Source organism: Cohnella algarum (assembly GCF_016937515.1).
GTDB lineage: Bacteria > Bacillota > Bacilli > Paenibacillales > Paenibacillaceae > Cohnella > Cohnella algarum.
Genome location: NZ_JAFHKM010000002.1, coordinates 114,460 through 172,130 on the forward strand (window position 1 = coordinate 114,460; position 57,671 = coordinate 172,130).

The following is a 57,671-nucleotide window of genomic DNA, read 5'->3' on the forward strand; positions in this document are numbered from 1 at the left end:
TTTTGACCGTTTTGATGCTGATGTGCAGCTCGTCCGAGATCTCTTTGTTCGATTTTCCTTCGGCGATCAGCAGCAGCACTTCCCGCTCCCGTTCGGTCAGCCCTTCCCCGTCGCTCTCCACCGTTCGCTGCCTGAGTCCCCGGGTCAGCGCCTGGGACACTTCCCCGCTCATGACCGGCATGCTGCGGACCGCGCCTTGCATCGCATAGATCAGCTCGTCGGCGGAGACCGTTTTCAGCACGTAGCTTACGGCTCCGGCTTCGATCGCTTCCACGACTTTGTCGTCTTCGAGAAAGCTGGTTAAAATAATGATCCTCAAAGAGGGAGCAAGCTCGAGAAGCCGGCGCGTCGCTTCGACTCCGTCCATTTGCGGCATCATCAGGTCCATAAGCACCAGCTCCGGCATGCGTCCGTCGCAGCCTCCCTTGGCGATCAAGCCGACGGCTTCCGCGCCGCTTCCCGCCTCGCCGATCACCTCGAAACGGGAATCGAGCGAGAGGTAGGTTTTAAGGCCGGCACGGACCATCTCGTGATCGTCTACGATGAGCACCGAATAGCTTTTCGTTTCCCCTGTCATGTCGTTCCGTTCTCCTTTGTCTCTGTAGGCTCCGACGCCGACGTGTCAAAAATCGGAAACGAGACGCGGACGCAAGTGCCGTAGCCGGCCTTCGTCACGATTTCCGCCTCTCCTCCGAGCTTTTGGGCGCGCTCCCGCATCGTGGACAACCCGTGCGCTCCCGTTCTCACTTGTTCGTGCCGGAACCCGGCCCCGTCGTCTTCGACCGAAAGCGTCACCTGGTTGCCGGTTTTTCCGAGCAGAAGACGGACCTCCTGCGCATCCGCGTGCTTGACCACGTTCGCCATCGCTTCCTGGACGATCAAAAAAAGCTGGTGCTCGATCGCCTCCGGCAAACGCTCGACAAGCTGCACATCCAAAACGCCCTGAAGGCGATTTTGCCGGCAGTAGTCGGGAAACCAGCGCGACAGCGCGTCGGACAGCGTCTTCCCTTGCAATTCGAGCGGGCGCAGCTGGGCGATCAGCCCCCTCATTTGCCGCTGGGCCATCGCGGACATGTCGATCAACTGGCCCATGACGGAGCTTGCTTGCTCCGGGTTTTTCTCCAGCAGCTTGGGCAGCGAGGAAGCGGACATGTGCAAGGCGAACAGCTGCTGGCTGACCGTGTCGTGCAGGTCCCTTGCCAATCTCCGCCGCTCTTCCTGGACCGCCGCCTCCGCCTGAGCGCCCTCTTCCCGGACCTGCTGCTCGCCCAGCCGCTGCAGCAGCTTCAGCCGATCCTCCAGCTTGCCGAGCATGACGTTGAATTCGCCGTAAGCTTCGGAGAACGCATCTCCCGAGAGATCCGGCAGGCGAACCTGCCAATTGCCGGCGGAAGCCTGCTTCATCGCGAGCTGCAGCTGATCGATCCGCCGCTGCACCCTCATGCCGAGCATATAGGCGACGACGATCATCGCCGCGAGCAGCCCGGCCGCCCACCCGATCCATCGTTCGAAATCGGCCGCGCCCGCGCCGTTGCGGTTCAGCGTCAGGCAAACAAGCGCGAGCATCGCCGCTCCCGATACGACCGCGAACAATACCCATTCCCACTTGCTTCCGCGTCTCCATCGCATGTCCGCTCAGCCTACCTTCGAGACGCGAACATCGCCGATGAACGTGCTGACGACCAGCACGATTTGTTTGTCGTAATCTCCGAAACCGGGCGTCTCGACCGACATATGGTTAAAAAAGCCTTCGCGCTTCTGGTCGAGCAATTTAACGTCGCCGATCAAGCAGTTCGATTCGACCCTGACCGCGACGGACAAATCGTTCGGGACGAATATTTTAACGTCGCCGATGAACGTGGACACGTTGATTCTCGTTTCTCCGAACGGAATATGGGCTCGGGTCAAGTCGATTTTCGTGTCGCCGATAAACATCGAAATATTCATCGGCTTCAGCTCGAAATAGTCTTTTCCGATATGAAAATCCCCGATAAACCGGCTGTGATTTTGACCGAAGGGGCCTTGATTTCCGTGATGCCGGTGACCCTGGTAGGCATGGCCCTTCCACTTCGGGTCGGATCCCCACGGCTGCGAGGTTCCAAACTCGCCCGGATTGCGGCGTTCCTCCCGCGCTTCCGGATTGTCGCGACCGCCAAGCTCCTTGTCGTCGAACCGATCGTATTCCGGAGGAGCCGGCGGAGGCCCCATCATCGGGCCCGGGGGCGCCGGCGGAGGCGTCATGGGACCCGGAGCGGGCGGCGTCACCGGATTCCATGAGCCGGGATCGTCGCCGTGGCGATGCCGTTTTTTGGACTCGGATTTATTGCCGTTGAAAATAACGGAGATGCCGAACAAAATGAGCGCGACCGGACCGACGATGCGCACCATGTCGCCGAAATCCCAATCGAACCAATCCAGATTTTTCCCGAGGAAAAAGATCCCGAAAAAGATAATGATAAAATTCCACCAGTAGCCGCCGCCTTTCGCCTGCATCAGCAGGCCGTAAACGCCGACCAGAACGAGCAGCACCGGCCAGAATACGCCGAACAGCTCGCCGATATCCGCATCCACGACTCCCGTCTGGTCCAGCAAAAAAACGAAACCGATCCCGACCAGGATGATTCCCCAAAATAGGCGTTGGATCACCGATTGCTTCATTCCGTCTACCTCCATAGGCCTTTATCTGAAACGTCTCTTCTCCGTTCTCGCTATTTTATTATAGCGTCGGTGCCTCGCCTCCATAAGCTGCGCGGGTCGGAAATCGGACTCGGTCTCGGGACGGAGACAGCCCGCACCCGAAGGCAACGCCGGGACGCTGCGAAAAATGAAAACGGCAGCGAAGACCCGCCGTATCCGGAAGGTCTTCCGCTGCCGAATGAAGAATAAGAGCGATCAATTGCCGCGATCCGGCCCATGAGGAGTCGTGTATGTACTTCCGGGCTGTTCCCTGTCCTGGGCTTTGACTTTCGCTTTCCCGCGATGGATTCGGGCTTTGACGGTGCCGACGGGCACGTCCAGGGCCGCCGCGATCTCGTCGTCCTTGAAGCCGTAATAAAATTTGTAAAGAAGCAGCGTGCGCGTTGCGGGATCCAGCCGTCCCAACACGTCGGAAAGCTCCGCAAGCAATTCCGGACCGTTGTCGGAACGAGCGGCGGGCTCGTACTCCTCATAGCTGTCGGCCAGCCGTTCCGATCTTCGCGCCCGGTTGGCGTTGGACGCCAAATTCGAGGCGATCGTTTTCGCCCATGGAATGATCTTGCCGCTCTCCCGCAGAGTGTCAAGCTTTTCCAAAATTCGAACCCACGCTTCCTGGACGACGTCTCCCGCATCGTTCTTGTCGTACAGGCGGCTTCGAGCGGTTTTAAGCATTTGACGATACAGCTCCGCAAGCATTTCTTCTTCCATCCCGGCCTTGCCCGGCAATGATGAATCTCGCAGGAAGTTCGTCATATCGAGCGGTCACTCCTTGAGAGAATACGTCGTTTCCACTTATCCCCATTGTATCACATTCGCGTCCCGAGGAGAATATTTTACATGTTGCGACGACCCAAAAAACGACAATTTTCATCCGTTGACCGGAACGGCTCCCCGAATGCCGCCCCGTTTCGAACGGTCGGACCCGACGGCTTCCGCCCAGGCATCCAGCATCGCTTCCGTCACTTTGCCGCCGCCTCTGGCAATCACCTGAACGTCCACCGTCCGCTTGCCCCACTCCCGATAAACCTGGCGGGTCGACGGAAAGTAAAGATCGATTTTGTAGCCTTTGATGCGGGAACCGGTATCGGCGACGACTCCGTATCCGTAACCGGGAATATATAGAAGCGTTCCGAGCGGAAACAGCTTCGGGTCGGCGGCGATGGTGGACACGCTTCCCCTGCGGACTTTCACGCCGGAAAACGTAATGCCGTATTGCGGATGGCCGGGACGTTTTCCCGTCGACTCCTCGCCTGCCGTATATCCGGTCGCGATTACCCGTATCGTCGTCGGTCCGGCCCCCGCGGAGGCCGGACGCACGGCGTCGGGCTTCGGCTCCCGCCTTCCGGCATCGCCGGACGACGCGGGGAGCGGCGTTGCAAGCGCCGGTTCGTGGCGCTCCGCGGACGGCAAGCGGTCCGCAACTTTTCCCGCGGCTTGCCGGAAGGAAACGCCGGAATAGGCGAGCAGGACGAAACAGATCGCCAAGGCGGCCCCATTGCGGGCCCAACGTTTGATGAAAACAAAAAAGCTTGCTGGCATTCGGCTCACACCTCTAAGGGGTAGACTGCCCAATGCCGGCAAGCGTTATGCGATGATCCTCGCGCCGGGATCCCAAAAGCGCCGTCTAGTCGATCCGCTTGGCAGCGATCTCCCCGGCCGCGCGCGCGATAAAGTCCGCAACCGGCTGCGCCCCGAGGTCGCCTTCCCCGCGGCGCCGCACCGATACCGAGCCGCTGTCGGCCTCGCTTTGGCCGACGATCAGCATGTACGGCACTTTCTCCAATTGGCCCTCGCGGATTTTATAGCCAAGCTTCTCGTTGCGCAAGTCGGTTTCGGCCCGAATTCCGGCTTCCTGCAGCTTCTCCGCGGTTTCCCGGGCGTAATCGTTGAACGCCTGGCTGACCGGGATGATTTTGGCCTGAACCGGCGACAGCCAGAGCGGCAGCGCGCCGACGAAATTTTCCAGCAAAAAGGCGGTCATGCGCTCCATCGTGCTGATAATGCCGCGGTGAATGACGACCGGGCGGTGCTTTTTGCCGTCTTCGCCGACGTATTCGAGCTGGAAGCGCTCCGGCAGCAGCACGTCGATTTGCGCGGTCGACAGCGTTTCTTCCTTGCCGGTCGCGGTTTTGATCTGCACGTCCAGCTTCGGTCCGTAGAAGGCCGCTTCCCCTTCCGCCTCGAAAAACGGCAGGTTCATCTCTTCCACGACTTCGCGAAGCATGCGCTGCGTCGTTTCCCACATCTCGTCGTCCGGCCAGTATTTCTCGGTGTCCTTCGGATCGCGGTACGACAGGCGGAACCGGTAATCCTTGATGCCGAAATCCTCGTAAACGCGCTTGATCAGGTCGACGACGCGAGCGAACTCGTCCTTGATCTGATCCATGCGGCAAAAAATGTGAGCGTCGTTCAGTGTCATCGCGCGCACGCGGTGCAAACCCGTCAGCGCTCCCGACATCTCGTAGCGATGCATCGTCCCGAGCTCGGCGATCCGGATCGGAAGGTCGCGGTAGCTGCGCATGTCGCTCTTGTACACCATCATATGGTGCGGACAGTTCATCGGCCGAAGCACCAGCTCCTCGTTGTCCAGCTCCATCGGCGGGAACATGTCCTCCTGGTAGTGGCCCCAGTGGCCCGACGTTTTGTACAGCTCCACGTTGGCCAGCACCGGCGTATAAACGTGCTGGTAGCCAAGCTTTTCTTCCAGATCGACGATGTAGCGCTCCAGCGTTCTCCGCACCTTGGCTCCGTTTGGCAGCCACAAGGGCAGGCCCTGCCCGACTTGCGGGGAAAACGCGAACATTTTCAATTCCTTGCCGAGTTTGCGGTGATCCCGCTTTTTCGCTTCTTCCAGGAAGTGCAAATGCTCATCCAGTTGGCTTTTCTTGGCGAAAGCCGTTCCGTAAATCCGCTGCAGCATCTTGTTTTTGCTGTCGCCGCGCCAGTAGGCGCCGGCCACGCTGAGCAGCTTGAACGACTTGATGCGTCCTGTCGACGGCAGGTGAGGCCCGCGGCAAAGGTCGAAAAATTCGCCCTGATCGTAAATCGTAATGACCGAATCGGCCGGCAATCCCTCGATCAGCTCCAGCTTGAGCGGATCTTCGAGCTCCTTGTAGATCGCGACCGCTTCGTCGCGCGACACGACGCGGCGGACGATCGGCAAATCTTCCTTGACGATCTTTTCCATTTCGCGCTCGATCTTTTCGAGATCCTCGGGCGTGATCGATTGGTCCATGTCGATATCGTAATAAAAGCCGTCCTCGATGACCGGGCCGATGCCCAGCTTCACGGCTTTATTGCCGTAGAGGCGCTTGATCGCCTGGGCCATCAGATGCGCCGTGCTGTGGCGCATCACCTCGACGCCGTCCGCGGAGTCGAGCGTCACGATTTCGATCGTCGCCTGATCTTCCAATTGCGTCTTGAGATCGACGGTTTTTCCGTTGATTTTGCCGGCGGCGGCATTTTTTCGAAGTCCCGCGCTGATCGAGGCGGCAACGTCGTCGATCGTCGATCCTTCCGCGTATTCCCGGACGGCGCCGTCCGGCAGCTTGATTTGTACAGCCATAAAACGTGTCCTCCTTCAAATTTGACACCTTGACGCGCCTTATCCCCGAGAAAGGGCCGCAAACGACAAAAAGCGCCCGTCCCGATAGGGACGAGCGCGTTGTCAGCTCGTGGTTCCACCCTTGTTCAACCGATGCCGTCCGCAGGGGAAGCTTCGGTTCTCAGGCATGATTAACGGTCATGACCCGGCAGCGCATACTTGCCGTCGTTACGTGTTCCGCGCTGCGGCTCGAAAGGGGTCGATGTCAGCCGGTTGCGGAAGGAACTTTCAGCCATCGGTTCCTCTCTCTGGGCCGTCCGTTTCGGACATCGGTGTCTTTCTCATCGCCGATATGATGTGGCTTGCGAATCGCGCAAGGCTGTTGAACGGAATTATACAACCGGCAAGCCTTCCGCGTCAAGTGAGATGTTCCGGGCACAAGGCGGCCCGTTCGCCGAATATGCCCATCAGCGTCCGGATGACCTGCGCTTCCGGGTCGTCGGTATGAATGTAAAGCCGCCGGGGAGAAGCGGCGAGCAGACGGCTGACCAGCATGCTCTCCTCCTCGTCCCCGTCGCCCGATTCCGCGAGGTCGCTTCCTTCCGCGCCATTTCCCTCCGCGTCCCTCTCCAGGGGCCGCAAGCGATCGTCAAGCAGCTTGAAGGCATGTCCTCCGCCATGAAGAACGTGAACTTCGGCCATCTTTACCTCCTGCCATTCCACCATCGTTTGCAGAAGCGACACGAACTCCTGGTATTGCCTTTCCATGAGCCGATCTTCCAGCGCCGTCTCGGCCGCTTCCTTCACCTCCTCCCGGTACTCGCGAAGACGGAAGCGAATAAATCCGTCCAAATTCAAATAGTCATTTTCCTTCAAATAGGCGGCGTAATGCTGACCCAGCCTGCGAATTCGGCGTTCCCGCCCTCTCCCGTTCTCCCGGACGTCCGGTTCCGGCTCGCCATCCAGCAGCGCGATCGTTTCGGCCACGATCAAGTCGATTTCGAAACCATTGCGCAAACCTTGGCCCGTTTCCAAAAAGCGCCGAAGCATTTTCAATTCCCGTTCTTCCACCGTGTACTCCGCCAAAACCTGACCTGTTCGGGAGCAAAACTCGTCCCGCCCCTGCCCGATCTTCAAGCAGCAGCGGATATTTCCGCCCTCTTCGACCGCCCACGGCCCTTCCCCGTCATTTCCGCTCAATCCGGCAAAAGAGCGGTTCAACATCGTCGCCAGTTCGTGCGAAGCCGATTTGCCTGCCGCAATCGTCCAGCTGTCCATTCTCATCATCTCCGCCTCCCGCGATCCCATTATCCTAACTATATGGTGGCCGAATTGGGGATATACGATCGGCGATCGGGTATGGTATATTTTATAAAATGACAACGCGAATGGAATTTTGTTGGGTTCGACAAAACGTGAGGTATCGAAATGATCGGTTCGGAAGAATTGAAAAATTATCGCGCCAAATGGAACCGTCGGCTGCTTAATTGCCTATGGTTCCTTTTTGCGATGGCCGTCGCGATCGAGCTGTTTTATCTGATCGCCCAACCGGACGGCGGGATGACGCCATCGTCAATGGCCCGGCATCTCCGATACGGTTCGCTGAATTTGGCAGCCGTCTTCGCAGCCGAAGCGGCCGTTCGTTTTTTTCCCAAGATTCATGAATACGTTATCGTAGCCGTTTCCGCAACTTTGGCCGTAAGCGTCGCGGTGCTGCACGTCGACGCCCAATTTTTGCTTCTTGCCCTTTTCTTCCCGGTGTTGGTCAGCGTTTTTTACTTTCGAGTCGGCCTGTCGCTTTTCGGTTTCGGCCTTGCGGTAGGCTCTTTCATTGCTCTGGCCTGTATCCATCCCGAAATCCAAAAGTCCGTCACGTTGGATGAAATCATCGGAATTTCGGCCATTCTCTGCATATACAGCGCCGTCGGCATCGGCGTGCTGCTGCGCGGCCGCGATCTGTACCGCAAACTCGCCAAAGCTTACGATGCCCAGCAGCAGCTGCTCGTCCGTTCGATCGTCATGGACAAGCGCGCCAAAACCGACGCCCTGACCGACACTTACAATCACGGGGCGTTCCAGGAGTATTTCTCCAGGCTGACCGAACAAAGCGACTCGGGAAATTTGCGTCTTCACTTGGCGCTAGTGGACATCGACAATTTCAAGCAAGTGAACGATACGTTCGGCCACAGCGCCGGCGACGACGTGCTTCGAGCGATTTCCGGCACGGTCAAATCCTTGATCGGCCCCAACGATATCGCGGCCCGTTACGGCGGAGAGGAGCTGGCCGTGCTCATCACCGAGCGGTCCATTCTGGAAGCGTACGAGCTGATGGAGAACATCCGGGGCGCGGCGGCCGAAATGAAGCATCCGGAGTTGAACGGCCAAGCGGCGACCGTAAGCATCGGCATCGCTTCCCATGCTGCCGGGATGAGCAAGGAGGCTTTTTTCCGCAAAGCGGACGAAGCCTTGTACGAAGCGAAGCGATCGGGAAAAAACCGGACGGTGATGGCGAAAGCCAGAACGTGAGGGAACGGATAAAATCCAGCGAAGGCTATCGGCGTTTGCACGGGGAGAGCACCGGATAGCGGGACCGCTTGATCCTGCACCTTGGAAACAGCAAAAAAGCCTTCCCAGCCGGCTGATTCGCAGGGACGGGAAGGCTTCGCTCAAGCCGAGGGAATTCAATTTTGCATGACGAAGTCTTTCGTCGCGTGTTCGTTCTCTTCGTATACCTTCAAGATTTCATACTGCGTGTTCCGCTGCGCCGGAATTTTGCCGGCTTCGCGGATGATCCGCAGACAGGCTTCGATATTGACTTTGTGCGTCGTTCCGGCCGCGGACACGACGTTCTCCTCCATCATCGTGCTGCCGAAGTCGTTCGCGCCGTACGTAAGCGACAGCTTGCCGATTTCCGGCCCCATCGTCACCCAGGACGATTGGAAATTCGGGATGTTGTCCAGCGCGATCCGGCTGATCGCGAGCGTCTTCAAGTATTCTTCGGGCGTCGCTTTCTCCCGCTTCATGTTCGTGTTGTCCGGCTGGAACGTCCACGGGATAAACGCGAGGAACCCTTTCGACGGATAGCCGTTGTTCACGCATTCGTCCTGCGCGTCGCGGATGCGAAGCAAATGCAGCGCCCGCTCCTCCATCGATTCCCCGAAGCCGATGACCATCGTGCCCGTTGTCGTCATTCCGACCTTGTGCGCGGCGGTCATCACGTCCATCCAGTCGCGCCAGCTGCCTTTCAGGCGGCTGATCTTCTTCCGGGTGCGGTCGTCCAAAATTTCCGCTCCCCCGCCCGGCAGCGAGTCAAGCCCGGCTTCGTGAATTTGGCGCACGACTTCGTCCAGCGAGAGGCCGTTCGACACTTCTTTCATTTTGTGGATTTCCGCAGGCGAGAACGAGTGCATCGTAATTTGCGGGAATCTCGCTTTGATCTTGCGGAGAAGATCGAGATAGTAAGTAAACGGCAAGTTCGGGTTCGTTCCGCCCTGCATCAAAATTTCGGTGCCGCCGACGTCGACGGTTTCCTGGATTTTTTGCAGGATCGCTTCGTCCGGCAGAACGTAGCCTTCCTTCGAGCCCGGAGCGCGGTAAAACGCACAAAACCGGCAATAAACGTCGCAAATATTCGTATAGTTGACGTTCCGGCCGACGACGAACGTCGTGATCGGTTCGGGATGGTGCTTCAGCATGATCTGGTTGGCCGCGTGCCCCATTTTCTCGATTTCATCCGATTCGAACAGCGCGATAACGTCATCGAGCTGCAGTCGTTCCCCGCTTGCGGCCCGTTTCAAAATGGGATCTATCGTACTCATTTCGGTTTCTCCTCCCTCTTGCGCTTCTCTCTGGCCGAAAAAACGTTAACCGATTAACTCGTCTTGTTCATCGTAGCACAAATAAACCGCAGCAGCCACCACTTTCTAAAAGTAAGGGGCGGCGCCGCGGCTTGATAAACGCAATTATTCCGTCGATTCTAGAGCTTGCTGCAAATCCGCGATCAGGTCGTCCGCGTCTTCGAGACCGACCGAGTACCGCACGAGCCCGTCCGTAATTCCCCGGGCCAGCCGGACCTCCTTCGGCATCGCCGCATGGGACATCATCGCCGGGTAAGACAAAATGCTTTCGACCGCGCCGAGGCTGACCGCGACGAGCGGCAAGCGAACGCGCCCCAGCAGCCGGCGGGCCCGTTCTCCGTCGCCAACGTCAAACGACACGACGGCGCCGTACCCGAGCGATTGACGCTCGTGAACCTCGCGGCCCGGATGGCCTTCAAGTCCCGGGTAGTACACGCGCCCGACGGCCGGATGGGCTTGCAGCCACCGGGCCAGCTTGGCCGCCCCGCGCTCGCTCTCCGCCATCCGCACCCGCAGCGTCTTCATCCCCCGCATCAGCAGCCAGCTTTCCTGGGCGCCCAGGACGGTGCCCAGCCCGTTTTGCAGCTGCTTGACGCGGCGGCCGAGCGACTCGTCTCTCGTGACGATCAACCCGGCCAGCACGTCGCTGTGCCCGCCCAAAAATTTGGTCGCGCTGTGGATGACGACGTCAACCCCGAGCTCGATCGGACGCTGATGATAAGGCGTCATGAACGTGTTGTCGAGCATCGACAGCAGTCCGTTCTCTTTGGCCCAACCGGCGACTTCGGCGATGTCGGTAATTTTCAGCGTCGGGTTGGACGGCGTCTCGATGAACACCGCTTTCGTGTTCGGCCGGAGCGCCGCCTTAACCTGCTCGAAGTCGGTCATGTCGACGAACGTCGAGTCGATTTGCAGACGGTTCAGCACGGTCGTCAGCAATCGGTAGGTGCCGCCGTAAACGTCCTCCGTCACAATGACGTGGTCGCCCGCGGACAGCAGCAGAAAGGCCGTCGAGATGGCGGCCATCCCGGACGCGAACGCGAAGCCGTTCGCGCCTCCTTCGAGCAGGGCGATATATTCCTCGAGCGCTTCCCGCGTCGGATTGCCCGAGCGGCTGTAATCGTGCTTCGGAGGGTTGTCCAAATCGAAATGATGAAAGGTCGAAGCCTGGAAAATCGGAACGCTGGACGCCCCCGTCGTTTCGTCGATCTCCTTGCCGAAATGAATCAGCTTGGTCGCAAAGCGCGTCTCGTTCCGTTCGAAGTCGGATTCGGATTGTCTGCTCATGTTCGCGTTACTCCTTTCCGATTTCGCGAAGCGCCTCGCCGATCGCGTTGTCCAGGTCGGCGATGAGATCGTCGATATGCTCGATGCCGACCGAGAAGCGCAGCAGCCGATCGTCGACGCCGACCTTGCGGCGGATTTCCTCCGGAATGTCCGCGTGCGTCTGAACCGCCGGATAGGTGAGCAGCGATTCGACGCCGCCCAGGCTTTCCGCGAAGGCGATCAGCTTCAAATGGCGCAAAATCGGCTCGACCGTTCTCGCGTCCTTCATCCGGAACGAGAAAATGCCGGTATTGCCCGATGCCTGGCGCTTCTGGATCTCATGGCCGGGATGGTGGGGCAGCGCCGGATGGTACACTTCCTCGACGGCCGGATGCTCCTTCAGCCATTGCGCGAGCCGGACGGAATTGGATTCGTGCCGCTCCATCCGCAGCGCCAGCGTCTTCATTCCTCTCATCAGCAGCCACGAATCCTGCGGGCCGAGCACGGCGCCGATCGAATTGTGCAAAAACGCCATCTGCTCCGACAGCTCCTTGCCCTTGGTGACGATCAGGCCCGCCAGCACGTCGTTATGCCCGCCCAAATATTTGGTGGCGCTGTGGATGACGATATCGGCGCCGAGCTCGATCGGGCGCTGCAAATACGGCGTCAGCAGCGTGTTGTCGACGATCGTCAGCATGCCCTTGCGCTTGGCCCATGCGGATACCTTCGCAAGATCGGTGATCATCATGAGCGGATTCGTCGGCGTTTCGATGAGCACCGCCTTGGTCGCGGGCGTCCAATGAGCTTCCAGCGCGTCCATGTCGTCGGTGTCGACGTAAGAGGCGGAGACGCCGAAGCGGGACATGATTTTTTCCAGCAAGCGGTAGGTGCCGCCGTACAAATCGAGCGACACAATCAATTGGTCGCCCTGCCCGAACAAGGCGAAAATCGTTTGCAGCGCAGCCATTCCCGAGCTGCAGGCGAAGCCTGCATCGCCGCTTTCCAAATCGGCCGCGGCGGCCTCAAGCACCGATCTCGTCGGGCTTTTCGTGCGGGAATAGTCGAACCCGGTGCTCTGTCCGAGCTTCGGGTGGCGGAAAGCGGTAGCGTTGTAGATCGGATAGCTTACCGCCCCGGTCTGGGGGTCGTTTTGGGAACCGATTTGGGCCAAGCGGCTTTCAATGTTCATGAATGGTGGCTGCTCCTTCGCGCTATATTTAGATTCCTGCTCCGAGATCGTAAGGCGTTTCCTGGTAGACATAATAGTTCAGCCAATTGGAAAACAGCAGGTTCGCGTGCGCCCGCCACGTCGACAGCGGCAACCGGGACGGGTCGTTGTTCGGAAAATAATTTTGCGGCACGTCGATCCGCAGCCCCTTCGCCTTGTCGCGGTCGTACTCCCACTTCAGCGTCAGCGGGTCGTACTCCGAATGGCCGGTCACGAAAATTTGCCTGCCGTTTTCCGTGGCGGCGATGTATACGCCCGAATCTTCGGATTCGGACAGGATCTCGAGGCCCGGCACCTTCTCGATATCCTCGCGCCGCACCTCGGTATGGCGCGATTGCGGCACGTAAAACATCTCGTCGAACCCTCTGAGCAAGCGGACGTTGCGTTTGGCGATCGTGTGCGGGAACACGCCGAACAGCTTTTGCGGCAAATCGTGCTTCGGTACGCCGAAATGGTGATAAAGCCCCGCTTGCGCCGCCCAGCAAATGTGGAACGTCGAGGTTACGTTGCGGGCGCTCCAGTCCATAATGTCCTTCAGCTCTTCCCAGTACGTGACGTCCTCGAACGGAAGCTGCTCGACGGGAGCCCCGGTAATGATCATGCCGTCATACCGCTGATGGCTGATATCGTCGAACGTTTTGTAAAATGTTTCCAAATGCTCCGCCGACGTGTTTTTGGACGTATGGGTTTTCGGGTGAAGCAGGACGACCTCTACCTGCAGCGGCGTATTGCCGATCAGCCGCAGCAGCTGCGTTTCGGTCGTCTCCTTGGTCGGCATCAAATTCAGGATCGCGATTCGCAGCGGCCGAATATCCTGCTTGTAGGCTACGCTCTCATCCATGACGAATATATTCTCTCCGGCGAGAATTTCCTTGGCCGGCAAATGGTCGGGCACTTTAATCGGCATAGCTGTCAGCCTCCTTTGTCGTCGTTTGTGCATCATCGAACAGAAGAAAGGCCCTTTCCGGAGAAAGGGCCGTCGTCGGTAAAGGACCGTGCGCCTCTCTCATCTGTCAGAAACGCCGCGTCCGCGTCCGTTTCCGCAAGAATTAGCACCGTGCGTCGTCGACGCCGGTTGCCGGGCTTCATAGGGCTAGTCCCTCCGCCTGCTCTTGATAAGATGGCAAAACCTATTCGGTTGTAATCAAACTAATCCTAATTTACCCGAAAACGATACCATCGTCAAGCCGAATTCATCATCGGTCAGTGTCAAGCTAGCGTGGGCAGTCATTTAAGATGCCTGGAACGCGAACCCCGAAGGAACCTCTTCCTTGTAAGCGCTTTGCTTCGTTCTTTCATCAAACACAAGTGATTTGTCAGAATTTTTTGCCGTTATCCGCGAAGTGCTTTGAGTGCCATACCCGTTGTGCTGCTTTGCTTCGGTCCTTGCAGCATGCGAATCATTCCAGCGATACAACCCTTGACCGGTTGCGTCACGTTCTTGAGCAATTGCCGCATGTTTATCGACTGCTGCGGCGTTGCCTGCTTACTCGCTTGTCCTTCAACCGTTCTTACCACCGTGCCCGCTTCTTGAATCCTCATCATCGTCCTCAGCATCGCCCTGACGCCTCGCTCACTCCAACTGTACCCGCCACGCTTCGTCCGCTTGGCGAATATACGCATCTGCGATTCCGCGCTTCCCATCGGGCGCATACCGCTTGTGTCGATCCCCTTCGCCTGGAGTGTTTTTCGGTAGTCGTCCAAATGCTTCTCATGCCGCTTTAGAAATCTTTTATACGGCTTCCAATCCTTCCGGTTCTCTTCCGCTATCTCTTGCTCCGACACGCCTTCCAGGACCGCCATAAGCGCGGCTGCATCCTGTTTGGCCAAAGACCGTCTCACGGTCTCCCACACCTGCGGCAAATGACCAACAAAGCGTTTCAAATCACGCGCCACATGAAAGCGGTCCAGCATGTACAGACATTGGTGAAAGTAGGATGTACATTCCCCGATCCACGCCGCGCCGTCTCCGTTCACCACAAGCCACGTGTTCTCGTCGATTTCGTAACGCTCCACCAGAAAGTCCCCGAACCCTTCCCAGAAGTCGCCGCCGCTCGTATGCAGGTAATGCTGTTTGTTCTTCAGCTGTACCCGCTTGCCGTTCTTCTCCCAGCCTTCGTGTACGACTGCAATTGCGTTCTCCATCCCGCGCTTTTTGCTCCGCTGCAGCTTCGTGTACAGCCCATCCACTTCCACGAACAGCACGCGGGCAGCGCGCCGTTTCACCGCTGGCATCGGCTGTTGCGCACGCTCCATCAGTTTTTCCCTGATCGCTTGGTGGCTCAGCACATTGTAGCCCAAAAGCTGCTCCAGCCTCTTTGCGCTGTCCCGGTACGACGGTCCTTGGCTTGCGAATGCGATTGCTGTCTCTTCCAAATGCGGACTGACTTTCCCGCGCCCTTCGAATTGCAACAGCTGATCCAGCAGATACACGTGTTTGCCGCTTCTACGGTCACAGTACAATCTCCGCTTAAAGCGCACATTCCCGAACACTGTGTTGACGCTTGTTTCACGCTCGTCCTTTACTCGATAACGCTCTCGGTCCCGTTGCTCCAGGATCTGCTGATCCAGCGCCTCCAGTACCTGCTTCATCGCACGAGCGAATTCCTCCTGCATTTTCCGGAAAATCCATTGCTCAATCTCTTTCATCGTCGGCATTGTTGTGGTAAAGTGGCTCACAGGAGCTTCCTCCTTCTTGGTGTGTTGTGCGCAAACATCACTTTACCAAGGGAGAAGCTCTTTTTCTATATCCGCTTTTTCCAATTCCTACACCCACAGAGATTTTACACTATCTCATCATCGGCATCGTTTGCCGCCCGTCCGCAAATGTTTCTTGAAAGGGGCTTTGCGGGAGATTATACTTAGGACGGATTGCAGGCTTTATTTCGACACTTTTCGAAGGGGGGAGTCGGCCGTGGAAGGCGATCAGCCGGGACCCAGTAGCATTCGTTCGTCAACCCGCACAGAGCAGGACCGCAAGCCGTCGCGAAGGTTCCGCCGCCCGATTTCGCCGCGGCCGGCCCTTCCTTCTTTTGAACGATCGGCATTACGGCCTCCTGCATGATTTTCATGCAAAGGAGCGGATACCGATGAAAATCCGATTGGTAAACAAAGGCGTCTTTACGCCGGTGGAAGACGTACGCGCGGCGCTGACCCCGCCGGAGGACGGCTTTTACTGGATCGACGCGAACATCGAAGACCTTGTCGACCTTCAGCCGCTGTTCGGGCTGCACGATCTGGCCGTGGAGGACTGCATGACCGAGGAAGAGCAGCGGCCCAAGCTGGAGGTTTACGAAAATCATTATTTCATCGTCATCAACAGCATACGTTTCGACGACGAGGAAATTTTCCTCCGGGCGCTCAACATGTTTCTCGGACGGCACTATCTCATCACCGTAACGCGGCAAAAAATCAACGAGCTTCGTTCGATCAAGCCGATTCTGTGGGAGCAGGAAGTCAACAAGGCCGACCGGCTGCTTTATCATCTCGTCGACATCGTCGTAGACAATTACTTTCTCGTCGGCGACCGGATCGAAGCCCGCATCGACAGTCTCGAAGAGGACATTCTGATGCACTCGAAGAAATCGCACCTGACCGAAATCGTCGGTCTGCGAAGCGAAATTTTATGGCTGAAAAAGGTGCTCGGACCGCAGCGCGACGTCATCGGAGCGCTGAACAAGCGCGATCTCCGGCTCATCGACGACGAGCTGCAGAAGTATTTCGTGGACATTCACGAAAACGCGATTAAAATTTACGAAACGTTCGAGACGTACCGCGATTTGATGGGGAACTTGCGAGAAGCCTACCAGTCGAGCATCAACACGAGGGCCAACGAAATCATGCGCGTTTTTACCGCTCTTACGACGATCTTCATGCCGCTGACCTTCATTACGGGCGTTTACGGGATGAATTTCGATTATATTCCGGGCATGCACGAGGAATACGGCTCGATCGTTTTGCTCGTCATCATGGTTTTGATCGGGTTCGGCATGTTTTATTATTTTCGAAAAAGAGATTGGCTGTAACGGCGCAAACGGACCCCGGGCTTCCCGCCTCAGAAGCGGAAGCGCCGGGGTCCGCCGTTATCGTCTAGACCGCTTGCGCGCCCCGGCGATAACGGATCCGGACGAAGCGAACCTTTTCGTAGCAGCGTTCGGCTTCCCCGCCGCCTTCTTCCGTGACGCCGTAAATCCGCTTGACGAGCGGCTTCAAAAAGCGATCGCCCAAATCCTTCATCGCCTTGAGCGCGCCGTCGATTTCCGTCTGGGGCATGCCGGCCAGCTCCTTATCGACCAGCATCGACACGTCGTAGCCTTCCTCGTCCAGCTTCTCGATCCGCTCGATCAGCTGCCTTCGCGGCACATTCAACTCCCGCTCCAGCTCGTCCAACGTGTGCCCCTGGCGAATGCCGGCCAGCAGCTTGCGCTTTTCCCGGACGAGCGACAGACTTTTCCCGTATTTCTCCTCCTTCTGGCGGAACGTCCACTCGCTCCACGTGTTCAAATCGATTTTCCGCTCGACCCAATTCAGCGGAAACGAATGCTCCCGCGGCAGCGGCTTCAGCAATTCGAGCAGCTCCGATCCGTAGCGCTCGGTCTTTCTCGGGCCGAATCCCGGAATTTGCCCAAGCTCCTCCATCGTCCGCGGCACGTAAACGGCCAGCATTTGCAATTCGCGATTCGTCGCCACCAAGTAAGCCGCCCGGCGCTCTTCGGCCGACTTGGCGCGTCTCCACTGGCGCAGCGGCTCCAGCTCCTTCTCCCTGTCATTCAAATCGGCGTAGCAAGCCAGCAGCCCCGGCAACGCGGGCGTGCGCTCCCAATAAGGAGCATCCTCCAGCATGCTGTCCAGCAGCGGGCGAAATCCGTCCTTCATCCGCTTGGCGATTCCGTACCGGAACGAGGCCAGCAGCTCTTCCCAGCTCGCGCCTTCATACCAAAGCTCCCGTTCCGCCGTCTCCGCGTCCCGGAGCTCCTGCCATCCGGCCGTCCACATTCCCTGCTCTTCGCCGATAAACACTTGCCCCCGCTCGACGTCCGACAGTCCGGCCGTCCGTTCAAACCGATTCAGAAATACGACTTCCATTCGAGATTCCTCCTTGCCCGCTTCCGCGGCATATTGGCATGTTCCGGCACGAACGCCATGCGGAGACACAAAAAGCACCTCCCGCCGCATGGACGAAAGAGGTGCTTCCTCTCGAATGCCTGAACTATGTATGGCTATTATACTGAATATGGATCGAATTGGCAAGTTAACTTTTTTTGTCCGCCGCTGCCCCGTCCTGTCACAGGTTCTCCTTTTGCCGCGATCTCCGAAATTATGTTAAGGTTAAGTCATCTTCGGATATTTTAGACCGGTTATGGCAGGAAGGCAGGTACGCCCTTATGAACAGCGCGAGAACGTCCGCGACGGGGACGGACAAACGATACGCGGAAGCGGAAACTTTCATCAGACAGGCTTACGGGGAACTGGACAAGTCGCCCGCGGAAGCGGAAAGGCGCATTCGGGAAATCGGACGGCAGCTCGAAACGGAAGGCCGCTACAGCCACACGTTCGAGGAACTGTCGCACGGAGCGAAAATGGCGTGGCGCAACGCCAACCGCTGCATCGGCAGGCTGTTCTGGAACCGGATGCACGTCCTCGACGCCAGGGATTGCGAGACTTCCGACGACGTATACGCCGCGTTGCTGCGGCATATCGAATTCGCCACCAACGGCGGCGAAATCCGTCCGGCGATCACCGTGTTCGCGCCGGCAACCGGCGGAAGGGAACCGGTGCGCATCTGGAACCACCAGCTCATCCGCTACGCGGGCTACCGGACGGAGGACGGCATCATCGGCGACCCCGCTTCGGCAAGCTTTACGGATGTTTGCCGCAAGCTGGGCTGGCAGGGCGCAGGCACTCCGTTCGACGTGCTGCCTCTCGTCATCCAGACGGACGAACAGGAGCCGCGGCTGTATCCGATTCCCGAGCGGCTTGTGCTGGAAGTCCCCCTGTCCCATCCCGAACTCGACCTTTTCGGCGAAACCGCAGTCAAATGGTACGCCGTTCCGATCATATCGGATATGGCGCTTGAAATCGGAGGCGTTCGCTATCCCGCGGCCCCGTTCAACGGCTGGTACATGGGAACGGAAATCGGGGCCCGCAATTTGGCCGACGAGTTCCGCTACGATATGCTGCCTGCGGTCGCACGCAATATGGGGCTGGATACGAGCACCCATTCATCCCTTTGGAAGGATCGCGCCCTCGTCGAGCTGAATGCGGCCGTGCTTCATTCGTTTCGAAAAAGCGGCGTCAGCATCGTCGACCATCATACGGCCGCGCAGCAATTCAAAATGTTCGAGAAAAACGAGGCCCGGGCCGGCCGCGAAGTGACCGGCCGCTGGTCGTGGCTCATTCCGCCGATGTCTCCGGCGACGACCGACATTTTTCACGGCAGCTATGAGGACCGCACGGTTTTCCCGGGGTTTGTTTATCAGGACCGGCCATACGGGCAATAAAGAAAGGAGGCTTGTTTTTTGAAACCGAACGATTTCGACTTTATGTCCGACAGCACCGAGCAGACTTCGACGAGATTCGTAACCTTCATTACGCCGGGCATGCACCGGTTCGACCTGGCCATTACGACGACGAACCGGTTCTACGGCAAAAAGCTGGTTGTCGACATGCAATCGGGACGCAGCGCCGTGCTCGGCGCGGACGATTTGGAGGAAGAGGGCGTTCTGAACTCCGTCTTCAAGCTCGATGACGAGCAGGCGGCCGAGCTGTCCCAATTTTTAAGCCTCGTGCTGGGCGAGCCACACTTTACCGATTGAAAAGCTTTTTGCCGATCCCGCGTTATCTCGCTTTGTTTTTTTGCTTGTGAGCCGCTTCCTCCAGCCGCTGAAAGCGCCGCAAGTCGGCCTTCCGGATCGGCAGCGGCTCTTTGCGCAGCAATTTGACGATCGACCAGATCAAAAGCAAGAGCAGCACGGTAAAAGGCAGCGCCGCGATCAAGGAGGCGGTTTGCAGCGCTTCGAGCCCGCCCGCGTACAACAGCGTCGCCGCGATTCCCGCCATCAGCGCGCCGCAGACGATTTTGGCGGCGAGCGGCGGATTCAGGCTGCCGCGGGTCGTCATGCTCGCCAAAATAAACGTCGCGGAATCCGCCGACGTGACCAGGAAAGTCGCGATGAGCAAAATCGACAGAAAAGACAAAATCGCCGTAAACGGCATATGCCTGTAGAGCTCGAACAAAGCCGAGGTCAGATCCGCATTTACGGCCGCCGCAATGCCGGCGCCGCGATTCAAGTCGTGCCACAAGGCGGTCCCCCCGAACGCCGCCATCCACAGGCAGGCGATCAGCGGCGGGACGACCATGACGCCGATAATGAATTCGCGGATCGTCCTTCCTTTCGATACCCGGGCCACGAATCCGCCCACGAACGGCGACCAGGCGATCGCCCAAGCCCAGTAGAAAATCGTCCAATCCCGAATCCAGGTGCCTCCGGCATAAGGCTGCAACCGCAGGCTGTACTGGATGAAGTTGGCGATATAATCCCCGAGCGCCAGCGTGAACGTCTCCAGAATAAAGACGGTAGGGCCGGCAACGAAAATAAACAGCACGAGAGCCAATGCCGCTGCCAGATTCAAATTGCTGAGCACGCGAATGCCCTTATCCAGCCCCGTCGTCGACGAAAGCATATAGAGAACGAAAAGCGCCGCGATCATGAGCAGCTGTATGCCGACGGAATCCCCGATGCCCCATACGGCTTTCAGGCCTCCGTTCATTTGCAGGACGCCGAGGCCGACGGAAGTGGCGATTCCCATGACGGTGGCAATGACGGCCAAGCTGTCGATCGCGTTTTTCACGATCGGCCTGGAGCCCGTAACCGGTTCGGTCGCGGTCGAAATCAGACCGTTTTTTTGCTTTTTGAACTGCATGAAAGCGATGGCGAGACCGACGATGGCGGACACCGACCATTGGCTGATTCCCCAGTGAAAAAAGGAATAGCCCATCGCGATTCGCGCCGCTTCCTCCGTCAACGGCGGAACGCCCGCGAACGGCGTCGTAAAAAAGTGGCTCATCGGTTCGGCGACGCCGTAAAAGACGAGCCCCGCCCCGAAGCCCGCGGAAAACAGCATCCCGATCCAGGTAAAAAAGGGAAACTCGGGCTTTTCCTTGTCTCCGCCTAGACGAATCGACCCGTATTTGCTGATCGCCAGTCCGATCAAAAAAACGATAATCAAAAAGACGGCCAGCAAATAAAACCAGCCGAAGTTGTCCGTCGTAAACAGAAACAGCCGGTTCGCGATATCGCCGAACGTCGCCGGCGCGAACGCTCCGAACGCAACGAACAATAAAATGACGGCGACCGACACCGCGAACACCGGGTTTTTCCACAGTTTTTGTTCCATGCTGTCCCCCTCGAACACCGTTGTCCCCTAATTGTTTCCTTACGCTTGCTTGTTATGCAGCGGGAGAACAGCGACAAAAAGCGGCGCATGGATCCTATGTTCGGGGAGAAGCTAACGGAAACCCCTTCGAAAAGGAGACGTTACCGATGCCGCGTTCCCGCCCCGAAACCCGGCACCAGGTCCCGGACCTGGCGACCGTGGAATCGCAGCGCAACGACCTGACCGCCGAAGAATTTCCGGAAGGCCCGTACGGCAGCCCGGTTTCCGTCAAGCTTGGCAAAAGCACGCCGTGGCGGGAGGAGCAGCGTCCGCCGAATAGCTATACGTATGAAAACCGGGAGCTTCATGCCGGGATGGAGCGGGACTACCCCGGGGACCATCCGACGCACGCCGAGCGTCCCGAGCCCGAATCCGAATAACGAGCAAACAAAACGACCCTGCTTTTTCCGAGATTCCGTTTTCGGAAAAAGCGGGGTCGTTTTGAAGAGGCGAACCGCGTTACCCGATCCAGCGAAGGCGATCCCGGAACTCCAGCTCCTCGCACATCGCCAGCGCGCGTACCCGGTCGAGGTTCCAGACGCATTGCTCTAGCGGCAAGTCGACGGGCGCGTCGCAGCGGATCGTGGCAAGCTCCCGGGACAGATGAAGCATCTCCAGATCGTCCTCGATTTTGCGCCGGAGCGAGGCCGAAATATGCGGCAAATTTTCCAAAATGCCGTCAATGGACGCGTACTCGCGGATCAGCTTCATCGCCGTCTTTTCCCCGATGCCGCGCACCCCGGGATAGTTGTCGCTCGCATCGCCCATCAGCCCTTTCAAATCGACGATCTGGGCGGGCGTCATTTGCCGTTCTTCCATCAAAACCTCGGGCGTATAAACGATATAATTGCCGTGTCCTTTTTTCATGATCGCGACCCGGATGCGTTCGTCCGTCAATTGCAGCAGGTCGTGGTCGCCGGTCATGATCGTCACCAGCGCCTCGCCGCTGAACCGCCTGGCCAGCGTCCCGATGCAATCGTCGGCTTCGAAATCCCGGACGCCGACGTTCACGACGCCGAAGCTCTCCATCACGTCCCGGATCAGGCCGAACTGGGGAACCAAATCTTCCGGGGCCTCCGGGCGATTTCCCTTGTAGCCCGCGTATTGGCCCGTCCGAAACGTCGTGCTGCCCATATCCCAGCAGCAGACGATATGGGTGGGCGAAAAACGCTGCACCGCATCGCCGAAATACCGCAAATACCCGTGAATCGCATTGACCGGCGTGCCGTTTTGCGTCCTTTTGACCGATCCTCCGTAAGCGGTGGCGTAAAAGGCGCGAAACAGCACGGCCATGCCGTCGATAAGCAGCACGCGCCTCGTCTCGTCCGGCTCCGTCTCCCTGATCAGCGCCATCGGTTTCATCCTTCCCGTTCTAAGTTTTACCTTGGTTCATGTTCCCGCAAAAAGCGGCCGATCCGGCGGGCGGCGCAAACAAGCCGCTCTTCTTCCTCGACCAGCGCCAGCCTCGCATACCCTTCTCCCCGCGCGCCGAACGCATGGCCCGGCACCGAAGCTACGCCCGCGGCCGCGAGCAGCTCCCGGGAGAACGTCCTGGACGTCCACCCGGAGGGAAGCGGCGCCCAGACGAACATCGTCGCTTTCGGAAGAGGAATGGCCCACCCTTCTTCCCGAAGCGCCTCGACGAACCGGTCCCTCCTCCGCTCGTAGAGGGCGGCCACCGGCTCGGGAGCCGCCATGTCCCGCTCCATCGCGGCGACGGCGGCCTCCTGCACGGCGAGAAAAACGCCGAAATCGATATTGTCCTTCAGCGCCCGCAGCGATTCGAGAGCATCCCGATTGCCGACGGCAAAGCCGATGCGGCCTCCTGCCAGATGAAACGATTTCGAGAGCGAATGGAATTCGACCGCTACCTCCTTCGCGCCCGGCACTTCCAGCACGCTCGGCGGGCGGAAGCCGTCGAAGGCCATTTCGCTGTACGCATTGTCGTGAACGAGCAGCACGCCGCGCCGCCGGGCGACCTCGACCGCCCGCTCGAAAAACGCCAGATCGGCCGTAGCCGAAAGCGGGTTGCTCGGATAGTTGAGCAGCATGAACTTGATTTTGTCCCATGCGGCTTCGGGCACCGCGTCAAAGTCCGGCAAGTAGCCGTTTTCCTCGGTTAACGGCAGGCGGATCGCCTCCACGCCGGCCACGGCGAGCCCGGCCTGGTAGACGGGGTATCCGGGATCGGGCAGCAGGACGCAATCGCCGGGGTTCGTCACCGCCAGCGCAAGGTGGGCAAGGCCGTCCTGCGTCCCCATCAGCGACAGCAATTCCCCGCGAGGATCCAGCGAGACGCCGAACCGGCGCTCGAACCACGCGGCCGCCGTCTCGCGGAATTTCGCCGAGCCTTGCGTGCCCGGGTACCGGTACAGCTCGGACCGCAGGGCCGCCTTCGACAGCGCCTCCATGATCTCCGGGGAAGGAGGACGGTCCGGACTGCCGATGTCGAGCGCGATCACGTCCGTCCCTTGCCGGAGCGCCTCCGCCTTCCACTCCGCCACCTCGGCGAAAATCGCCGAACCGAGCCTGTCCAGCCGATCCGACCTCCATTTGTTCGTCATGTCCATCTTCCTTTCGAAGTTAACCCGGGTGAGGCAGTCCGGTCTCCTGAACCATCCACATCATATAAAGCAGCACGAGCGCGAGTCCTCCGTACATGAGCCCGTACCGCCAGCGCACGCGGCTCGGCACGTCGTAATAATTGCCGGGCTCGTGTCTCGTTCCTTCCACGCGAACCGTCAGCGTCAGCTTGCCGTGTTCGTCGGGCGGCTTGATTTGACGGATATGAACGTTTTTCACAATGCACGGCACGTTCACTTCCAGCTGCCCGCGAAACGACACCGGCTCCCACCAGAACTCCACGACGTGCTGGCCGTCCAAGCGGCAATACGCGGTAAAGGGAAGGTCCCGCCGGTGCGTTTCGCCCGAAAAATACCACGCAGGCAGCGCCGGGGCGACTTCCGCCTCGTAAACGCCTTCCGCGAAATGCGGTTCCCCTCCGTTGCGGTCGCGTTTGAATCGTCTGTACATTTCCCATAGAAACCAGAACCACACGAGCGCAAAAAGGAAACTGCCCGTATACCAGACGACGAACGGACCCAATACCGCCCCGACGACCCAAAGCCACCGGCTTACCGCGGATGCGATCCGGCCCCCGTCGAGCGGATGAATCGGCAGCAGATTGAGAAGGTTCAAAAAGAAACCGACGTAGGCGAGCGCATACCACACTTCCGCGCCGGTGACGTACCCGATGCCGTAGCAAACGAACGCCCCGACCGTCCCGAGCGCCGGACCGCCGATGGCGATGGCCGCTTCCGTTTCCGCATCCTTCGGGTTTCGTTTCATCATGATCAGCGCCCCGACGAACGGAATGAAAACCGGGGCGCTGACCGGCAAACCGCGGCGCTTCGCCGCCCAGACGTGGCCCATCTCATGCACGAAAATAAGCGCGACGAAGCCGAGCGCGAACGTCCACGGGTAGATGAGCGCGTAAGCCCCGACCGTGACGGCCATCGAGAGCAGAGGCTTGCCGAACTTCAGCAGCGCCAGCAGCACTCCTTTGCCTTTGGAGAGCAGCAGGAGCAATCCGGCCGCCCATGCCCACGATCCTTTCGCGGGAGCGCGTTTCTTGCTTTGCCCCTCTTCCGCTTGTGCCAACGCGATGCTCCTCTCCTTTACCGCCCCCAGACGGGGAAGATGTCCTGCTCGCGAAAGCCGACCGTCGCCTTGCGGCCGTCGGTCATGACCGGCCGCTTGATCAGCCTGCCGTTTCCGGACAGGAGACTGATTTTCTCATCGTCGGTCAGGTTCGGCAGCTTGTCCTTCAGCTTCTGCTCCTTATATACTTCGCCCGACGTGTTGAACCATTTGGCGACGGGCAGTCCGCTTTGCGCGATCAGCTTCCGCAATTCGTCTTCGGACGGCGGCTGTTCGAAAATGTCCGTAAGCTCCAGCTCATAGCCGTTTTCCTTCAGCCAATTGACCGCTTTGCGGCACGTGCCGCACTTCGGGTAGTGGTAAACGTGCAATTTTTTGCTCATCGCGATGCTCCTTGTGTCTCGTTTCCTCATCCGGGAGTCCGGACGGATGAACGGTCTCGTCGACCGTTCATCCGCCGAATGTTTCAGGTTCAGCCCCATAACGGGCATTTCCGGCCGTTGGTTGCGGCTCCGCGCCAAAGGCGCTTTCGGCGCTTAACGATGCCGGCCGCCGTTTTCGCCGGAAGCTTGCGAAGATCCCGGCCACGGAAGCTCCGGCAATTCCGCGAGCCGCGCCGCCAGCGCCTCCAGGTCCCGCGGCAGCGCGGCTTCGAGCGTCATCGCTTCCTTCGTGACCGGATGGCGAAAGCCGAGCAGCCGCGCGTGCAGCGCCTGCCGCTGCGCCGCGCGGTCCAGCAGGCGAGACAGCGCCGACCGTTCCCAGGCCGGGTCGGTATAATAACTGTCGCCGATGAGCGGGCAGCCGATCGAGGTCATATGGACCCGGATCTGGTGCGTTCGCCCCGTTCCGAGCCGGATCGCCAGCTCCGAGGCTCCGCAGGCGAAATGGCGGGCCAGCGCGTAGTACGTCAACGACGGCGCGCCGTCGTCGCGAATCGCCCGCCGATGCGGGTCTTCCGGGACGCGACCGATCGGCCCGCGCACTTCCCCCGCCTCCAGCGGCGGCTTTCCGTAAACGAAAGCCAGGTATTCTTTTTCCACCGTTCCTTCGATCATCTGTTCCGATAGCTGCTGGTGCGCGTACGGATGTTTGGCGACGATCACCAGTCCCGACGTGTGCTCGTCCAGGCGATGCACCGGGCGAAACCGGCACCGCTCGCCGCGCTCTCGCCAATAATGCATGACCCCGTTGGCCAGCGTGTTCATGTAATGTCCGGTCGTCGGATGAACGATTACGCCGGCCGGCTTGTTCAGCACGAGCAAATGCTCGTCCTCGAACACGATATCGAGCTCCATCGGCTGCGGCAAAATATCTTCCGACGTCTCCTCCGCCATCCGCACCTCGATTTTGTCCCCGGCCGCGATTTTATCGTGCGGGCGCGCCGGTTGCCCGTTGATCTTCAATCCGTCCTCGGACGTCTTCAGCCGGACGTACAGCTTCCGGGAAATGCCGAGCCGCAGCTTCAGCACGTCGCGCAGCGTCCTGCCCTCGTCGGCCGGAAGCGCGACGTGAACGATCGGCGGGTAATACCGGTCCGCCGATTCATGCATCGGCCGGCGGCCTCCGTCCGAACACGCGGGCTCCGCGTTCGTATTCCGTGTCCCGGACGCCGAGCAGCGCGTTCGCCGCGCGCGCCGCGGCGAAAAAATAATCGGAAAGCCGGTTCAAGTAGCGCAGCACCTCTTCCGGGCAGCTTTGCCCCGACGCCGACAGCGTCACCGCCCGGCGCTCCGCGCGCCGGCACACGGTCCGGCACGCATGCAGCGTCGCGGCCGGCGGGCTGCCGCCGGGCAATATAAACCGCTCGATCGCCGGCGCCGCGGCCGCGTGCCGGTCGATCCACGTCTCCAGCCGCTCCGTCATCGCGGCCGATACTTTCAGCTGCTCCGGCTTCGGCTGCGCATACGACAGGTCGGAGCCGCAGTCGAACAGCTCATGCTGGATGACGGCCAGCTCGTTCAGCATCTCCGCGCCCTTGCCGTCAGGCAGGGCCGCGAGCGCCGCGGCCGCCAGACCGACCAGCGCGTTCAGCTCGTCGATCGTCCCGAAAGCCTCCACCCGCGCATCGTCCTTTAAGACGCGCGAGCCGATAACGGACGTCGTTCCTTTGTCTCCCGTTCGGGTATATAGGTTCACTTTTGAAAAATCCCCCGCTTCGTGCGCAATCCTTTCAATTCCGCGGCCACGCCGGCCGTCAGCCGGTGCATGCCGTCGCAGGCGCTTGCCAGGCGCATGTTCGCCGCCGAGAGCCGGGTCGCATACCAGCGCTCCCACAGACCGCCGGCAAGTCCCGCGGCCGGTTCCTCCGTTACGACGATGCGTCTCCCGGCAAAAGCCAAAATCGCCTCGACGATTTCATCCAGCGCCGCATCCAGCTGCGCGGCCAGGTGGCCCGGATCCATCGCCGCCTCCTCCGCCCCGAAAGCCAATCTGCGGCGCAGCCAGCCGGCCAGCCCGTCGAAGACGACGACTCGCTGGTCGATCCGGAACGGATTCGAGCTCAGATTGATTTCCTGCAATTTGCGGGCCAAATCCGCGTCCGCATCAAGCGTCGCAAGGCGCAAAGAGGAGTCCGGTTTCGGCGAATCGCCGAGCCGCGCCGGCACGATCGCCGGGTCGTCGGGAAAGGCGGGACAAGTCAGCCATATCGCTTCCCGGCCCAGCGCTTCGGCGAGACGCCGGGCGAACGCCGTTTTCCCGCTGCCGACTCCCCCGGTGACGATCCACAGCATCCCGCTCCCCTCCTGTCGCGACCGTTCTTGTTTCACTATAGCACAAAAAGAAAAAGCCCGGAAACGCACCTCCGGGCTTAGCGGGCAATCAAGGCCTGTTTCATATATTCATTTATTTTAATATCCAGCAAGCGGCTGATTTCGATGACAGGTTCCGAGGTAAACGACATTTCCCGCAAAAACACCTCGGTCATGCTCCGCCTCAAAATGTCGATTTCGTCAGCCAAATTGCCGGAATTCGCGTAGGAATCGTAAACATACTCCGCCGTCTCCATGCTCTCTCCCCTTTCACTTGACGAGTCATCATCCAGCGGCTTGAAAAACAAGGGTAATTATAGCAGAACATGGGGAAAATTCATATCTAAATTAGAGAAATTGATCAAAAATCACATTTTGTTCAAAAACTCGCCAATTCTCTCCACCGATTCCGTCAACTGCGCGACCGAGGTCGCGTAAGAGCAGCGGATAAAGCCTTCCCCGCCTTTGCCGAACACGTGCCCGGGCACGACGGCGACTTTCGCTTCCTTCAGAAGACGTTCCGCAAACTCGTTGGAGCTCAGGCCCGACGACTGAATGGACGGAAACGCGTAAAACGCGCCCTGCGGCTCATGGCATTCCAGTCCGATTTCGCGGAAGCCGTTCACGACCAGCCTCCTGCGCTGATTGTAGGACTCGATCATGCGCTGCATTTCTTCGATGCCGTTTTTCAGCGCTTCGAGCGCCGCCACCTGGCTCATGATCGGGGCGCACATGACGGTATACTGATGAATCTTGAGCATGGCGCCGATAATGTCCGGGTGCCCGCACGCATAGCCGAGCCGCCAGCCGGTCATCGCGAACGCTTTGGAAAATCCGCTGACGACGATCGTCCGATCCCGCATGCCCGGCAGCTTCGAGAAGCTGACGTGCCGGTCGCCGTACGTCAATTCCGCATAAATTTCGTCCGAGATGACGATCAGATCGTGCTCTTCGACCACTTTGGCGATCGGCAGCATATCCTCGTACGTCATGATGGCGCCGGTCGGATTGCTCGGATAGCACAAAATAAGCAGCTTGGAGCGCGGCGTAATGGCGGCCCGCAAGTTCTCCGCGGTCAGCTTGAACCCGTCTTTGGCGAACGTCTCGATGCCGACGGCCACGCCGCCTCCGAGCTCGGTGATCGGATTGTAGGAAATATAGCAGGGCTCGGGCACGAGCATTTCGTCGCCGGGCTCGATCAGCGCCCGGATGGCCAGATCGATCGCTTCGCTGCCGCCCACGGTCACGAGAATTTCGTTCGCGGGATCATAGTCCATCTGGAACCTTCCGTGCAAATAGCCGCCGATCGCTTCCCGCAGCTCCGGCATGCCGGCGTTGGACGTATATTGCGTTTTTCCCTTCTCAAGCGAATACACCGCCGCATCCCGAAACCGCCAAGGCGTTACGAAGTCCGGTTCGCCGACGCCGAGCGAAATGATGCTGCTGTCCTTGCTGGCGCTCACCAGGTCGAAAAATCGGCGAATACCCGACGGCTGAATGGCGCGGGCGCCGGCCGACAAATACTCTTCCATTCGTTTGGTCCGGGTTGTGGGCATTTCCTCGTCTTTGATCATGGGACCTTCTTTCCCTCTTTCGGTTATAAGTTACGGTGAAATCGGCAATCGGTGATCGTCCTCGAATTCTTCGAAGATGATGCCGTCCTGCTTGTATTTTTTCAAAATAAAAAAGGTTTTCGTCGAGATGACCGATTCGATCGTGGACAGCTTGTTGGATACGAACGCCGCGACTTCCTTCAGGTTTTTGCCTTCGATTTCGACGAGCAGGTCGTACGCTCCGGACATGAGGTAGACGGATTTGACCTCGGGATACAAATAAATCCGTTCCGCGATGCTTTCAAAGCCGCGCCCCCGTTCCGGCGAGCACTCCACCTCGATCAAGGCGGTTACTTTTTCGTCGTCGACCTTGCTCCAATTGACGACGGTCGCATATTTGACGATGACATGATCGCTCTCCATCTCCGCGATGGCTTTGGACACTTCGGATTCGTCCGCACCCAGCATCGTGGCGATGACGGATGCGGACAAGCGCGCGTCTTCCTTGAGCAGATCCAGAATTTTCAGTTTTAATTCGTTCATTGGGATCCCTCCTGAATACCTTACATATTACATCAAATACAGGCTTGATGGAAAGGAGCAATTCGATGCGTTTCCCAAATAAAACTCCCCCTCGATCGGGATCGAAAGGGGGTTAAAGAAAACGGCTTATGCCGCTTTGCAAGTCCGATTTTTTGCTCGGCTTGGCGGTTTGGCGGACAATTGTCATCTGAACGGAGGGGGCTTGATGGAAAAACAGGGCGCGGCGGAGCTTCGGTGGATTTTATCCAATCAAAACCGGATTTTTCGTAACATTCCCGGGCTTGATTGGATTTTGTCCAATCCAGCTGGGCCATTTCGTCCATTCGGGCCGATATAACCGTTTCTCGTTGGATAAAATCCATTGTAGGCCGAGGTTTTCCCGTTTCCCGCTCCGTCCATTGGATAAAATCCAACATAGGCTTGCCATCGGACAAAAATATCCGGGCTCGGTCCGCGGGACCATGCACAATCAGCGAAGTATTTTGCGCGGACGAAACCGGAAATATGCGGCATCTCTCTACTCGAAAACGCCCATGCTTAAATAACGCTCCCCGGTATCCGGCGCAATGCACAGCACCCGCTTGCCCGCCCCGAGCCGGCGGGCGATTTGCAGGGCGGCATACACGGAAGCTCCCGAGGACGGCCCGAGCAGCAGGCCTTCGCGGCGAGCCAGCAGGCGCATCGTTTCCAGCGCGTCGTCGTCGGTCACTCGAACGATCTCGTCGTAGACCGACGTATTCAGAATGGCGGGCACGAAACCGGGGCTCGTCCCCACCAGCTTGTGCGGACCCGGCTGTCCTCCCGACAGCACCGGAGATCCCGCCGGCTCGACGACGGCGATATGCAGGCCGGGGATGCGGGCTTTAAGCGTCTCTCCCGTTCCGGTAACGGTGCCTCCCGTTCCCGCCGTCGCGACGAACGCGTCCAGCTTGCCTTCCGTCTGTTCGAAAATTTCGACGGCGGTCGTCGTCCGATGGATGTCCGGATTGGCCGGATTTTCGAATTGATTGGGCATGTAGCTTCCGGGGATGGACTCCAGCAGCTCTTTCGCCTTCGCGATCGCCCCCGGCATCCGCAGGCTTGCCGGCGTGAGCACGACTTCCGCGCCGTATCCGCGCAGCAAGGCGATTCGCTCCCGCGACATATTGTCCGGCATGACGAGAATGAGGCGATACCCCTTGGCCGCGGCGTTCATCGCCAAACCGATGCCCGTGTTGCCGCTCGTCGGCTCGATCACGACGGAGCCCGGCCCGATCCGCCCGCGCGCTTCCGCATCGGCGATAAGGGAAAACGCGGCGCGGTCTTTGACGCTGCCGCTCGGGTTCATTTTTTCCAGCTTGACCAGCACTTCGGCCTCTTCCGGGCCGATCAGCCGATGGAGCCGAACGGCGGGCGTATTCCCGATCAATTCGGTAACGGATCGGAAAACCCGGGTCATCGGGAGCGTTCCTTTCGGCGTTTCGCGTCGCTGAGCCGCCGGGCGAACGCCATCCGATCTTCCTCCGCCAGAGCGTAATGCATCGTAAAGCAGGACGGGCAGACATAAGCCTGCACCGCGAACGGCGCGCTCAATACCGCTTCGCTTCCGAAAGCTGCCGGGAACGTCCGCGGGCGGAACGATTCGGAACCGACCGTCATTTCCCCGGCATGGAGCATATACTCCTGGCACTGGGGACATTCGGGCACCGTTTCCTGGCCGTCCAGCAGCTTTTCGACCGCTTCCTCGTAATCGAGCAAATTTTCGGCCTTGCCTTCGTACCGCTTCAGCTCCTCGTCTTGATCCCAGTCCGGTTCCTCGTCGTAGGAAATGCCGATTTGCGATTCCGGCATCGCTTCCTCCGGTTCGTCCTCCTCGCCCAAAGCGACCCTGAGCGTCCGGTAACCGCCCAGCTCGTTATCGCAAACCGGACAGTATTTTTCCGGCTCCTGGCCTTCTTCCGTCAAAATTTCGCTTTGACACCACGGACAAATCACGACCGACATGTTATCCCTCCATCACCATATAGACGATGCCGAGCGCGAAAAAAACGAGCGCGCAGGCAAACAGCGAACCCCATAAATATTTCATTCCGCGAAACCTCCCGTTTTCGTCAGCCGTAAGCGACGACCGCCCCGATAATATAAGACAGCGAAACCGACAGCAACAGCGAGATCAAACCGACCGCGCGGTTGTCCTTGGCGATCTCGTCGTCGATCCGAAACACCGGAGTCAGAAACTCGAACAAAAAGTAGGCGGCCAGCAGCAGCACGAAACCGGCGCCCGCCCACAGCATGCTTTCGTAAATCGTGTCGTTGTTCTGGATCGAGAAACGAAACACGTTGCAGATGCCGAAAATTTTTCCGCCGGTGGCCAGCGCGGCGGATACGTTGCCCCTCGCGATTTCATTCCAACAGTTGTATTTCGTCACCAGCTCGAAGCAATAGAGGCAAACGAGAAGCATCAGGATGCCGACCGAAAAATAAGCCAGCATCGCCAGTATCGGATGGGACAATAACGCATCCACCGTGCTCGTCGTGTCTTCCATGCATATCCTCCCCTAACCCGCCGTCATTTCAGTTCGGCGACGGTCACTCCCGCTCCGCCTTCTCCGTAAGCTCCCAGCCGATAGGCTTTGACATGCTTGTGCTTGCGCAAAAATTCCTGGATGCCGGCGCGCAAGGCGCCGGTGCCCTTCCCATGAATCAAATAGACCTGGCCCAAGTTCGACAAAAACGCCTCGTCGAGATACCGGTCCGTCATGAGGATCGCTTCGTCGAGCGTCGTCCCTCTCAGATCCAGCTCGTGCCGGACATCGTCGCTCTTCGTCCGCTTGACGGTCGCCGCGTTCGTCTTGACCGTGTGAGCCGGGGAGGTCGGCTGCTTCGTTTGCGCGAGCTCCAGATCTCCGACGGGCACCTTCATTTTCATGATGCCGAGCTGCACGATCGCCTCGCCCGAGCCCGTCAGCTCCACGACGTGGCCTTTTTGCCCTCCGAGGCTGAACACCTTTACTTCATCGCCCGGCCCGATCGCCGCCGCTTTGCCGCCGGCCGCGCGCCGCGGCTTCTGCACCTGCTCGGGAACCGCCTCCTCCAGCCTGCGGCGGGCTTCGATCAGCTTGTGCTCCTTCACGGACGCGGCTTCCTCCATCGCCATCTTGCGCAAATCGGCGATGATTTCCTCCGCTTCGCGCTTCGCCTTGGCGACGGACTGTCTCGCCTCTTCCCGCGCTTCTTCCAACAGCTTCGCTTTCTGCTCCTGGAACTTGAACCGCTCGTCCTCGATCTGCCTGCGCAGCGTCTCCACTTCCCGCCGCAACCGTTCCGCGGCCTGACGCTCCGACTCCGCCCGCCTGCGGTCCTGTTCCAGCGAAGCGATCATCGTGTCGACCTTGAGCTCGTTGTCGCCCACTTCGCCGCGGGCGAAATCGATGATCGCCCGAGGCAACCCGAGCCGGCTGGCGATCGCGAGCGCGTTGCTTCGGCCGGGTACCCCGACGAGCAGACGGTATGTCGGCGCAAGCGTCGCCACGTCGAACTCCATGCTCGCATTGATCACGCCTTCGCGGTTGTAGGCGTAAGCCTTCAATTCGCTGTAGTGGGTCGTCGCGATAATCCGGCAGCCGATGCCGTGCAGATGCTCCAGAATCGCGATCGCGAGCGCCGAGCCCTCTGCCGGGTCCGTGCCGGCTCCCAGTTCGTCCAGCAGCACGAGGCTGTACGGCGTCACCCGATCCAGCATGCCGATCAGGTTCGTCATGTGGCTGGAAAACGTGCTCAAATTTTGCTCGATGCTCTGCTCGTCGCCGATGTCGGCGAAAATGCCGTCAAAGACGCATAAAACGCTTCCTTCATCGGCCGGGACGAACAGTCCGGACATCGCCATCAGGCTCAACAGTCCGACCGTTTTGAGCGAAACCGTTTTGCCGCCGGTATTGGGCCCGGTCACGATGATCGCGGAATAGTCCCCCCGAGTTCGACGTCGATCGGTACGACGGCTTTCTCGGGGATCAGCGGATGCCGGGCCCGCCTGAGGCTCAGCTTTCCTTCTCCGTTCATGGCGGGAAGGACCGCAAACTGCGACTCGGCGAGCGCCGCTTTGGCAAAAATAAAATCGACGTAGCCGAGCGATTCGTTGTCGGAGGCGAGCAGCTCCGCCTTTTCTCCGACGAGGGCGCTCAGCCGGCGAAGAATCCGCTCGATTTCCTTCTGTTCCTGCAGCTTGTGCTCCCGAAGCTTGTTGCCGAGCTGCAGCACCGCTTCCGGTTCGATAAACAGCGTCGCTCCGCTGCCGGACTGATCGTGCACGATGCCTCCGAAATGCGCGCGATATTCCTGCTTGACCGGAATGACGTAGCGGTCGCCCCGGATCGTCACCAGCGCTTCCTGGAGCATCTTCTGAACGGATGCCGAGCGAATGAGGCTGTCCAGCTTTTCCCGGATGCGGCTCTCTCCCGTCCGGATGTCCCGGCGCGCGGCCGCAAGCTCCGGGCTCGCGGAATCCAAAACGTCGCCCTGGTCGTCGATGCAGCGGCGAATTTCGTCCTCCAGCGGCTTCGCGTCGATAAGCGGCTCGACCAAGTCCTCCAGCAGCGGGATTTCGATTTCTTCCGCGCCCGCGGATACGTATTTGCGGACGCGGCGAATTCCCCGAATGAGCAACGCGATCTCCATCAGCTCGGACGGTCCCAGTGCGCCCCCCAGCTTGGCGCGCTGCAGCTGCGGCCGCACGTCGGTCACGCCGCCGAAAGGCGGAGCTCCCTTGAGCGCGGCCAAACGGAACGCTTCGTTCGTCACGGCGAGGCGACGGTTCACTTCCGCCAAATCCGCGGACGGACGCAGCTTTGCCGCTTCCTCCTTGCCGATCGACGTTGCCGCGAATTCGGTCAGCTTTTGCAAAATTTTATCGTATTCCAATGTATATAACGCCTTGTCGTTCACGGCGAGGTCCAACTCCTCTCAGCCCTTATTATAGCCGAAAGCGGCGCCGCTTGCGAAACCTTCCAACATAGACGCCCCCAGAAGAGGAAACACTAAGCGCACGACCGGTTAATCCGGCCATTCACTTGGCTTAAGGAGGCAAAGACATGAAATTTCTCGGGCATGTCGTTCGCTTTATCGTGTCCGCGCTCGTCCTCATGATCGTCGGCTTTCTCGTTCCCCAATTTTCGGTTGGCGGATTTTGGAGCGCGCTGCTGCTGGCCCTTGTCATCGCCGTCCTCGGATGGATTATCGAGGGGATTTTCGGCAAGCGCGTAACCCCGTTCGGCAGGGGCATCGTCGGGTTTTTGACGAGCGCGATCGTGATCTGGCTGGCGCAGTTCGTCGTGGGAAATGTGGACGTAACGCTGCTTGGCGCCTTGCTGGCCGCGCTGGTGATCGGCATCATCGATCTGTTCATCCCGGTCGGCAATCCGTTTCGCGCCGGGAAGAACCATTCCTGAAGAAAGTTGCGGTATGCGATCGGCTCCCCTCGACTGCGCCTTATCGGCTGCGGCTGCGGGGGCCGTCGCTTTTTATTGGGGCTTTCCGATATGGTATGATATTGCAGGAGGCGGGACAACTCCCGCCCTGGACAATGAGACCATACCGGAGGGGAAATCAATGCAAAAGAAATGGGCTGCGTTGCTGACTTCCGCCGCTCTTGCCCTCGCCTTGTCGGCGTGCGGCGGAGGCGGAAACGAGAGCGATTCGAACGCCGCGGAGGAAGCGGCGGCCAGCGCTTCGGAAACGTTGACGATCAAGGCGTCGAACTGGGCGTTCGACCAATCCGAATACGCCATTCCGAAAGATACGCAGGTGGAAATCGAACTCCTCAACGAGGAGGGCGCGCACGGAATCGAAATCGAAGGCGCGGACGTCAAGCTGGACGGCTCCAAAAAGTCCAAAGTGGTCACGCTGGAAGCCGGCACTTATACGATCAAGTGCAACATCATGTGCGGCACCGGTCATTTGAATATGACCGCCAAGCTCGTCGTTCAGTAAAAAGAACCCGGAAGGCCCGCGCAGGGGTCGACCTCGTTTCGCAATCCGCCTTTTGCGGCGAAACGGGTCGGCCCTTTCGTTTGCCGGGCCGCTCTCATGCAAAGCCTTGAACGACATCCATTATTGAAATGCTTTTTCGACGCCGGATTCGGCCCGCTTCTTTACTTCCTCTTTCAAATCGGAGGCGGAATCCTGCTTCAAGCCATTTTGCAAATATTTAAGGACGGCATCCTTGAGCGGCTTGTCATCCTTTTCTTCTTTTTTCATCAGTCTGGACAGCACCGTGTTTTCTTCCGGATCTTTGACCGATCCCGCGGTTGCCCGGGTTGCGTATTCGGCCGCTTGCTTTATGTTGCTTTGTTCGGAAAGCAGCACATCTTCATAAGAGTCCGGATGCTTGTATTTTAAAGTTTGCTGCCTGTCATGGGTCGGCATCATATGGCTGGCCGTCATGACTTCGTCGTAGCTGTGATGCCGCTTGTCCCCTACGAGCGCTCCGAGCATGGCAGCCCTTAAAACCTCCATCGTCGGATACTTGTCCGGTTCCTTGTCCACGATATTTTCCACCCGGCCGCCTTCCGCTTTCGTCAGCGCATCCTCGTAAAGATTCAAATAGCCGAGCGTATGCCCGCTGATCCCCCCGATGATCGGCTTGTGGTTCTTTTTCGCGGAATCGTACCAGTCCTGGTGCTTTTTCTGAAATTCGTCCAGAATTTTATCCTTGTTCAATTCTTCCTCCCCGGAAACATGGTTGAATACGTTGTAGTTGTTTCCCTTGAATTTTTTTCCAAGTTCATCATCATAACGTTTTCTCGCCTGTTCCGGGGTCTCCAGAATATTCCCCATTACGCCCGCGACGTTCAACGGGGCCAAATAACTGAGCAGTTCATACGACAATTGCTTATCGTGATCCTCCGGAAACTGCTGGTTGTATTGATATTGATCCTTGTGAGCGTCCGACCAGGGCAGCCTCATAATATCTCCGTAGATGATCTTTCTCGCCTCTTCGTCGGAAGCGTTCCATAACGCTTTTATATCCTTATTCTTGAAATTTTCCTCGATTTTCAGGAGACTTTTCCACTTTTGCGATTTCCCGGCCATCTCTTCCGCAATCGGACGCTTGAAAACGTCGGGAAGCTCCTCCCAATCTTTATTTGCCGCATATTTTCGCATCGGCTCCGACGATTTCAAAAGATTCTCCGTGTGCTGAAGCTCCTTCTCTGTTTGCCCGAGCCAAAACTTGTCGGAATCGTAATCGATTTTTTGCAGCGAATCGCTCGGATCCAACTGCTCCAGCCGGAGCTTCAGCGCGCTTTTTTTCTCCCTGAGAGCCTTCAGCCGATCCAGCTCCTGGCCGGTTTCTTCATTTTCATGCCGTTCCCTTCGATTTTGACGCAGCCTGGTTTTGACTTGATGCAGCTCCTCGATCGTTTGAATCTGCTTGTCCAGATTTTCGCGATACTTTTCGCGATCATTTTGTCGATATAAATCGGATTCCTCTTCAGACAGGTCCCTCTGCTTTTGCAGCAGCTCCGTTTCCTGTCTTACCAGCGGACCCTCCTCTTCCTTGCGGGCTGACGACGATTTTTCCAGCGATTCCTGAACGTCGGGAATCAACTCGGGCGCCTTCGACCACGGCAGCCTCGTCGTATAATCCCGTCTTTCCGGCTTTCCGGCATTGTCCCAAAATTCGCCCGCCTGCTTGTCTTGGCCATCTCCGAAAAACTCCTGAAATGGAGTTGAAAACATCTCGGCCTTGAACAGCTCCAGCCTTTCGGAAAAATTCCCTGATATCATGCTTTGAAAGTTTTTCGGCAGTTCGTCCCACGGCAGCTCGACGATTCCGGTTCCCAAATTCCGTTGATTCCGATGGGGAACCAGACCGTCTTTATGCGTTCGGTAGTCGAGAAGAGGCTTCGTCAGGCCGGCTTCCGGCGTGCTTGCCTTGTACTGCCTGTCCGGGTCTTTGGTCAGCGAGCTCATATGATAAATCCAGTATTCGAAATCGCCCGTCTCGTTATGGTCGTATTCTTCCGATCCGCCGAAATATGGCAGCTGCGTTTCCAACATTTTCAGCAATTTGACGTAACCGGTCGTCATCCGTTGCTTCTCTTTGCCGTCCTCCCCCTGGATGGAACTCGTGTCCAGCGTCCAATTGCTCTTGATTAATTTTTCCAGGGTGACTTTGTCGTCGTCAGAGGCGCCTAGCGTTTGATTGATTTGTTTTAAAATCCCGTCGATTCGATCCGCTTTTAAATTCGCGCTCTCCGGATCGATCGAGCCGATCTCAAGATTTCCGTGGATAATATCGACGATCCTCTTGATGCTGGCCGTAAAAAAAGAATCGTGCTCGATGGCCCTCTGAAGGTTTTCTTCATACAGCATATCAATATCCAAAATCAGATTGTCTCCGATATCGTCGTAAGTCGTATCCAGAAATTTGGGGTTGGAACTCGGTTCCTCCAACGCCTCTCTCTGCCCGCCCGCCAGAATCGCATCCGCATCCTTCAGCAGGTCTCTTCCGTTTGCCAATACGGGGCTTGCGTTTTTATTCCGGACAAGCTGTTTCACCTGGGAACGATTGCCCTCCGCCGCTTTAAGCTGCACGGCCCCTTCTGCGCCGGAACGCGCGGCCCTGCTTCCCATCTCGTCGGCTTCCTTCTCCAACCGGGCGTCATCGTTGATCGCCGCTCCCTTCAACTGAAGCGTCGGACGGACTCTTCCTTGCGCCTGCTGGACCACATGCCACGCCTCGTGCGGCAAATGCTCCTCCTGGCCGGGACCGATATGGATATCCGTCCCTTGGGTATAGGCCAACGCTCCGATTTGCGCCGGGGAAGGGGAATTATAATGCACCTTTACGCCATCCAAGCTCAGGCCCGACAAGCTTTCCACCCCGGCTTTCAGCCGTTCGGGCATTCCCGTCGCATTCGCCTCATTGCGCTGCAGTTGGCGCACGGCCTGGTTGCCGATGGCCCGCTGCATTTGCATGATTTCCGTTTCGCGCTCCGTCGAAAACGAACGCCCCTCGGCCAACGGAACGGTTGCGTCGGAATGGCCGGCGTTCCTCAAGGGAGACGGGATCGGCTGCCTGGAACCCGCAGCGTCGGAATCCCGTTTTTGCGGACTGCGCTTTTGATCGAAATGAGCCATACAGCACCCCCGGCTGGAATTCGGATCAGGAAATGGCAATTATAAATTACTTCAGAGTACAACATCGTTATTCGATTGTAAAGCAAAATTTGTAAATATGATGTTAATTAATTGTAAAATAATGTGACGTTTAGGGAGCGGTGAGGCTTCAGTGGATTTTGTCCAATCAAAACCGGTTTTTTCGCAAATCCATCGGGCTTGATTGGATTTTGTCCAATCGGGCGAGTTCGTTTCGTCCATTTCGGCCGGAATCGCCCATTCTCGTTGGAAAAAATCCACTGTAGATCGAATTTTTCTCTTTTCTCGGTCCGTCGATTGGACAAAATCCAACCCAGGCTCCCCGGTCGGCCGCGGCCCGGCGCCGCCCCGGAAAAAAGCGGAAGACCCTCCGCGAACGAACTTCGCATCGGGCCTTCCGCGTAATCCTCATTGTTCCTCCAACATGTCGATCCACTCGTTGAACTCGCTCTGCAGCTTGGCGTACTCTTCCTGCAGAGCCTCGAATTGTCCCCGCACCGAAGCGAGCTCCTCTTCGACGCGGGTTGCCCGTTCGCCGTATTCCCGGGCTTTCCGTTCCAGCTCGTCCCGCTCCGACGCAAGCTCGGCTTCGAGCGCTTCCATTGCCGCCGCCTGCGCGCGGGCCGCGTCCAGCTCCCGCAGCGCAAGCTGCGCCGTCTCGTTTTGCCGCTCGGCTTCCTGCTCCAGCTCGGCCACGCGGGTTTCCAGCTCCTGCGCCCAATCGAGCGCTTCGCGGACGCTTTGCTCGGCCTCTTCCTGCTGCGCCTTCAGCTTGCCGAGCGCTTCCTCCGCCGCTTCTTCCCGGGACAAGAGTTCCCGTTCGCTTCGGGCCAGCCGCTCCAGCTCGTTTTCCGCATGCTCGCGGGCAGCCTTTTCGGCCTCCAGCCGTTCCGCGGCTTTCGCTTCCAGCGAGATCAGCGCCTGCTCCCTTTCCTCCGCCGCAAGCCGCAGCTCCTCCACGAGGCGGCCGAGTCGGGCCGCCTCGTTCTCCAACTGCTGCCTGGAGGCTTGCCACTCTTTTTCCGAAGCTTGCCATTCGCTTCGCTCGGCATGCCAGCGTTCCCGTTCGCCGCGCATCGACTCGAGCTCGGCGGCATGCGCATTCCGCAGTCCGTCAAACTGCGACTGCAAAGCATCGAGCTGCGCTTGCAATTCCTCCGTCTGAACCTTCCATGCCTCGGTTTGCGATTTCCAGGCGTCCAGCTCGGATTCGAAACCGGCTTTCAGCTCGCTTACGCGGACGGAGTGCTCCGCAGCCAGTTTGGCCATTTCCTCTTTGTGCGACTGGATCGCTTTTTTCAATTGCTCGTCGTGCGCGGCCGCGCGCTCTTCCAACTCTTCGGCATGCATCAGCTTGAGAAGCTCGAGCTCCTCGTTTTTGGCCTCCGCCCATTTTTCGAGCTCTTCGGTCCTCGAAGCCCGCAGCGTGTCCAGCTCGGTCGAATGGAGCTCTTTGACGGCATGCAGCTCGTCCTGAATTTGGCCGAGCTCGGCGCGAAGCCGTTCCGTTTCGCCGGCATGCTGCGAACGAAGCCGCTCGAGTTCGGCCGCGTGACCGGAACGAAGCTGCTCCAGTTCCCCCGCTTGCTCGGCGTGAAAAAGCTCCAGCACTTCGTCCTGATCCGAACGAAGCCGCTCCAGCTCGCCGGAGAGCTCGCCGCGCACCTTCTCCAGCTCGGCCGCATGGTCGTCGGCCAGCTTTTGCCGCGTTTCGGCATGTTCGAGTTCGAGCGTTTCCAGAGCCAGGGCGTGATCCTGCTTGAGCCGCTCCGCAACCGCCTCGTGTTCCTGCTTCTGCCGTTCGATTTCCGCGGCTTGATCCTGCTTGAACCGCGCGATCGCGTGGGCTTGCTCCCGCTTGACCCGGTCGATCGCTTCGGCTTGTTCCCGCTTCGACCGCTCAAGTTCCGCGGCATGCTCTTGCTTCTGCCGTTCGACTTCCGCTTCATGCTCCCGCAGCAGCGATTCGACTTCCTCGGCATGCTCCTGCTTCAATCGCTCGACTTCCTCGGCATGCCCCTGTTTAAGCCGCTCCGTCTCGGCCGCGTGCTCCTGCCTGGTGCGCCCCGCCATGGCCCGGAAGTCGTTTTTCAGCTTCTCCAGTTCGGCCGCGTGCTGGGCTTTCGTCTGTTGAAGCTCGGCCGCATGCGCTTCCTGAACGCGCGCAAGCTCCGCGCGGTGCGACGCCTTCAGCTCCTGAAGCTGACCGGAATAGGCCGCTCGAAGCTTCCCCGATTCGTCCTTATGATTCGCTTCTGCCGTTTCCAACGCGGCGCGCAGCTCGGCCAGCTCCGCCTCCAGCCGTTCCCGAACCTCGGACTCTTCCGCCTGGCCGGCCGCGACCAGACGGGCCGCCGCCTCCTCGTGCTCCTGCCGCAGCGCGTTCAATTCGGCTTCCTTGGACCTGCGCATGGCTTCGAGTTCGGCTTCCCTGGACTCGCGCAAAGCCTCCAGCTCGGCCTCCTTCGACCTGCGGGCGGCCTCCAGCTCGCCGTCCTTGCTCTTGCGCAGCGCTTCCAAATCCGCCTCGTACCGGCTCCGCTCCCCGTCGAGCGTTTGCCGGACTTCATCCGCCTCCGCCCGCGTTTTGGCCAGTTCCTCCGCGAGCCGTTGCCGCTCCTTCTCTTCCTGAAGCAGCTTTTCGTTCTCCTGTCTGAGCTTTTCGATTTCCTGCTGGAACCGTTCGCTCTCCTGCTGCAGCCGAAGCCGCTCGTCCGCCACGTTGACGGCCGCAAGAACGCCCAGCTTGGACAAATCCATAAACGGCTTCGTGCCGGCGATTTTGAACATTTGCTCGCTGACCAGGGCGGCGACCCGCTTCATGTGGCCCGGGCTGGAATGGCCCGCCAAAGTATACTGCGTTCCGTATATTTCAACCGTTACCCGCGTACGATCGTCAGCATTCACGGTCTAGTCCTCCCAGTCCCATAAGAAAAATAGCAGCGAATCCATCGCTTCGCTTCCGTCAAATCCGCAACCTGCGGAACAAAACCCCTCTGACGGGCGTCCTGATGTATTCGCTGCGCTTTGGCCCGTTTCCTGCTTATTTCCGCAGTTCGGCCGCGAAAGATTGTTCCAATTTTGACAGCGCCCTGCCGTGGGCCGCCGTCACTTCTTCATCCGTCAGCGTGCGGTCCGGGTGCCGGTACACGAGCGCCAGGGCGACGCTCTTCTTGTCCTGGCCGAGCCGCTCGCCCGTGTACACGTCGAACACGCGAACGGACTCGAGCAGCTCGCCGGCCGCCTCGCGAACGCCGGACACGAGCGCGCCGGCCGCGACCGAGCGGTCGACGACGACCGCCAAATCACGCTCGACCGCCGGGAAGCGCGGAAGCGTCCGGTATTCGATCCGGTTTTCCGGCGCGTCGTAAATCGGCGCCAGCTCGATTTCCGCGACGAACGTATCGTCAAGATCCAGCTCCCGCTGCAGATCCGGATGCAGCTGGCCGACAAACCCGAGCGACAAGCTTCCGCCCGTCGTTTCAAGCTTCACCTCGGCGGTGCGGCCCGGGTGGAAATGCTCGGGGCCCGCCGCCTCGTAACGAATCGAATCCGCGAGGCCGAAACGCTCGAACGCGGCGTCGAGCAGCCCCTTCGCATCGTAAAAATCGTACTTCTCGGCCGCCCCGTTCCACGACGCGACGCGCCGGTTGCCCGACAGCGCGATCGCCAGGCGCGGCTTTTCCTTCGGAAGCGTCGTCAGCGTCTCTTCCGCCGAATGGTAGACGTTCGCGATTTCGAACAGGCCGACGTCCGGGCTTTTGCGCGCCTTGTTGTACTGGGCGGCGTCGAGCAGGCTCGGAATGATCGACGTCCGGAGCAGGCTGCGTTCCTCGCTCATCGGCATCGCCAGGGCGATCGGGCGCACGCCGTCGGCGGAACCGTTCAATTGCGGGAACAATGCCGCCCGCTGCGGCGACGTAATCGAATAGGAAATCGCCTCGTGAAGGCCGGCGCGCGTCAGCGCCAGCCTCAGCTCGCGGCGGATCGCCTGCGGTTTCGTCAGCCCTCCCGTCGTCGTCGGACCTTCGATCGGCGTCGCCGCAATGTTGTCGTACCCGTGCAGTCTGGCTGCTTCCTCGATGAGGTCGACGTCCCGTGAAATGCCCGGGCGCCGCGAAGGCACGGTCACGACCCATACGTCGTTCCCTTTGTCGGCCGCTTCGAATCCGAGGCGCGACCAGATCGTCTTCACTTCCAGCGAGGACAGCGAAGTGCCCAAGTACCGGTTGATGCGGTCAAGCGAAACTTCGATTTCGACCGGCTCGGCCGAAGCTTCCCCGGCTTCCGCGACCCCTTCCGTGACCAGGCCTTCGCCGTATTTGCCGATCAGCCCGGCGGCGCGGTCGAGCGCCGCGACGACGCGGGCGGGATCGACTCCCTTCTCGAACCGCGCGGACGCTTCGGAACGAAGCCCGAGCTGACGCGAAGCGGCCCGGACGGCGCCGCCGTCGAACCGCGCCGATTCCAGGACGATGTCGACCGTGTCGCTTGTCACCTCGGAGTCGAGGCCGCCCATGACGCCGGCGAGCGCGATCGGCTTCTCCGCGTCGGCGATGACGAGCATGCGCGGCTCGAGCTTGCGCTCCTGGCCGTCGAGCGTCACCAGCGTTTCGCCCTCGCGGGCCATGCGGACTTCGATGCGGCCCCCGGCTACCTTGGCCGCGTCGAACGCGTGCAGCGGCTGCCCGTACTCCAGCATGACATAGTTCGTAATGTCGACGATGTTGCTGATCGGGCGGACGCCGGCGGCGATGAGCCGGTTTTGCAGCCAGAGCGGAGACGGGCCGATCTTGACGCCCTTGATATAGCGAGCCGCATAATGCGGGCATTGCTCCTTGGCGGCGATCGTTACTTTTACGTAGTCGGACGTTTTCTCCGCCGCGGCGTACAGATCGCCCGAAGGATCGGGCAGCCGCAGAGGCCGGCCGGTCAGCGCCGAGGCTTCGTAGGCGACGCCCAGCATGCTGAGGCAATCGGAGCGGTTCGGCGTCAAATCCAGCTCCAGGACGTAATCGTCCAGTCCGAGCGCCTTCACGACGTCCTGGCCTACCTCAAGGTCGCCGGGCAGGACGAGAATGCCTTCCTGCTGCTCCTTCGGCAGCAGCTTGTCGTTGATGCCCAGCTCGCGCGCCGAGCAGATCATCCCTTGCGATTCGACGCCGCGCAGCTTGGCCCGCTTAATCTGCAGGCCTCCCGGCAGCTTCGCCCCGATCAGCGCGACCGGCACCTTCTGCCCGGCCGCGACGTTCGACGCTCCGCAAACGATTTGCAAGTCTTCGCCGGTCCCCGCGTCGACCGTGCAGACGCCGAGCTTGTCGGCGTCCGGATGCTTTTCCCGCGCTTTCACATAGCCGACCACGACGCCCGAGACGCCCAGGTTGCGCGCCGGAACCGAATCGATTTCGATGCCGCCGCTCGTCATCAGCTCCGCGAGCCGCGACGGCTCGATGCCTTCCAGATCGATATAGTCGTTTAACCAATTATAAGAAACGTTCATGTCGGGTCACCTCCGTCAAATTCGGTTGAACTGGCTCAAAAACCGCTGATCGCTGTAGTAGAAATGGCGAATGTCGTCGATCTCGTACTTGAGCAGCGCAACCCGCTCCACGCCCATGCCGAACGCGAAGCCGGAAACCTCTTTCGAATCGTAGCCGCCGTATTCCAGCACTTTCGGATGCACCATGCCGCAGCCGAGAATTTCGACCCAGCCGGTTTGCTTGCACATCCGGCAGCCGCTGCCGCCGCATTGCGCGCAGGTCACGTCCACTTCGGCGCTCGGTTCGGTGAACGGGAAAAAGCTCGGCCGCAGCCGGATTTGAACCTGCGAGCCGTACATCTTTTGCACGAATTGCAGCAGCGTGCCCTTGAGATCGCTCATGCGGATGTTCGGGCCGACGACCAGGCCTTCGATCTGGTGGAACATGAACGAATGGGTCGCGTCGTCGTCGTCGCGGCGGTACACCTTGCCCGGGCAAATGATTTTGAGCGGCGTCTTGCCTTCGGCCGCCTGCATCGCCCGGATTTGGATCGGGGACGTCTGCGTGCGGAGCAGGATCTCGTCGGTGATATAAAACGAATCCTGCATGTCGCGCGCCGGATGGTCTTTCGGCAAATTCAGCGCTTCGAAGTTGAAAAAGTCGGTTTCCACCTCGGGACCTTCCGCGATTTGATACCCCATGCCGATAAAAATATCCTCGATCTCCTGCGTCACCTTCGTGAGCGGATGCACGGAGCCGACGGAAGGCGCGCGGCCCGGCAGCGTGACGTCGATCGTCTCGGCCTGCAGGCGGCGAGCCGTCTCCTCCCGGTCGAACTGCTCCTGCTTCTCCGCGATGACGGCTTCCAGCGCCGCCCGGACCTCGTTGGCGACCTGACCGATCGCGGGACGTTCTTCGGCGCTCAAGGCGCCCATTCCCCGCAGCACTTCCGTCAGCTGCCCCTTTTTGCCCAAATAGTGCACGCGCAGGTCGTTCAGCTCGCCGGCGCCGTCCGCTTTCGACAGCTTCTCGAGCGCTTCCCGACGCAGCGCTTCCAATCGTTCCTTCATCCTGATCTCTCCTTGTTCGGAAAATAAAAAAGGCCCTTTCTCCCCTTGAAAGAAAAGGGACGAAAGAGCCGCGGTACCACCCTTATTGGAATATCCTCGTCCGGCATGAACCGTTGCGCGAAGCCGCCGGATTCCCGATCGTCATGGCTTCGCGAGCGCTCCTCCGGCGGCGCTTCGCCTTTCATGGCGATTCGCCGGGACATTCCCGCTTGGAGCGGCGTAACGGGCCGCTGCCGGTCGCTCTACTGCCGGCGCGGACGGCCGGGTTCAAGTCGACGCTCCGGAGTGAATTCCGCCGGCCTGATCCTCGGGAACGCTCTCAGTCTGCCGGCGTTCCCTCCCTGGGAGGATGTCTCTGACGTACTTGTCTCCATCGACGCGATGTTCGTTTTAATATCCTAGATTATAGGGCAAGCGGGGGCAAGAAGCAAGCATCGGAGAATTGCTTATTGCGGTTTGCGCAGCGTCGTCATGGAAAAGCCGCATCCCTGCAGCATCGTATCGATAAACCGGTTCAGCGCCGGATTGCCGGTATCCGGAATGCGGGAGCGAACGAGCCGGCTGCCGAACGCTTCGAACAGCTGCCCGGTCAAATGCTTGTTGAACCAGCCCAGCACGAGATCCGCGGCCGCCCGGGTCGCCGGCGTGTCGACCTGCGCGAACGCGGCGCAAAATTCCTCTCCCCAGAACTTGCTGTTCATAATATTGCCGATGTTGAGCAAGGGACGGATCGGGAACGGAAACGTCTGAACGACCTCGAACCGGGGCTCGAACCGGTCCAAAATGTCCTCCAGCGTCTCGACGCCGATGTGGCCTTCCATGTAGACGTATTTGCGCACGACGTCGTCCGGATTTTTCGGATCGCAGTTCAAATAGTCGATAAAGCCCGTTTCGATGCCGTGAAAGCCGTAGCCGCCGGGCTTCGTCACCCGATGCATTTCGGAAATGATGCGGTCCTTGCTCCGGAACTCGACATGGCCGAAAAAGTCCATCGTATATATAAAATCGAACTCGCCGTCCGCGTACGGCAGCCCTTGGACGACGTCGTACGCGACGGCGCGGTCGAACCCGTTCTGCTTTGCGATTTCGATGCAGCTCGAGCTCATGTCGACTCCGTAAAGCCTTACGTTCGGAAAGTCGCGCTTCACCCGCGCCCCGAACGTCCCGGACCCGCATCCGACCTCCAGCACCTTGATTTCCTCGGTTCCGGCGGCGGCAACGCAGCGCCCAAGCGCCTCCATCAGGCAGGACGACTTTTGGTAAACGAGCGAGTTTTTCGCTACCGGTCCTTCTTTCTCCACGATTCCGACCACGTTGCTGTAAGCGTATCTTTCCTCGTAGTAGACGGCCGGGTCCAATTCGAACAGGGCATAAGTAATTTCGTTTTTCGTCGCGGGAGCTCTTTGGCTCAAGGTTCATCCCCTCCATTTCGGTCACGCCGAACGCACAGGCATAAACCACTTTATTCCGGCGCGGGAGGAGACGAAACCCGAACGATGGCCTTATTCGATCAAACCTCCTTCATCGCCTTCAGACGCTTCATGACCGCATTGCCGCCTTGCCCGAAATATTCCTGAAGCTTGACGTACTCCGCATACAGCCGGTCGTAAATTCGCGCATGCTCCTCGGACGGCTTGAACGTTTCCTCCCGGACGCGGGCCATATGCCGCGCCGCCTCCGCGATCGAAGCGTGACCGCCCGCTTCCGTTCCGGCCGCCGCCGCGCCGTGCATCGCGGCGCCGAGCGCCGCCGTCTGCACCGAGTCGGCGATTTTGATCGGGCGGCCGGTCACGTCCGCGTAAATTTGCATCAGCAGGCGGTTCCGCTGCGGGAGCCCGCCGCAGGCGTACAGCTCGTCCGCGCCGATCCCGGCTGCCGCGAAAGCTTCGATGATGGCGCGCGTCCCGAAAGCGGTCGCCTCGAGCAAGGCGCGATACGTCTCCTCCGGCTTCGTTTGAAGCGTATAGCCGATCATCAGCCCCGTCAGATCCGCGTCCATCAGCACGGAGCGGTTTCCGTTCCACCAGTCGAGCGCCAGCAGCCCGCTTTCCCCCGGTCTCAGAAGGGAAGCTTTCCGCTCCAGCCACGCATGAACGCCAACGCCCTCCCGAGCCGCCTCCCGCTTCGCGTATTCGGGTACCGCTTCCCCCACGAACCAGGCAAAAATGTCGCCCACCGCCGACTGTCCCGCTTCGTATCCGTACAGCCCGGGAACGATGCCGTCCTCGGCAACCCCGCAAATTCCTTTCGCCGGCACTTCCTTGTCGCTTAGAAGCAAATGGCAGGTCGAAGTGCCCATCGTCATGACCAGCTTGCCGGGCGCGACGACGCCGCAGGCCGGCACCATGGCGTGCGCGTCGACGATTCCGACGGCGACGGCCGTGCCGGGAAGCAGCCCCGTCCATTCGGCGGCCAGCTCGCCGAGTTCGCCGGCTCTTCCGCCCAGCGGCGCGACCGGGCCTCTCAGTTTGGTTGCGGCGAGACGCTCCAGGCGGGGATCCAGCGCCCGCATGAAAGCCGAAGACGGATAGCCGTCCCGCTTATGCCACAAGGCTTTGTAACCGGCCGCGCAGGCGCTGCGGACAAGCCGGCCGGTCAGCTGCATGACCACCCAGTCCGCCGCTTCCATGAACAGGTCGGCCCGTTCGTAAATTTCGGGAGCTTCGTTTAAAATCTGCCAAACCTTGGGCAGCATCCATTCCGACGAGAGCTTGCCGCCGTATCTCGACAAAAAAAGCTCTCCCCGCTCGCGGGCGATGTCGTTGATCCGGCTGGCTTCCTCCTGCGCCGCGTGGTGCTTCCACAACTTGACCCAGGCGTGGGGGTGGTCCTTCCACTCGGTTCGCAAGCATAGCGGCACTCCCGCTTCGTCCAAAGGCATCATCGTGCAAGCCGTAAAATCGATGCCGACGCCGATGACCCGGTCCGGGCTTACCCCGGACAAGCGCAGCACTTCCGGGACTGAACGGCGCAGCACCTCGAGGTAATCGCCCGGATGCTGGAGCGCCCAGTCGCGCCCGAGCCGGATTCCCGATCCGGGAAGCGCCTCGTCGATGACCCCGTGAGGGTATGCCGTCACGTGAACGGCGACTTCTTCCCCGTTGGAGACATCGACGAGCAGCGCCCTTCCCGATTCGGTGCCGTAATCGACGCCGATGGCATAAAGCTTATCCATTCGTTCTGCCATCCTTTCCCGGCTTGCCGCCGGCAAACCGTTACGCATAAGACGTTTCTTCGTTCAACTGCCGCAGCATTCGTCCGAGCGCTTCCGCCTCCTCGGGGAGCAGGTCCAGTTGGGGAGCGCGCATCGCCCCGGCGTCGACGCCCCTCAGGCGCAACCCTTCCTTGAAGTAGGCCATGTTGCTGCCGCTTTTGAGCGCTTCGCAATACCGGACGGCAATCCGCTGCCATTTTCTCGCCTCGGCCAGATCGCCGCGCTCGTACGCCTCGTACACCGCGACGAACGGTTCCGGATATACGCAGGAGACGCCGGAGACGACCCCGTCGCAGCCGAGAGCGAGCGCCGCCAGAAATAACCGGTCCGCGCCCTGCATAACCGAGAAGTTCCCGCCGTTAACGTTCAAATACTCGCTCGTCCGGAGAAAATCGGGATAGCTGTACTTGATGCCGACGACGTTCGGGCAGCGGTCCGCGACGCGCTGCGCGACGCCGGCCGGCAGGTCGTTTGCCGCGCACTGGGGAATGTTGTACAGATAAACGGGGAAATCCGCCGGCACGCTGCTCGCGACGGTTACGAAGTAATGCTCCAGCTCGCGCTCGCTCGCGCCGAGGAAAATCGGCGTCACGACGCCGATGCCGTCGGCTCCGATCTCGTGCGCATGCCTGGCCAATTCGATCGCATCCGGCTGCGTCGCCGCTCCGACGTGAATGAAAGCCGTCGTTCGTCCGGCTGCCGTTCGGACGACCGTTTCGGCGACCTGCTTGCGCTCCTCGACCGACAAACGGATCATCTCGCCGGTCGTGCCGAGCGGGTACAGGCAATGCACGCCCTTTCCGATCAAAAATTCCGTCAGTCTCGCGACGGCGTCCAAATCGACTTCCCCTTCCTTCGTAAAGGGGGTCACCATCGCCGTCGTCACTCCGTATAATCGTTTCATCCGGGTCGCTCCTCGCAGTTTGAAATAGGGATTACGCCAGCCGATGGGGCGGCTCCTTGCCCGCGAATACGCACAGCAGCGCTTCCGAAACGGCGATGCCGACGCGCCGGTACGTTTCCGCGGTTTCCGCCGCCGTATGCGGCGTCGCAATCAGATTGTCAAGCGCAAGCAAAGGATTGTCGGCCGAAACCGGCTCCTGTTCGTAGACGTCGATCGCCGCTCCCGCGATCGATCGCGTCCGAAGCGCATGAAGCAGCGCCGCCTCGTCCACGAGCGCCCCGCGGGCGGTGTTGACGAAGTAAGCGGTCGGCTTCATCCGCTTGAATTGGGCATGGCTCATCATGTGCCGCGTTTCGGGCAGGCTCGGCAGATGCATGCTGACGACGTCGCTTGCGGCGAGCACCTCGTCCCCCTCGACCATGCGGACCCCAAGCTCCGCCGCTTTCGCCGCATCCGGGTATTTATCGTAAGCGATCAGCCGGACGTCGAACCCGCTCAGCTTTTTCGCCGTCAGGCGGGCGATATTGCCGAAGCCGAGCAGGCCGACCGTCTTGCCTTCCAGCTCTTCGCCGACGCGGCGGTCCCAATATCCCCGGCGCGCAGACTGATGCAGCGCGGGAATGCCGCGCATGGCGGACAGGATCAGCCCGACGGTCAGTTCCGCGACCGCGTTCGCGTTGCCGCCGGGCACGTTGCTGACCCGGATGCCGTACCGCTTCGCCTGGTCCAGGTCGATGTTGTCGACGCCCACGCCGAAGCGGGCGATTGCCGCAAGTCTCGGCGCGAGCTTGAACACCGCCTCGTTCCACGTATCGACGCCCGCGATGACGCCGTCGACATCGCCGACGAGCGGGACGAGCTCCTCGAACGTATGCGGCCGGCCCACCCGGTTTTCGACGATGTCGCAACCGGCTTCCTCCAGCAGCTTTTTCCCTTCCGGACACAGCAGCGAAAAATTCGTCGCCGTCACCAATACTTTTTTCCGGCCGTCCATGCTACTTCACTCCTCCGACGGTCATTCCGCTGACCATATATTTCGAGGTCATCAAATACATGATGACGACGGGAATCGAGGCGATCATCGAGCCGCCCATCAGCGGTCCCCACGCGAAGACGTCGCCGACGATCATGTCGGACAGGCCGAGCGTGATCGTCTTGTCCGCGCTGTCCGTAATGACGACGAGCGCGTACAAATACTCGCTCCAGCAAAGCGTAAACGCGAAAATGAACGTGGCGGCGATGCCGGGCGCGGATAACGGAAAAATGATGTTGAGCAGCGTCCGCGTCCGGCTGCACCCGTCGATCATCGCCGCCTCCTCGATTTCGTCGGGAATCGACTTGAAGTACGAAATGAGCATCCAGGTCGCGTAAGGAATCGTGATCGTCGGGTAGATCAGCAGCAGCCCGAACAGGGAGTCGTTCGCGCCGATCGACGAAATGAGCATGTACAGCGGAATGAACAGCACGGCGCGGGGCATGAGGTAGGCGTAAAGAATGCCGTTCGAGATGAGCCGTTTTCCGCGAAAGCGAAGCTTGGCGATCGCGTAGGCTGCCAGCACGCTGACGACGATCGAGAAGAAGGAAACGACGAGCGCGACGATCAGGCTGTTTTTGATGTTGACCAGGAAATTCTTTTCCGTAATCAGCTTTTCGTAAGCCGACCACGTAAACTCCTTCGGCCAGAACGACGGAACCATGTTGTAAATTTCGCCCTGCGATTTGAACGAGGTGTTGAGCATCCAGTACAGGGGGAACAGGGCGATGACGAGAAGCATCGCCAGTGCGACATAGGTGACGACAAGCTGGATCCGCGATTTGCGTTCCATGCGTATCCCCCTTTCAGCGCTCGGACAGCGAACGCTTCGTGATGAAATGAATGAGCAGAACGAGCGGAGGCAGCGTCAAAATCGAAATCGCGATCGCCTTCCCCAAATCCATGTTCAAAAATCCGATCGTATAGCTGAGCGTAGAAAGCAGCTGCGTGCCGTTCGACGGGCCTCCCCGCGTCAGGAGCCAGACGATTTCGAAATCGTTCAGCGTCCAGATCGTCGTGATGACGGCGGCCATGACGGTCACTTCCCTGATGGAAGGGAGCGTCATCGAGAAGAAACGCTTGACCGGCCCCGCCCCGTCGAGCATCGCCGCCTCGTACATTTCCTTGGATACCGTCTGCAGGCCCGCCAAAATCGCGATGCCGATAAACGGAATCCCCCGCCACACGTTCACGGCGATGACCGAAAGCATCGCCAGATCGGGGCTTGCGAGCCAGCCGACCGGCCGGCCGATCGCGCCGATTTTCATGAGCAGGAAATTGAGCACGCCGCCGACGTCGGAATAGATCCACTGCCACGTAAAGACCGAAACGATCGTCGGGATCGTCCACGGCAGGAACAGCAGGACGCGGAACAGGTTGCGGAAGACGATTTTTTCGTTCAGCACGAGCGCCATGATCATGCCGAACGCCGTCTTCGCGACGACGGCGACGAGCGTGAACACGACCGTGTTGCGGACCGCTTTCCAGAACAAGGGATCCTTGAACAGTTCGATATAATTGTCGAGACCGTTAAAGACGGCGGGGCTTCCGACCATTTTGTTCGTGAAGCTCAAGTACACCGCCCAGCCGAACGGAACGACCATGATCGCCGTCAAATAGATGAGCACCGGGCTCATGAGCGCGTATGCGAGCTTGTTGTCGTCCAACCTTCTCATGATGATTCACCGCCTGACTTTTACGGCTAAGGAGCCGTAATTCCGACTCCTTAGCCGCAGGAATGAATTATTGCTTTTCGTAAATTTCCGCGATTTTCTGGTGAAGGTCCTGCACCGCGATTTCCGGCGTGTAATTCGCTTCGAGCAGCAGCTTCTGGAACGTATCGTTGACGATTCGCAGGTTAAACACTTCGCCGGCCTGCGGGCTGTACTCGTCCGGATATCCGAGGAAATAAAATTCGTCCACGGATTCGACGAACGCCTTGTTCTTTTCCTCCTGCCATACCGGCTCCGATTTCAAGGCGGTGAGCACGGGGCCCGTAAGCGGCGCGCCCTTTTCCACCCACGTCTTGTACCAGTCGGGCTCCAGCATGAACGCGATGAACTTTTTCGCCAAATCCTTGTTCGCGGAATCTTTGAAAATGCCGAGATTGTTGCTGATGCCGGGAATGAACCGCCCCTTCGGACCGGCCGGATACATGGCGATGCCCGTCTTCTCGTACAGGTCCGGGTTTTCGTTCTTGATCGTGGCCAGCGTGCTTCCGACGTTGAAAATCATCGCGGCCTGACCGCTCAAATACGCTTTGTTGTTGCCGCTGTCGTCCCAGCCGACCGCGCTCGGCGGCGTGCTTCCGTCCGTCAGGAAAATATCGCGGATGAACTGCGTCGCCTGAACCGTCTCCGGCGAGTTGACGATCGCGCCGCCGTCCTTCGTGTCCACCGAACCGCCGTAGGACCAGATGATGCCCCGCGTCAAAAATTCGGCGTCGGAGTTGCCTTTGCCGTACCCAATGCCCGCGCCGTACACGCCCTTGCCCGGATCGGTCAGCGCCTTGGCCATCGAGCGGAATTCGTCCCACGTTTCCGGAGGACCGTCGAAGCCGGCCGCTTCCAGCATATCCTTGCGGTAGTACAGCACCTGGCTTTCCGTCCAGAACGGCACCCCGTACTGCTTGCCGTCGAACGTGATGGCCTTTTTCATGCTCGGCTGGATTTCGCCGTTCGCGGCTTCGATTTCCGTAATGAGTCCGCTTACATCTTCGAGCACGCCTTTTCCGTAAAACTGCCCGATTTCCTGATACCCGAAAAAGGAAACGTCCGGCACGGTTTTCGATTCGATCGCCGCGCTCCACTTCGGGTAAAAATCTTCGTATGCGATCAGCTCGACGTTCACGTCGACGTTGTTCTCTTCCCCGAATTGCTTCGCCCGTTCCTGAACCAGCTCGTTCTGGTCGTCGAACAGCTGCTTTTTCATCCAAAACGTCAGCGTCTGCTTTTTGCCGTCCTGCCCCGTCTCCGCTCCGCCGCTTTCGCCGCCGGAGCTGCATGCCGCAAGCGAGAAGACCAAGGCGAACGCGATGAGACCCGAAACCCACTTTTTCATGATGCAACCATCCTCCCTTATGTCTCAAGCCGATAAGTTCCGCCGCAAGAACGCTGGCGCCCGCGGCGTCCTTTACACTTCCATCATAGGCGCCGAGCCGTCGGGAGAAAATGGCGAGGTTTTAATCCGATGGCATAAAATTAGCGTTGCGGTAATCCTGCGGCGTGACCGAATAGTACTTTTTAAACACCTTGATGAAATAATTCGGATTCTGGTAGCCGAGCAGAAGCGCGATCTCGTAATTTTTCAAGGCCGGATCGGCCAGCAGCGAAACGGCCTTTTCCATCTTGAGCCGCAGCACGAAATCGCTGACGTTTTCGCCGGTTTCCAGCTTGAACAAGCGGGACACGTGAACCGGATGAACGCCCAAATGGTCGGCGATCGTTTGCAGGGTGACGTCCTCCACGAGCCGCTCCTGGATAAACTGTTTGATTTTCCCTACCGTGTCTTCCCGCTCGTGCCGCGGCTCGCTTTCGATGCACATTTTGAGCCGGCCGAACGCCCGCAGCATCCAGTCCCGAAGCGAGGACAGGGAACGGATCGGCGCGAGGCCCGCGGTGCCGGACAAATCCGGGCCGATCAGCTCCGCCAGGCTGCGCCCCTGCTTGTGCGCGAGCGAGCTGAACGAAGCGTACACGTAAAAATAAGCTTCGGTAAAATGCTCGAACGATTGGGACCAGTTCGCCCTCAGCTCGTCGCAAACGGACAACAGCTTCGCTTCGGCCTGATCCCAGTTGCCCGACTCCATCAAATGCTGAAGCAGCGGGGGCTCGTACAGCCTTTGCAGGGAGCGGACCGGAGCCGGCTCCGTCTCTTCTGACGCGTAGATGAACAATTCCGCCTGATTGCCGATCCGCTTGCGCAGCGCCAGCAGATTTTCGTCGTACAACCGCTTGACGTCCTGGGGAAACCGGCCCCAACCGCTGATGATGACCGAGACGGTGCCTTTCAAGTATCGGTTTACGTTCAGCTGCAGCTGCGAAGCGGCGAATTGCAGCTGTCGGAACGCTTCCTCCGCCCCGGATTCCGCTGCCGCTTCCAGCCGCCGCTCGTCGCTCAGCGTGGCCATGAACGTCAAATAGCCGTGTACGTCCTTGCAGCTCCAAAGCCGGAACCAGCCGTCGCAAACTTCCTCCGCCATGTTCTGGATCGCATATTCCATCAGGGACGAATGATAGAAATCCAGCTCCGCCAGCTTTCCCTCCAAACGCACGACCATCAGCGCGAACGGTTCGTCCGGGCGAACGTCGAGCCGCAGCGATTTCGTCTTCTCGGCGAGCTGGCCGTGCAAATATTCCCTTCCCTGCAGCAGCCCGTTCAGCAGTTCTCCCCGCAGCAGCGGCAGATGCTCCCGAAACGTCTTGGCGAACCGTTCGTGCGACCGGCTTTCGTCCCTTTCCCGCCGCAAGGCGTCCACCGCTTTTCCGACCGTCCGGACGACATCCTCGTCGCTCGCCGGCTTCAGCAAATATTCGAACGTGTCCTGGGCGATCGCTTTTTGCGCGTAGGCGAACTCGGCATGTCCCGAGAGCAGGATGCATTTGATTCGCTTCCAGCCGGCGCGGATTTTGGCGATCAGCTCGAGCCCGCTGATGCCGGGCATGCGAATATCGGTCATGACGATGTCGATCGCGTTCGTTTTCAATATCTCCAATGCCTCGCTGCCGGAATAAGCCTTGTACACGTTCGAAACGCCCGCCTTCGTCCAATCGATCGTATCGGCCAGGCTGTCCACGACGGTGTCCTCGTCATCGACGATGAGCAGCCGGTAAAGTTCGGTATCGTTCATCTATTCGGCCCTCCAAACAAGTTCTGCGCGAAATCCGTTTTTCGACGATTTCGAAAAATACAGGCCCGAGCCTTCCTCGTACAAGTGAAGAAGCCGCTGGTGGATGTTCCACAGCCCGCAGCCGGTCTCCGCTTCGAGCGGGGCGGAAATCCGCTTCTTCAGCTCGATCATCCGCTCCTCCGTCATTCCGGGGCCGTTGTCCTCCACGACGATGCGGTTTCCGTCCGGGCCCGTTTCCCCCTTGATCGTAACGACCCCGAACCGTTCGCTCGGTTCGATGCCGTGAATGACCGCGTTTTCGACGAGCGGCTGGATCAGCAGCTTCGGAATTTCCAGCTCCAGCATCTCCTCCGGGATGTCGATTTCGTACCGGAATCTCTGGATGCGCAGCAGTTGGATTTCCAAATAGTTGCGGACAAGCTTCGCTTCTTCGCGCACCGTGGCCGTCGTTTTTTCGGTCCGCGTCGTGTAGCGGTAATACTCGCCGAGATTCAGCGCCATCGCCACGACCGCGTCCTTTTCGCCGAGGCTTGCCATCCCCTTGATGTAAAACAGGCAGTTGTACAGGAAGTGGGGATTGATTTGCGATTGCAAATGCTTTAAGGTCGCTTCCTTCGACCGCAGCGTTTCCTTGTATACCTTGTCGATCAGGTCCCCGATTTTTTCGGCCATTTCGTTAAAGCTTCGGAACAAAAAATCGAATTCGTTGTTCGTCCGGGGGTGAAGCCGGATCGAGTAACGGCCGTCCCGGACGCGCTGCACGCCTTTGACGAGCAATTGAATCGGCCTTTGCACGTTCCGGTACAGCAGCAGCGTCGCCAACAGGCTGAGCGCCAGCAGCAGCACGATGGAGGAATAAAACAGATTCCGGCTCGTCACGATCGGCGAAAAAATCGTTTCGAGCGGCACGAGATCGACCATCGCCCAGTCCAGGCTGCCGGAATGGGCATGGTTGATCATGTATTTTTTCCCGTTCAGCGTCACGACCGCGTTGCCGCTTTCCTCGAGGTTCATGGATTCGAGGATGCCGACCGCCGGGTCGATCGTCGTGCGGTCAGCCGTGTAGCTGACGATCGGCGCTTCGCCTTTCCGGTACAGAAACGGCTCCGTCAGCTCCCCCTGCTTGTAGAGACTGAGCATGTTCCGGATGTTGTCCTCGGTAAACCGGACTTCGACGAAGACGTTCGGAATGCCCGCGGGCCTGATTTGCGAAAACAGCATTTGCTTCATGCTGAAGCTGACGGCGCTTCGGTACGTCCATTCCCCGGGGGGCGTTTCGCGGATCGTCCGTTCGTCGTACTTGACGGAATAATCGGTCGAGATGACTTCCTTCGAATCGGTCAAGTGCAAAATGAGCTGGTTGTTCCAGGCGTTCGTCGCGGTTTGCATGTTCAACATCTCGAAAATCCGCAACTGCCGCTGAAGCTGCAAAATCGGGTCGCTTTTCCCCCGCCCGTCCAAATACTCCCGCAAGGTGAAATCCCGTCCTGCCGACGCCGAATATTTCGTCAGCTGGTCGACCATCATGTCCATCTGGCTCATAAAAAAGGAGAGGCGGTTCAAATTGTTGTCCTCGACCGTCTGCCGGACGACGTCGACGCTGACTTGATAGGAGTAACCGTACAAGGCGACCGTGGGAAGGAGAAGCGAAATGACAAGCAGGAAAATTTTGCTGAAGATGTTCAGTTTCACTATAAGCTCCCCCTAAGATGTGCAAGTGAAAGTGCGGTGCGAGTATGCAAGTTTGCAGGCGTCGATCGCGGTCTTCGAACGGGCAGATTCATCTTAGCATTAAAGTCCAGATGATTGAAAGGGCTTTCAATATTGGGCCGCGGGTTGCCGCCGATCGATTGGCTGGTCCCGTTGCACCAGGCGCGTCGTCGTTGCATGTCCCGTTTCCGCCTCGCCCCGCCAAATTAACGGCCTCCTCACGCCGTTATTTGCTCGCGGTGCCGGATAATTCGCAAATAACGGTCCGGCTCAGCCGCTATTTCCGTTGGGGGCCGTTTTCCGCCTTGATTGACGGAACCGAGGGACGCTATTGGCGGAAGTTCGGCGCGAGTACGGGGATAAGATGGAAGTCAATCTGGCCCTTGACAAAACTAATCACATTAGTTATATTGAAATCGCAAAAACTAATAATATTAGTTTTTTTATGCAGCGGGTATCCCGCATTCCATTGCCGAAAGGGAGAGATTCAATGTTCGCAGGACATTTCGGAATCGCAGCCGCCGTCAAAGCAACGCAGCCCAGGCTTCCGCTTTGGTCTCTTATCGTCGCGACCCAATTGCTGGACATTCTTTTCATTCCGCTGAACTTGGCCGGCGTCGAGCGGACCGACACGTCGATCGGTACCGGATACGGCGAAACGATCTTCCATGCCGATTATACGCATTCTCTCGTCGGCGCTCTGCTGATCGCCGTCGTCGCCGGCTTTGCCGCGCGTCGC

At 59.2% G+C, this 57,671-nt stretch carries 48 protein-coding genes, 1 pseudogene and 1 riboswitch (2 of these 50 only partly in view); of the genes and pseudogenes, 8 read left to right on the forward strand and 41 right to left on the reverse strand.

What is annotated here, in order from left to right; genetic code table 11:
* The 7 genes from JW799_RS00600 to JW799_RS00630 all read right to left on the reverse strand — a co-directional run.
* Positions 1-577, reverse strand: the 5' portion of a protein-coding gene (locus JW799_RS00600; RefSeq protein ID WP_080836698.1) for a response regulator. The gene continues 89 nt to the left of window position 1, outside the view; 577 of the gene's 666 nt are visible here — the first part of the coding sequence; it begins with the start codon at positions 575-577; its stop codon lies off the left edge, out of view.
* Positions 574-1,629 (reverse strand): sensor histidine kinase, encoded by a 1,056-nt coding sequence (locus JW799_RS00605; RefSeq protein WP_080836696.1) that lies wholly within the window; start codon positions 1,627-1,629, stop codon positions 574-576. The genes JW799_RS00600 and JW799_RS00605 overlap by 4 nt, the downstream gene beginning before the upstream one ends.
* A 6-nt stretch (positions 1,630-1,635) precedes the next feature.
* Positions 1,636-2,658: a cell wall-active antibiotics response protein LiaF gene (gene liaF / locus JW799_RS00610; protein ID WP_205428224.1), complete on the reverse strand. Its 1,023-nt coding sequence runs from the start codon at positions 2,656-2,658 to the stop codon at positions 1,636-1,638.
* A gap of 234 nt (positions 2,659-2,892) precedes the next feature.
* A complete protein-coding gene (locus tag JW799_RS00615; RefSeq protein WP_080836692.1) occupies positions 2,893-3,450 on the reverse strand; it encodes an RNA polymerase sigma factor in 558 nt (185 codons plus the stop codon).
* Between the two features lie 114 nt (positions 3,451-3,564).
* Positions 3,565-4,236, reverse strand: a complete 672-nt coding sequence (locus JW799_RS00620; protein WP_205428226.1) for a 3D domain-containing protein — start codon at positions 4,234-4,236, stop codon at positions 3,565-3,567.
* Positions 4,237-4,321: 85 nt separating this feature from the next.
* Positions 4,322-6,262 carry a threonine--tRNA ligase gene (gene thrS, locus JW799_RS00625; RefSeq protein ID WP_205428228.1) on the reverse strand — a complete coding sequence of 647 codons (1,941 nt, stop codon included), beginning with the start codon at positions 6,260-6,262 and terminating at the stop codon, positions 4,322-4,324.
* Positions 6,263-6,658: 396 nt separating this feature from the next.
* Complete coding sequence (locus JW799_RS00630) at positions 6,659-7,525, reverse strand: putative sporulation protein YtxC (protein WP_176220794.1); 867 nt, start codon at positions 7,523-7,525, stop codon at positions 6,659-6,661.
* Between the two features lie 144 nt (positions 7,526-7,669).
* Here JW799_RS00630 and JW799_RS00635 point away from each other — a divergent pair, with 144 nt between their 5' ends.
* Positions 7,670-8,767: a GGDEF domain-containing protein gene (locus JW799_RS00635; RefSeq protein ID WP_080836685.1), complete on the forward strand. Its 1,098-nt coding sequence runs from the start codon at positions 7,670-7,672 to the stop codon at positions 8,765-8,767.
* A gap of 155 nt (positions 8,768-8,922) precedes the next feature.
* Here JW799_RS00635 and mqnC read toward each other — a convergent pair whose 3' ends face one another.
* The 5 genes from mqnC to JW799_RS00660 all read right to left on the reverse strand — a co-directional run bounded on the left by mqnC (position 8,923) and on the right by JW799_RS00660 (position 15,271).
* Positions 8,923-10,059, reverse strand: coding sequence for a cyclic dehypoxanthinyl futalosine synthase (gene mqnC, locus JW799_RS00640; RefSeq protein ID WP_080836683.1), 1,137 nt, complete (start codon positions 10,057-10,059; stop codon positions 8,923-8,925).
* Between the two features lie 144 nt (positions 10,060-10,203).
* Entirely contained in the window at positions 10,204-11,385 is a 1,182-nt protein-coding gene (locus tag JW799_RS00645; RefSeq protein ID WP_080836681.1) for a trans-sulfuration enzyme family protein, read from the reverse strand.
* 7 nt (positions 11,386-11,392) lie between these two features.
* Positions 11,393-12,553: a PLP-dependent transferase gene (locus JW799_RS00650; protein ID WP_205428238.1), complete on the reverse strand. Its 1,161-nt coding sequence runs from the start codon at positions 12,551-12,553 to the stop codon at positions 11,393-11,395.
* A gap of 28 nt (positions 12,554-12,581) precedes the next feature.
* On the reverse strand, positions 12,582-13,499 hold the full coding sequence (gene metA / locus JW799_RS00655; protein WP_080836675.1) for a homoserine O-acetyltransferase MetA: 918 nt from the start codon (positions 13,497-13,499) through the stop codon (positions 12,582-12,584).
* Between the two features lie 96 nt (positions 13,500-13,595).
* Positions 13,596-13,714: riboswitch (SAM riboswitch) on the reverse strand.
* Positions 13,715-13,924: 210 nt separating this feature from the next.
* The gene (locus JW799_RS00660; protein ID WP_080836672.1) at positions 13,925-15,271 is read right to left on the reverse strand and encodes an ISLre2-like element ISTco1 family transposase; all 1,347 of its coding nucleotides are present in this window, start codon (positions 15,269-15,271) and stop codon (positions 13,925-13,927) included.
* A 410-nt stretch (positions 15,272-15,681) separates the two neighbouring features.
* On the opposite strand from JW799_RS00660, the gene corA reads away from it, so the two are divergent.
* Positions 15,682-16,617, forward strand: coding sequence for a magnesium/cobalt transporter CorA (gene corA, locus JW799_RS00665; protein WP_080836670.1), 936 nt, complete (start codon positions 15,682-15,684; stop codon positions 16,615-16,617).
* 64 nt (positions 16,618-16,681) lie between these two features.
* Here corA and JW799_RS00670 read toward each other — a convergent pair whose 3' ends face one another.
* Positions 16,682-17,677 (reverse strand): HRDC domain-containing protein, encoded by a 996-nt coding sequence (locus JW799_RS00670; RefSeq protein WP_205428239.1) that lies wholly within the window; start codon positions 17,675-17,677, stop codon positions 16,682-16,684.
* 299 nt (positions 17,678-17,976) lie between these two features.
* Between JW799_RS00670 and JW799_RS00675 the strand changes: the two genes are divergently transcribed.
* Positions 17,977-19,092: a nitric oxide synthase oxygenase gene (locus JW799_RS00675; protein WP_080836666.1), complete on the forward strand. Its 1,116-nt coding sequence runs from the start codon at positions 17,977-17,979 to the stop codon at positions 19,090-19,092.
* Between the two features lie 18 nt (positions 19,093-19,110).
* Complete coding sequence (locus JW799_RS00680; protein WP_080836665.1) at positions 19,111-19,407, forward strand: DUF3055 domain-containing protein; 297 nt, start codon at positions 19,111-19,113, stop codon at positions 19,405-19,407.
* A 22-nt stretch (positions 19,408-19,429) separates the two neighbouring features.
* Here the strand turns inward: JW799_RS00680 and JW799_RS00685 are convergent, their stop codons facing one another.
* Positions 19,430-20,989 (reverse strand): BCCT family transporter, encoded by a 1,560-nt coding sequence (locus JW799_RS00685; RefSeq protein ID WP_205428240.1) that lies wholly within the window; start codon positions 20,987-20,989, stop codon positions 19,430-19,432.
* A gap of 146 nt (positions 20,990-21,135) precedes the next feature.
* Between JW799_RS00685 and JW799_RS00690 the strand changes: the two genes are divergently transcribed.
* The gene (locus JW799_RS00690) at positions 21,136-21,408 is read left to right on the forward strand and encodes a hypothetical protein (protein ID WP_080836661.1); all 273 of its coding nucleotides are present in this window, start codon (positions 21,136-21,138) and stop codon (positions 21,406-21,408) included.
* 79 nt (positions 21,409-21,487) lie between these two features.
* Here the strand turns inward: JW799_RS00690 and JW799_RS00695 are convergent, their stop codons facing one another.
* The 14 genes and pseudogenes from JW799_RS00695 to JW799_RS00760 all read right to left on the reverse strand — a co-directional run bounded on the left by JW799_RS00695 (position 21,488) and on the right by JW799_RS00760 (position 34,457).
* Positions 21,488-22,381 (reverse strand): 5'-3' exonuclease, encoded by an 894-nt coding sequence (locus JW799_RS00695; RefSeq protein WP_080836659.1) that lies wholly within the window; start codon positions 22,379-22,381, stop codon positions 21,488-21,490.
* Between the two features lie 26 nt (positions 22,382-22,407).
* Positions 22,408-23,592, reverse strand: a complete 1,185-nt coding sequence (locus tag JW799_RS00700) for an aminotransferase class I/II-fold pyridoxal phosphate-dependent enzyme (protein WP_080836658.1) — start codon at positions 23,590-23,592, stop codon at positions 22,408-22,410.
* Between the two features lie 19 nt (positions 23,593-23,611).
* Complete coding sequence (locus JW799_RS00705; protein ID WP_080836656.1) at positions 23,612-24,688, reverse strand: site-2 protease family protein; 1,077 nt, start codon at positions 24,686-24,688, stop codon at positions 23,612-23,614.
* Positions 24,689-24,705: 17 nt separating this feature from the next.
* Positions 24,706-25,071 carry a Spx/MgsR family RNA polymerase-binding regulatory protein gene (locus tag JW799_RS00710; protein WP_080840858.1) on the reverse strand — a complete coding sequence of 122 codons (366 nt, stop codon included), beginning with the start codon at positions 25,069-25,071 and terminating at the stop codon, positions 24,706-24,708.
* Between the two features lie 153 nt (positions 25,072-25,224).
* On the reverse strand, positions 25,225-26,241 hold the full coding sequence (locus JW799_RS00715; protein WP_205428241.1) for an RluA family pseudouridine synthase: 1,017 nt from the start codon (positions 26,239-26,241) through the stop codon (positions 25,225-25,227).
* Entirely contained in the window at positions 26,234-26,827 is a 594-nt protein-coding gene (locus JW799_RS00720; protein ID WP_080836653.1) for a cob(I)yrinic acid a,c-diamide adenosyltransferase, read from the reverse strand. Before JW799_RS00720 ends, JW799_RS00715 begins: the two co-directional genes overlap by 8 nt.
* Positions 26,824-27,423, reverse strand: a complete 600-nt coding sequence (locus JW799_RS00725) for a bifunctional adenosylcobinamide kinase/adenosylcobinamide-phosphate guanylyltransferase (RefSeq protein ID WP_080836651.1) — start codon at positions 27,421-27,423, stop codon at positions 26,824-26,826. The genes JW799_RS00720 and JW799_RS00725 overlap by 4 nt, the downstream gene beginning before the upstream one ends.
* Before the next feature lie 77 nt (positions 27,424-27,500).
* Positions 27,501-27,698 carry an aspartyl-phosphate phosphatase Spo0E family protein gene (locus JW799_RS00730; protein WP_205428242.1) on the reverse strand — a complete coding sequence of 66 codons (198 nt, stop codon included), beginning with the start codon at positions 27,696-27,698 and terminating at the stop codon, positions 27,501-27,503.
* Between the two features lie 111 nt (positions 27,699-27,809).
* Positions 27,810-29,015 carry an aminotransferase class I/II-fold pyridoxal phosphate-dependent enzyme gene (locus JW799_RS00735; protein ID WP_205428248.1) on the reverse strand — a complete coding sequence of 402 codons (1,206 nt, stop codon included), beginning with the start codon at positions 29,013-29,015 and terminating at the stop codon, positions 27,810-27,812.
* Between the two features lie 30 nt (positions 29,016-29,045).
* Positions 29,046-29,537, reverse strand: a complete 492-nt coding sequence (locus JW799_RS00740; protein ID WP_080836644.1) for an Lrp/AsnC family transcriptional regulator — start codon at positions 29,535-29,537, stop codon at positions 29,046-29,048.
* Between the two features lie 517 nt (positions 29,538-30,054).
* Positions 30,055-30,975 carry a cysteine synthase A gene (gene cysK / locus JW799_RS00745; RefSeq protein WP_205428250.1) on the reverse strand — a complete coding sequence of 307 codons (921 nt, stop codon included), beginning with the start codon at positions 30,973-30,975 and terminating at the stop codon, positions 30,055-30,057.
* On the reverse strand, positions 30,972-31,520 hold the full coding sequence (locus JW799_RS00750; protein WP_205428252.1) for a hypothetical protein: 549 nt from the start codon (positions 31,518-31,520) through the stop codon (positions 30,972-30,974). The genes cysK and JW799_RS00750 overlap by 4 nt, the downstream gene beginning before the upstream one ends.
* 107 nt (positions 31,521-31,627) lie before the next feature.
* Positions 31,628-32,062, reverse strand: a complete 435-nt coding sequence (locus JW799_RS00755; protein WP_080836638.1) for a DUF350 domain-containing protein — start codon at positions 32,060-32,062, stop codon at positions 31,628-31,630.
* Between the two features lie 23 nt (positions 32,063-32,085).
* A pseudogene (locus JW799_RS00760) lies at positions 32,086-34,457 on the reverse strand (endonuclease MutS2).
* A 146-nt stretch (positions 34,458-34,603) separates the two neighbouring features.
* On the opposite strand from JW799_RS00760, the gene JW799_RS00765 reads away from it, so the two are divergent.
* A complete protein-coding gene (locus JW799_RS00765; RefSeq protein WP_080836633.1) occupies positions 34,604-34,960 on the forward strand; it encodes a phage holin family protein in 357 nt (118 codons plus the stop codon).
* A gap of 160 nt (positions 34,961-35,120) precedes the next feature.
* Positions 35,121-35,501 (forward strand): cupredoxin domain-containing protein, encoded by a 381-nt coding sequence (locus JW799_RS00770; protein WP_205428254.1) that lies wholly within the window; start codon positions 35,121-35,123, stop codon positions 35,499-35,501.
* Between the two features lie 120 nt (positions 35,502-35,621).
* Here the strand turns inward: JW799_RS00770 and JW799_RS00775 are convergent, their stop codons facing one another.
* From JW799_RS00775 to JW799_RS00835, 13 genes are all read right to left on the reverse strand, one after another.
* Entirely contained in the window at positions 35,622-38,654 is a 3,033-nt protein-coding gene (locus JW799_RS00775; protein WP_205428255.1) for an eCIS core domain-containing protein, read from the reverse strand.
* Between the two features lie 426 nt (positions 38,655-39,080).
* The gene (gene zapA, locus JW799_RS00780; protein WP_080836629.1) at positions 39,081-41,579 is read right to left on the reverse strand and encodes a cell division protein ZapA; all 2,499 of its coding nucleotides are present in this window, start codon (positions 41,577-41,579) and stop codon (positions 39,081-39,083) included.
* Between the two features lie 136 nt (positions 41,580-41,715).
* On the reverse strand, positions 41,716-44,172 hold the full coding sequence (gene pheT, locus JW799_RS00785) for a phenylalanine--tRNA ligase subunit beta (RefSeq protein ID WP_205428256.1): 2,457 nt from the start codon (positions 44,170-44,172) through the stop codon (positions 41,716-41,718).
* A 15-nt stretch (positions 44,173-44,187) separates the two neighbouring features.
* Positions 44,188-45,222, reverse strand: a complete 1,035-nt coding sequence (gene pheS, locus JW799_RS00790; RefSeq protein WP_080836625.1) for a phenylalanine--tRNA ligase subunit alpha — start codon at positions 45,220-45,222, stop codon at positions 44,188-44,190.
* A gap of 446 nt (positions 45,223-45,668) precedes the next feature.
* Positions 45,669-46,634 (reverse strand): class I SAM-dependent methyltransferase, encoded by a 966-nt coding sequence (locus JW799_RS00795; RefSeq protein WP_080836621.1) that lies wholly within the window; start codon positions 46,632-46,634, stop codon positions 45,669-45,671.
* Positions 46,635-46,732: 98 nt separating this feature from the next.
* Complete coding sequence (locus JW799_RS00800; RefSeq protein ID WP_080836618.1) at positions 46,733-48,397, reverse strand: ribulokinase; 1,665 nt, start codon at positions 48,395-48,397, stop codon at positions 46,733-46,735.
* Between the two features lie 40 nt (positions 48,398-48,437).
* Complete coding sequence (locus JW799_RS00805) at positions 48,438-49,340, reverse strand: dihydrodipicolinate synthase family protein (RefSeq protein ID WP_080836616.1); 903 nt, start codon at positions 49,338-49,340, stop codon at positions 48,438-48,440.
* Between the two features lie 31 nt (positions 49,341-49,371).
* Positions 49,372-50,334: a phosphoglycerate dehydrogenase gene (locus JW799_RS00810; RefSeq protein WP_080836614.1), complete on the reverse strand. Its 963-nt coding sequence runs from the start codon at positions 50,332-50,334 to the stop codon at positions 49,372-49,374.
* A 1-nt stretch (position 50,335) separates the two neighbouring features.
* Positions 50,336-51,166 (reverse strand): carbohydrate ABC transporter permease, encoded by an 831-nt coding sequence (locus JW799_RS00815; RefSeq protein WP_080836612.1) that lies wholly within the window; start codon positions 51,164-51,166, stop codon positions 50,336-50,338.
* 13 nt (positions 51,167-51,179) lie between these two features.
* Complete coding sequence (locus JW799_RS00820; protein WP_080836609.1) at positions 51,180-52,049, reverse strand: carbohydrate ABC transporter permease; 870 nt, start codon at positions 52,047-52,049, stop codon at positions 51,180-51,182.
* 67 nt (positions 52,050-52,116) lie between these two features.
* Positions 52,117-53,433 (reverse strand): ABC transporter substrate-binding protein, encoded by a 1,317-nt coding sequence (locus JW799_RS00825; protein ID WP_080836608.1) that lies wholly within the window; start codon positions 53,431-53,433, stop codon positions 52,117-52,119.
* A gap of 121 nt (positions 53,434-53,554) precedes the next feature.
* A complete protein-coding gene (locus tag JW799_RS00830; protein WP_080836606.1) occupies positions 53,555-55,222 on the reverse strand; it encodes a response regulator in 1,668 nt (555 codons plus the stop codon).
* Positions 55,223-56,914 (reverse strand): sensor histidine kinase, encoded by a 1,692-nt coding sequence (locus JW799_RS00835; RefSeq protein WP_139787228.1) that lies wholly within the window; start codon positions 56,912-56,914, stop codon positions 55,223-55,225.
* Between the two features lie 508 nt (positions 56,915-57,422).
* On the opposite strand from JW799_RS00835, the gene JW799_RS00840 reads away from it, so the two are divergent.
* A protein-coding gene (locus JW799_RS00840; RefSeq protein WP_205428257.1) for a permease crosses the window boundary here: on the forward strand, positions 57,423-57,671 show its beginning. Its footprint extends 312 nt past the window's final position; the window shows 249 of its 561 coding nt (coding positions 1-249); the start codon lies at positions 57,423-57,425; its stop codon lies off the right edge, out of view.

What these genes read in the sequence shown, in the direction of transcription:
- JW799_RS00605 (WP_080836696.1), bottom strand. Translation starts at nt 1,629, where the DNA reads ATGCGATGGAGACGCGGAAGCAAGTGGGAATGGGTATTGTTCGCGGTC.
- liaF (WP_205428224.1), bottom strand. Translation starts at nt 2,658, where the DNA reads ATGAAGCAATCGGTGATCCAACGCCTATTTTGGGGAATCATCCTGGTC.
- JW799_RS00615 (WP_080836692.1), bottom strand. Translation starts at nt 3,450, where the DNA reads ATGACGAACTTCCTGCGAGATTCATCATTGCCGGGCAAGGCCGGGATG.
- JW799_RS00620 (WP_205428226.1), bottom strand. Translation starts at nt 4,236, where the DNA reads ATGCCAGCAAGCTTTTTTGTTTTCATCAAACGTTGGGCCCGCAATGGG.
- thrS (WP_205428228.1), bottom strand. Translation starts at nt 6,262, where the DNA reads ATGGCTGTACAAATCAAGCTGCCGGACGGCGCCGTCCGGGAATACGCG.
- JW799_RS00630 (WP_176220794.1), bottom strand. Translation starts at nt 7,525, where the DNA reads ATGAGAATGGACAGCTGGACGATTGCGGCAGGCAAATCGGCTTCGCAC.
- JW799_RS00635 (WP_080836685.1), top strand. Translation starts at nt 7,670, where the DNA reads ATGATCGGTTCGGAAGAATTGAAAAATTATCGCGCCAAATGGAACCGT.
- mqnC (WP_080836683.1), bottom strand. Translation starts at nt 10,059, where the DNA reads ATGAGTACGATAGATCCCATTTTGAAACGGGCCGCAAGCGGGGAACGA.
- JW799_RS00645 (WP_080836681.1), bottom strand. Translation starts at nt 11,385, where the DNA reads ATGAGCAGACAATCCGAATCCGACTTCGAACGGAACGAGACGCGCTTT.
- JW799_RS00650 (WP_205428238.1), bottom strand. Translation starts at nt 12,553, where the DNA reads ATGAACATTGAAAGCCGCTTGGCCCAAATCGGTTCCCAAAACGACCCC.
- metA (WP_080836675.1), bottom strand. Translation starts at nt 13,499, where the DNA reads ATGCCGATTAAAGTGCCCGACCATTTGCCGGCCAAGGAAATTCTCGCC.
- corA (WP_080836670.1), top strand. Translation starts at nt 15,682, where the DNA reads ATGAAAATCCGATTGGTAAACAAAGGCGTCTTTACGCCGGTGGAAGAC.
- JW799_RS00670 (WP_205428239.1), bottom strand. Translation starts at nt 17,677, where the DNA reads ATGGAAGTCGTATTTCTGAATCGGTTTGAACGGACGGCCGGACTGTCG.
- JW799_RS00675 (WP_080836666.1), top strand. Translation starts at nt 17,977, where the DNA reads ATGAACAGCGCGAGAACGTCCGCGACGGGGACGGACAAACGATACGCG.
- JW799_RS00685 (WP_205428240.1), bottom strand. Translation starts at nt 20,989, where the DNA reads ATGGAACAAAAACTGTGGAAAAACCCGGTGTTCGCGGTGTCGGTCGCC.
- JW799_RS00690 (WP_080836661.1), top strand. Translation starts at nt 21,136, where the DNA reads ATGCCGCGTTCCCGCCCCGAAACCCGGCACCAGGTCCCGGACCTGGCG.
- JW799_RS00695 (WP_080836659.1), bottom strand. Translation starts at nt 22,381, where the DNA reads ATGGCGCTGATCAGGGAGACGGAGCCGGACGAGACGAGGCGCGTGCTG.
- JW799_RS00700 (WP_080836658.1), bottom strand. Translation starts at nt 23,592, where the DNA reads ATGACGAACAAATGGAGGTCGGATCGGCTGGACAGGCTCGGTTCGGCG.
- JW799_RS00710 (WP_080840858.1), bottom strand. Translation starts at nt 25,071, where the DNA reads ATGAGCAAAAAATTGCACGTTTACCACTACCCGAAGTGCGGCACGTGC.
- JW799_RS00715 (WP_205428241.1), bottom strand. Translation starts at nt 26,241, where the DNA reads ATGCATGAATCGGCGGACCGGTATTACCCGCCGATCGTTCACGTCGCG.
- JW799_RS00725 (WP_080836651.1), bottom strand. Translation starts at nt 27,423, where the DNA reads ATGCTGTGGATCGTCACCGGGGGAGTCGGCAGCGGGAAAACGGCGTTC.
- JW799_RS00730 (WP_205428242.1), bottom strand. Translation starts at nt 27,698, where the DNA reads ATGGAGACGGCGGAGTATGTTTACGATTCCTACGCGAATTCCGGCAAT.
- JW799_RS00735 (WP_205428248.1), bottom strand. Translation starts at nt 29,015, where the DNA reads ATGATCAAAGACGAGGAAATGCCCACAACCCGGACCAAACGAATGGAA.
- JW799_RS00740 (WP_080836644.1), bottom strand. Translation starts at nt 29,537, where the DNA reads ATGAACGAATTAAAACTGAAAATTCTGGATCTGCTCAAGGAAGACGCG.
- cysK (WP_205428250.1), bottom strand. Translation starts at nt 30,975, where the DNA reads ATGACCCGGGTTTTCCGATCCGTTACCGAATTGATCGGGAATACGCCC.
- JW799_RS00750 (WP_205428252.1), bottom strand. Translation starts at nt 31,520, where the DNA reads ATGTCGGTCGTGATTTGTCCGTGGTGTCAAAGCGAAATTTTGACGGAA.
- JW799_RS00755 (WP_080836638.1), bottom strand. Translation starts at nt 32,062, where the DNA reads ATGGAAGACACGACGAGCACGGTGGATGCGTTATTGTCCCATCCGATA.
- JW799_RS00765 (WP_080836633.1), top strand. Translation starts at nt 34,604, where the DNA reads ATGAAATTTCTCGGGCATGTCGTTCGCTTTATCGTGTCCGCGCTCGTC.
- JW799_RS00770 (WP_205428254.1), top strand. Translation starts at nt 35,121, where the DNA reads ATGCAAAAGAAATGGGCTGCGTTGCTGACTTCCGCCGCTCTTGCCCTC.
- JW799_RS00775 (WP_205428255.1), bottom strand. Translation starts at nt 38,654, where the DNA reads ATGGCTCATTTCGATCAAAAGCGCAGTCCGCAAAAACGGGATTCCGAC.
- pheT (WP_205428256.1), bottom strand. Translation starts at nt 44,172, where the DNA reads ATGAACGTTTCTTATAATTGGTTAAACGACTATATCGATCTGGAAGGC.
- pheS (WP_080836625.1), bottom strand. Translation starts at nt 45,222, where the DNA reads ATGAAGGAACGATTGGAAGCGCTGCGTCGGGAAGCGCTCGAGAAGCTG.
- JW799_RS00800 (WP_080836618.1), bottom strand. Translation starts at nt 48,397, where the DNA reads ATGGATAAGCTTTATGCCATCGGCGTCGATTACGGCACCGAATCGGGA.
- JW799_RS00805 (WP_080836616.1), bottom strand. Translation starts at nt 49,340, where the DNA reads ATGAAACGATTATACGGAGTGACGACGGCGATGGTGACCCCCTTTACG.
- JW799_RS00810 (WP_080836614.1), bottom strand. Translation starts at nt 50,334, where the DNA reads ATGGACGGCCGGAAAAAAGTATTGGTGACGGCGACGAATTTTTCGCTG.
- JW799_RS00815 (WP_080836612.1), bottom strand. Translation starts at nt 51,166, where the DNA reads ATGGAACGCAAATCGCGGATCCAGCTTGTCGTCACCTATGTCGCACTG.
- JW799_RS00820 (WP_080836609.1), bottom strand. Translation starts at nt 52,049, where the DNA reads ATGAGAAGGTTGGACGACAACAAGCTCGCATACGCGCTCATGAGCCCG.
- JW799_RS00825 (WP_080836608.1), bottom strand. Translation starts at nt 53,433, where the DNA reads ATGAAAAAGTGGGTTTCGGGTCTCATCGCGTTCGCCTTGGTCTTCTCG.
- JW799_RS00830 (WP_080836606.1), bottom strand. Translation starts at nt 55,222, where the DNA reads ATGAACGATACCGAACTTTACCGGCTGCTCATCGTCGATGACGAGGAC.